The sequence below is a fragment of the Burkholderia sp. AU16741 genome (genome assembly GCF_002223345.1).
In the GTDB taxonomy this organism is placed as follows: Bacteria; Pseudomonadota; Gammaproteobacteria; order Burkholderiales; family Burkholderiaceae; genus Burkholderia; species Burkholderia sola.
In genome coordinates this window covers 570,677-626,552 of sequence record NZ_NKEZ01000011.1, presented here as the reverse complement: position 1 = coordinate 626,552, position 55,876 = coordinate 570,677, and the positions used below count along the sequence as shown (strand labels likewise).

At 68.5% G+C, this 55,876-nt stretch carries 54 protein-coding genes and 2 pseudogenes (2 of these 56 cut by a window edge); 33 read left to right on the top strand and 23 right to left on the bottom strand.

What is annotated here, in order from left to right; genetic code table 11:
• From CFB89_RS31845 to CFB89_RS31825, 5 genes are all read left to right on the top strand, one after another.
• Positions 1 to 703, top strand: partial view of an SfnB family sulfur acquisition oxidoreductase gene (locus CFB89_RS31845; protein WP_089471423.1) — the 3' portion only. Its footprint begins 536 nt before the window's first position; 703 of the gene's 1,239 nt are visible here — the last part of the coding sequence; the start codon falls outside the window, past its left edge; it ends in the stop codon at positions 701 to 703.
• A 247-nt stretch (positions 704 to 950) separates the two neighbouring features.
• Entirely contained in the window at positions 951 to 1,418 is a 468-nt protein-coding gene (locus CFB89_RS31840; protein ID WP_089471422.1) for a hypothetical protein, read from the top strand.
• A 130-nt stretch (positions 1,419 to 1,548) separates the two neighbouring features.
• A complete protein-coding gene (locus tag CFB89_RS31835) occupies positions 1,549 to 2,022 on the top strand; it encodes a universal stress protein (RefSeq protein ID WP_089471421.1) in 474 nt (157 codons plus the stop codon).
• 81 nt (positions 2,023 to 2,103) lie between these two features.
• Positions 2,104 to 2,379 (top strand): DUF1488 domain-containing protein, encoded by a 276-nt coding sequence (locus CFB89_RS31830; protein WP_089471420.1) that lies wholly within the window; start codon positions 2,104 to 2,106, stop codon positions 2,377 to 2,379.
• Positions 2,380 to 2,558: 179 nt separating this feature from the next.
• Positions 2,559 to 2,993: an Hsp20/alpha crystallin family protein gene (locus CFB89_RS31825; RefSeq protein WP_089471419.1), complete on the top strand. Its 435-nt coding sequence runs from the start codon at positions 2,559 to 2,561 to the stop codon at positions 2,991 to 2,993.
• 103 nt (positions 2,994 to 3,096) lie between these two features.
• Here CFB89_RS31825 and CFB89_RS31820 read toward each other — a convergent pair.
• Positions 3,097 to 3,434 (bottom strand): annotated as a pseudogene (locus tag CFB89_RS31820) (nitroreductase family protein); the annotation flags it as partial.
• A 107-nt stretch (positions 3,435 to 3,541) separates the two neighbouring features.
• On the opposite strand from CFB89_RS31820, the gene CFB89_RS31815 reads away from it, so the two are divergent.
• Entirely contained in the window at positions 3,542 to 4,192 is a 651-nt protein-coding gene (locus CFB89_RS31815) for a BON domain-containing protein (RefSeq protein ID WP_027809190.1), read from the top strand.
• Positions 4,193 to 4,265: 73 nt separating this feature from the next.
• On the opposite strand, the gene CFB89_RS31810 is transcribed toward CFB89_RS31815, so the two are convergent.
• From CFB89_RS31810 to CFB89_RS31790, 5 genes are all read right to left on the bottom strand, one after another.
• Entirely contained in the window at positions 4,266 to 5,153 is an 888-nt protein-coding gene (locus tag CFB89_RS31810) for a SulP family inorganic anion transporter (protein ID WP_089471418.1), read from the bottom strand.
• A gap of 108 nt (positions 5,154 to 5,261) precedes the next feature.
• Positions 5,262 to 5,486: a hypothetical protein gene (locus CFB89_RS31805; RefSeq protein WP_089471417.1), complete on the bottom strand. Its 225-nt coding sequence runs from the start codon at positions 5,484 to 5,486 to the stop codon at positions 5,262 to 5,264.
• Between the two features lie 138 nt (positions 5,487 to 5,624).
• The gene (locus tag CFB89_RS31800; protein WP_089471416.1) at positions 5,625 to 6,623 is read right to left on the bottom strand and encodes a TIGR00730 family Rossman fold protein; all 999 of its coding nucleotides are present in this window, start codon (positions 6,621 to 6,623) and stop codon (positions 5,625 to 5,627) included.
• Entirely contained in the window at positions 6,605 to 6,946 is a 342-nt protein-coding gene (locus CFB89_RS31795; protein ID WP_089471415.1) for a c-type cytochrome, read from the bottom strand. The genes CFB89_RS31800 and CFB89_RS31795 overlap by 19 nt, the downstream gene beginning before the upstream one ends.
• A gap of 60 nt (positions 6,947 to 7,006) precedes the next feature.
• Positions 7,007 to 8,008: a nitroreductase family protein gene (locus tag CFB89_RS31790; RefSeq protein WP_089471414.1), complete on the bottom strand. Its 1,002-nt coding sequence runs from the start codon at positions 8,006 to 8,008 to the stop codon at positions 7,007 to 7,009.
• Between the two features lie 172 nt (positions 8,009 to 8,180).
• Here CFB89_RS31790 and CFB89_RS31785 point away from each other — a divergent pair, with 172 nt between their 5' ends.
• Positions 8,181 to 9,170: a zinc-dependent alcohol dehydrogenase family protein gene (locus CFB89_RS31785; protein ID WP_089471722.1), complete on the top strand. Its 990-nt coding sequence runs from the start codon at positions 8,181 to 8,183 to the stop codon at positions 9,168 to 9,170.
• Positions 9,171 to 9,196: 26 nt separating this feature from the next.
• On the opposite strand, the gene fnr is transcribed toward CFB89_RS31785, so the two are convergent.
• Positions 9,197 to 9,970 (bottom strand): fumarate/nitrate reduction transcriptional regulator Fnr, encoded by a 774-nt coding sequence (gene fnr, locus CFB89_RS31780; RefSeq protein WP_089471413.1) that lies wholly within the window; start codon positions 9,968 to 9,970, stop codon positions 9,197 to 9,199.
• A gap of 303 nt (positions 9,971 to 10,273) precedes the next feature.
• On the bottom strand, positions 10,274 to 10,921 hold the full coding sequence (locus CFB89_RS31775; protein ID WP_089471721.1) for a response regulator transcription factor: 648 nt from the start codon (positions 10,919 to 10,921) through the stop codon (positions 10,274 to 10,276).
• 200 nt (positions 10,922 to 11,121) lie between these two features.
• On the opposite strand from CFB89_RS31775, the pseudogene CFB89_RS31770 reads away from it, so the two are divergent.
• Positions 11,122 to 11,421, top strand: a pseudogene (locus tag CFB89_RS31770) (universal stress protein); the annotation flags it as partial.
• Positions 11,422 to 11,463: 42 nt separating this feature from the next.
• On the opposite strand, the gene CFB89_RS31765 reads toward CFB89_RS31770, so the two are convergent.
• From CFB89_RS31765 to CFB89_RS31750, 4 genes are all read right to left on the bottom strand, one after another.
• Complete coding sequence (locus CFB89_RS31765) at positions 11,464 to 12,297, bottom strand: universal stress protein (protein WP_089471411.1); 834 nt, start codon at positions 12,295 to 12,297, stop codon at positions 11,464 to 11,466.
• Complete coding sequence (locus CFB89_RS31760) at positions 12,294 to 12,797, bottom strand: universal stress protein (protein WP_089471410.1); 504 nt, start codon at positions 12,795 to 12,797, stop codon at positions 12,294 to 12,296. The genes CFB89_RS31765 and CFB89_RS31760 overlap by 4 nt, the downstream gene beginning before the upstream one ends.
• Positions 12,798 to 12,866: 69 nt before the next feature.
• The gene (locus tag CFB89_RS31755) at positions 12,867 to 13,112 is read right to left on the bottom strand and encodes a hypothetical protein (protein ID WP_373559885.1); all 246 of its coding nucleotides are present in this window, start codon (positions 13,110 to 13,112) and stop codon (positions 12,867 to 12,869) included.
• 8 nt (positions 13,113 to 13,120) lie between these two features.
• Positions 13,121 to 13,960: a universal stress protein gene (locus CFB89_RS31750; protein ID WP_089471409.1), complete on the bottom strand. Its 840-nt coding sequence runs from the start codon at positions 13,958 to 13,960 to the stop codon at positions 13,121 to 13,123.
• A 188-nt stretch (positions 13,961 to 14,148) separates the two neighbouring features.
• Between CFB89_RS31750 and CFB89_RS31745 the strand changes: the two genes are divergently transcribed.
• From CFB89_RS31745 to CFB89_RS31730, 4 genes are read left to right on the top strand one after another with little or no spacing between them, the layout of a single operon-like run.
• Positions 14,149 to 14,685 (top strand): hypothetical protein, encoded by a 537-nt coding sequence (locus CFB89_RS31745; RefSeq protein WP_089471408.1) that lies wholly within the window; start codon positions 14,149 to 14,151, stop codon positions 14,683 to 14,685.
• A complete protein-coding gene (locus CFB89_RS31740) occupies positions 14,675 to 15,421 on the top strand; it encodes a beta-ketoacyl-ACP reductase (protein ID WP_089471407.1) in 747 nt (248 codons plus the stop codon). The genes CFB89_RS31745 and CFB89_RS31740 overlap by 11 nt, the downstream gene beginning before the upstream one ends.
• Positions 15,418 to 17,241 (top strand): alpha/beta hydrolase, encoded by a 1,824-nt coding sequence (locus CFB89_RS31735; protein WP_089471406.1) that lies wholly within the window; start codon positions 15,418 to 15,420, stop codon positions 17,239 to 17,241. The genes CFB89_RS31740 and CFB89_RS31735 overlap by 4 nt, the downstream gene beginning before the upstream one ends.
• Positions 17,242 to 17,255: 14 nt before the next feature.
• A complete protein-coding gene (locus tag CFB89_RS31730; protein ID WP_089471405.1) occupies positions 17,256 to 18,296 on the top strand; it encodes a zinc-dependent alcohol dehydrogenase family protein in 1,041 nt (346 codons plus the stop codon).
• 102 nt (positions 18,297 to 18,398) lie between these two features.
• Here CFB89_RS31730 and CFB89_RS31725 read toward each other — a convergent pair whose 3' ends face one another.
• From CFB89_RS31725 to CFB89_RS31695, 7 genes are all read right to left on the bottom strand, one after another.
• The gene (locus tag CFB89_RS31725) at positions 18,399 to 19,781 is read right to left on the bottom strand and encodes an MBL fold metallo-hydrolase RNA specificity domain-containing protein (protein ID WP_089471404.1); all 1,383 of its coding nucleotides are present in this window, start codon (positions 19,779 to 19,781) and stop codon (positions 18,399 to 18,401) included.
• Between the two features lie 129 nt (positions 19,782 to 19,910).
• Complete coding sequence (locus CFB89_RS31720) at positions 19,911 to 20,096, bottom strand: DUF2964 family protein (protein ID WP_089471403.1); 186 nt, start codon at positions 20,094 to 20,096, stop codon at positions 19,911 to 19,913.
• 170 nt (positions 20,097 to 20,266) lie between these two features.
• Positions 20,267 to 21,391, bottom strand: a complete 1,125-nt coding sequence (locus CFB89_RS31715; protein ID WP_089471402.1) for an ABC transporter permease — start codon at positions 21,389 to 21,391, stop codon at positions 20,267 to 20,269.
• Between the two features lie 2 nt (positions 21,392 to 21,393).
• Entirely contained in the window at positions 21,394 to 24,198 is a 2,805-nt protein-coding gene (gene rbbA / locus CFB89_RS31710) for a ribosome-associated ATPase/putative transporter RbbA (RefSeq protein ID WP_089471401.1), read from the bottom strand.
• Positions 24,195 to 25,268, bottom strand: a complete 1,074-nt coding sequence (locus CFB89_RS31705; protein WP_089471400.1) for an HlyD family secretion protein — start codon at positions 25,266 to 25,268, stop codon at positions 24,195 to 24,197. Before CFB89_RS31705 ends, rbbA begins: the two co-directional genes overlap by 4 nt.
• On the bottom strand, positions 25,265 to 26,761 hold the full coding sequence (locus CFB89_RS31700; protein ID WP_089471399.1) for an efflux transporter outer membrane subunit: 1,497 nt from the start codon (positions 26,759 to 26,761) through the stop codon (positions 25,265 to 25,267). The genes CFB89_RS31705 and CFB89_RS31700 overlap by 4 nt, the downstream gene beginning before the upstream one ends.
• A 188-nt stretch (positions 26,762 to 26,949) precedes the next feature.
• A complete protein-coding gene (locus CFB89_RS31695) occupies positions 26,950 to 27,138 on the bottom strand; it encodes a DUF2964 family protein (RefSeq protein ID WP_089471398.1) in 189 nt (62 codons plus the stop codon).
• 265 nt (positions 27,139 to 27,403) lie between these two features.
• Between CFB89_RS31695 and CFB89_RS31690 the strand changes: the two genes are divergently transcribed.
• Positions 27,404 to 28,051 carry a BON domain-containing protein gene (locus CFB89_RS31690; protein ID WP_089471720.1) on the top strand — a complete coding sequence of 216 codons (648 nt, stop codon included), beginning with the start codon at positions 27,404 to 27,406 and terminating at the stop codon, positions 28,049 to 28,051.
• Between the two features lie 147 nt (positions 28,052 to 28,198).
• A complete protein-coding gene (gene ftsH / locus CFB89_RS31685; RefSeq protein ID WP_089471397.1) occupies positions 28,199 to 30,115 on the top strand; it encodes an ATP-dependent zinc metalloprotease FtsH in 1,917 nt (638 codons plus the stop codon).
• Positions 30,116 to 30,168: 53 nt separating this feature from the next.
• On the opposite strand, the gene CFB89_RS31680 is transcribed toward ftsH, so the two are convergent.
• The gene (locus CFB89_RS31680) at positions 30,169 to 31,965 is read right to left on the bottom strand and encodes an adenosylcobalamin-dependent ribonucleoside-diphosphate reductase (RefSeq protein ID WP_089471396.1); all 1,797 of its coding nucleotides are present in this window, start codon (positions 31,963 to 31,965) and stop codon (positions 30,169 to 30,171) included.
• Positions 31,966 to 32,199: 234 nt separating this feature from the next.
• Here CFB89_RS31680 and CFB89_RS31675 point away from each other — a divergent pair, with 234 nt between their 5' ends.
• The 3 genes from CFB89_RS31675 (at position 32,200) to CFB89_RS31665 (ending at position 34,097) form a co-directional block, all read left to right on the top strand.
• Positions 32,200 to 33,135: a 1-phosphofructokinase family hexose kinase gene (locus CFB89_RS31675; protein WP_089471395.1), complete on the top strand. Its 936-nt coding sequence runs from the start codon at positions 32,200 to 32,202 to the stop codon at positions 33,133 to 33,135.
• A gap of 283 nt (positions 33,136 to 33,418) precedes the next feature.
• The gene (locus CFB89_RS31670) at positions 33,419 to 33,868 is read left to right on the top strand and encodes a CBS domain-containing protein (protein ID WP_089471719.1); all 450 of its coding nucleotides are present in this window, start codon (positions 33,419 to 33,421) and stop codon (positions 33,866 to 33,868) included.
• On the top strand, positions 33,861 to 34,097 hold the full coding sequence (locus CFB89_RS31665; protein ID WP_089471394.1) for a hypothetical protein: 237 nt from the start codon (positions 33,861 to 33,863) through the stop codon (positions 34,095 to 34,097). Before CFB89_RS31670 ends, CFB89_RS31665 begins: the two co-directional genes overlap by 8 nt.
• 106 nt (positions 34,098 to 34,203) lie before the next feature.
• Here CFB89_RS31665 and CFB89_RS31660 read toward each other — a convergent pair whose 3' ends face one another.
• Positions 34,204 to 35,832, bottom strand: a complete 1,629-nt coding sequence (locus CFB89_RS31660) for a bifunctional aminoglycoside phosphotransferase/ATP-binding protein (protein ID WP_089471718.1) — start codon at positions 35,830 to 35,832, stop codon at positions 34,204 to 34,206.
• A gap of 270 nt (positions 35,833 to 36,102) precedes the next feature.
• On the opposite strand from CFB89_RS31660, the gene CFB89_RS31655 reads away from it, so the two are divergent.
• The 4 genes from CFB89_RS31655 (at position 36,103) to CFB89_RS31640 (ending at position 41,295) form a co-directional block, all read left to right on the top strand.
• Positions 36,103 to 36,897 (top strand): polysaccharide deacetylase family protein, encoded by a 795-nt coding sequence (locus CFB89_RS31655; RefSeq protein ID WP_089471393.1) that lies wholly within the window; start codon positions 36,103 to 36,105, stop codon positions 36,895 to 36,897.
• Entirely contained in the window at positions 36,890 to 38,146 is a 1,257-nt protein-coding gene (locus tag CFB89_RS31650) for a putative glycoside hydrolase (protein ID WP_089471392.1), read from the top strand. The genes CFB89_RS31655 and CFB89_RS31650 overlap by 8 nt, the downstream gene beginning before the upstream one ends.
• 304 nt (positions 38,147 to 38,450) lie before the next feature.
• Positions 38,451 to 38,927 carry a hypothetical protein gene (locus CFB89_RS31645; RefSeq protein ID WP_089471391.1) on the top strand — a complete coding sequence of 159 codons (477 nt, stop codon included), beginning with the start codon at positions 38,451 to 38,453 and terminating at the stop codon, positions 38,925 to 38,927.
• A gap of 70 nt (positions 38,928 to 38,997) precedes the next feature.
• On the top strand, positions 38,998 to 41,295 hold the full coding sequence (locus CFB89_RS31640) for a heavy metal translocating P-type ATPase (RefSeq protein ID WP_373559889.1): 2,298 nt from the start codon (positions 38,998 to 39,000) through the stop codon (positions 41,293 to 41,295).
• Between the two features lie 107 nt (positions 41,296 to 41,402).
• On the opposite strand, the gene CFB89_RS31635 is transcribed toward CFB89_RS31640, so the two are convergent.
• Both CFB89_RS31635 and CFB89_RS31630 read right to left on the bottom strand, forming a co-directional pair.
• Positions 41,403 to 42,491: an aldose epimerase family protein gene (locus CFB89_RS31635; RefSeq protein WP_089471390.1), complete on the bottom strand. Its 1,089-nt coding sequence runs from the start codon at positions 42,489 to 42,491 to the stop codon at positions 41,403 to 41,405.
• Between the two features lie 27 nt (positions 42,492 to 42,518).
• On the bottom strand, positions 42,519 to 43,712 hold the full coding sequence (locus tag CFB89_RS31630; RefSeq protein WP_089471389.1) for a DNA-binding transcriptional regulator: 1,194 nt from the start codon (positions 43,710 to 43,712) through the stop codon (positions 42,519 to 42,521).
• A 265-nt stretch (positions 43,713 to 43,977) separates the two neighbouring features.
• Here CFB89_RS31630 and xylA point away from each other — a divergent pair, with 265 nt between their 5' ends.
• From xylA to CFB89_RS31570, 12 genes are all read left to right on the top strand, one after another.
• Positions 43,978 to 45,300, top strand: a complete 1,323-nt coding sequence (xylA, locus tag CFB89_RS31625) for a xylose isomerase (RefSeq protein WP_089471716.1) — start codon at positions 43,978 to 43,980, stop codon at positions 45,298 to 45,300.
• Between the two features lie 4 nt (positions 45,301 to 45,304).
• The gene (gene xylB, locus CFB89_RS31620; protein WP_089471388.1) at positions 45,305 to 46,783 is read left to right on the top strand and encodes a xylulokinase; all 1,479 of its coding nucleotides are present in this window, start codon (positions 45,305 to 45,307) and stop codon (positions 46,781 to 46,783) included.
• Between the two features lie 87 nt (positions 46,784 to 46,870).
• A complete protein-coding gene (gene xylF / locus CFB89_RS31615) occupies positions 46,871 to 47,899 on the top strand; it encodes a D-xylose ABC transporter substrate-binding protein (RefSeq protein ID WP_089471387.1) in 1,029 nt (342 codons plus the stop codon).
• A 60-nt stretch (positions 47,900 to 47,959) separates the two neighbouring features.
• Positions 47,960 to 49,519 carry a D-xylose ABC transporter ATP-binding protein gene (gene xylG / locus CFB89_RS31610; protein WP_089471386.1) on the top strand — a complete coding sequence of 520 codons (1,560 nt, stop codon included), beginning with the start codon at positions 47,960 to 47,962 and terminating at the stop codon, positions 49,517 to 49,519.
• Complete coding sequence (locus tag CFB89_RS31605) at positions 49,516 to 50,727, top strand: sugar ABC transporter permease (protein ID WP_089471385.1); 1,212 nt, start codon at positions 49,516 to 49,518, stop codon at positions 50,725 to 50,727. Before xylG ends, CFB89_RS31605 begins: the two co-directional genes overlap by 4 nt.
• A 36-nt stretch (positions 50,728 to 50,763) precedes the next feature.
• Complete coding sequence (locus tag CFB89_RS31600) at positions 50,764 to 51,081, top strand: hypothetical protein (protein ID WP_089471384.1); 318 nt, start codon at positions 50,764 to 50,766, stop codon at positions 51,079 to 51,081.
• 285 nt (positions 51,082 to 51,366) lie between these two features.
• Positions 51,367 to 52,044 (top strand): GntR family transcriptional regulator, encoded by a 678-nt coding sequence (locus CFB89_RS31595; RefSeq protein ID WP_089471383.1) that lies wholly within the window; start codon positions 51,367 to 51,369, stop codon positions 52,042 to 52,044.
• 129 nt (positions 52,045 to 52,173) lie between these two features.
• The gene (locus CFB89_RS31590; protein ID WP_089471382.1) at positions 52,174 to 52,971 is read left to right on the top strand and encodes an ABC transporter substrate-binding protein; all 798 of its coding nucleotides are present in this window, start codon (positions 52,174 to 52,176) and stop codon (positions 52,969 to 52,971) included.
• Between the two features lie 85 nt (positions 52,972 to 53,056).
• Positions 53,057 to 53,755, top strand: coding sequence for an ABC transporter permease (locus tag CFB89_RS31585; RefSeq protein ID WP_089471381.1), 699 nt, complete (start codon positions 53,057 to 53,059; stop codon positions 53,753 to 53,755).
• Complete coding sequence (locus CFB89_RS31580; protein WP_089471380.1) at positions 53,752 to 54,492, top strand: ABC transporter permease; 741 nt, start codon at positions 53,752 to 53,754, stop codon at positions 54,490 to 54,492. The genes CFB89_RS31585 and CFB89_RS31580 overlap by 4 nt, the downstream gene beginning before the upstream one ends.
• Positions 54,489 to 55,253: an ABC transporter ATP-binding protein gene (locus CFB89_RS31575; protein WP_089471379.1), complete on the top strand. Its 765-nt coding sequence runs from the start codon at positions 54,489 to 54,491 to the stop codon at positions 55,251 to 55,253. The genes CFB89_RS31580 and CFB89_RS31575 overlap by 4 nt, the downstream gene beginning before the upstream one ends.
• A 77-nt stretch (positions 55,254 to 55,330) precedes the next feature.
• A protein-coding gene (locus tag CFB89_RS31570; protein ID WP_089471378.1) for an aspartate aminotransferase family protein crosses the window boundary here: on the top strand, positions 55,331 to 55,876 show its start. It continues 825 nt past the right edge of the window; 546 of the gene's 1,371 nt are visible here — the first part of the coding sequence; its start codon is at positions 55,331 to 55,333; its stop codon lies beyond the right edge, outside the window.

The window sequence follows — 55,876 nt, the reverse complement described above, 5'->3', positions numbered from 1 at the left end:
GCCGGTGCTCGGGCTCGACGACGCGCGGCAGGCGTGGCTTGCGTACGTGCCGCAACCGACGCCGGGCCTGAGCGTGATCGACGACTGGTCGGGATTCGGGCAGCGCACGACCGCGAGCGGCACGGTCGTGCTCGACGCGGTGCGCATCCCCGCGTCGCACGTGCTGCCCGCGCAGCGCGTGTCGGACGTGCCGACGCTCAACGGCCCGCTGTCTCAGATCATCCAGGCGGCGATCGACGCGGGCATCGCGAAGGCGGCCATCGACGATACGCTCGCGTTCGTGCGGACCCGCACGCGGCCGTGGGTCGACAGCGGCGTCGAACGGGCGGTGGACGATCCGCTGACGATTCGCGAAATCGGCCGGCTGCACATCCAGCTGCATGCGGCCGACGCGTTGCTCGAACGCGCGGCGCGCACGCTCGACGAGATCGCGGCAAAAGGCGACGTGACCGAAGACGATGTCGCGCGGGCGTCCGTCGCGGTCGGCGAAGCGAAAGTGCTGACCACCGAGATCGCGCTGCTCGCGGGCGAGAAGCTGTTCGAGCTGGCCGGCACGCAGTCGACGCTCGCCGAGCACAATCTCGACCGGCATTGGCGCAACGCGCGCACGCATACGCTGCACGACCCGGTGCGCTGGAAATATCACCTCGTCGGCAACTACTACCTGAACGGCGCGCGCCCGGCGCGGCATGCGTGGAATTGAATCGTCAGCGGCAAACGAGGCGGGCGCCGAGGATCGGTGACGCACCCATGCTACGGGCGGCGCCGTGCCGATCGAATCAACGAATCGTCGAAAGCAGGGTCTCGTGGTGACGCACGCGATGTGCGACGCATGACGGCGCTTGACGCAGGTCAACCTCATTCGCGCTGCCGGCAATACAGTGGACTCCGGCGCTCGCACGACGCGGCGCCCGATGGCGCGTGAGTCGCCGCGTGATGAGGCAGGGGCAATGAAACATCCGACGTGGGCGATCGGCGCCGCGCTCGCGCTGGGCGCTTGCGCCGGTATGAGCCAGGAAGCGGCGTTCCGGTCGACCGAAACGCAATTGCGGGCGGCACGGGAAGCTGCAGCGCTGCACTGTTCGACGGCGCCTGAATGCGACCGTGCATGGCAGCTCGCACGGCGCTACGTCGACGCGCGTTCGTCGACCCGTGTCACGCGATTCAGTGCGGACCGGATCGAGACCGCGCAACCCCATTTCGCCGGCGAAGTTTATCTATGGGCGTCGCGCACGGCATCGGACGACGGCGGCGCGGTGATTCGGCTCAAGGCGATGTGCAAGGGCATGTACGGCACCGATGGCGGCCCCGGCTGGCAATACGATGCATGCGCGTCGAAGATCCTTGAAATCGAGCGCGGTTTCGCGACGTACGAGCGCCCGACGGGCGCGCCGACGCCGCCGGTCGATCCTCGATAATGGAGCGCCTTCTGCGTCGGCTCATATCGCTTCGAACCGTTGACGTCGGTCAACGCAGGTTTCCGGCGAGCGCTGATGATGAAACAACGCCGAACGCCACCGGCGCGTCCAGTCATCCAGCGAGGTCGGTATGTACACGAACATCATGGTTGCCGTCGACGGCAGTCCTTCGTCGAATCTGGCGCTTCAAGAGGGCTTGAAGGTTGCCCGGTCCTGCGGCGCGCGCCTGTTCGCCGTTTTCGTCGTCGACCAATCGCTTCTGATCACGTACGCCGGACGAATGAGCCCGGATGGCCTGCTCGACGAGGTCCGGCGCGATGGCGCGGCGGTGCTGCGAAGCGCGGAACGGGCCATCTCGCATGCGGCCGTCAACGGCGATACCGAAATCGTCGAGACCGAGCCCGGCCAGGATATCGCCGAACGGCTGCAACGCTATGTCGTCGAACGGTCGATCGATCTCGCCGTGGTCGGTACGCACGGGCGGCGCGGCGTCCGTCGGCTGGTCCTCGGCAGCGTAGCCGAGCGGTTTCTGCGCGGATCGAGTTGCCCGGTCCTGCTCGTACGCGGCGACGATGCCGCGCCTGCTGCCGTCGCGGCAGCCTAGCGTCGCCGTGCCCGATAACGGGTCGGCTCGCCCGGGTCGAGTCGGGCGACGGTCGGCACGCAACCTGCCCAGGGGATCGTCATGCAGATAACTTTTCCTTCCGAACCGCCGACGTATTGCGGTCTGGACCCGGCGCTGGCCTTTCCGGCCGTGGTCGAAGGCCGCCGCGTGCGCTGCGTGATCACCGCGGAAGCGCTGGAAGATCACTTCCGGGCGGCATCGCCGCGCGAACAGGATCTCGTCGACGCATTCGCGCACCATCGCCCCGCGATCGAACGAGCGGCGCGCTGCCTGCTCGAGGAAATGGACGGCAGGCCGATCCTGCTTCACAGCGGATTTTTCCGGTTCTGTACGTGATCGCCGCGGGTCATTGACGCGTATCAAGCGCGCGACGGTGCGAGCGGATACGCTGATTTCGGAGGGATCCTTCGTCCGTTGCGCGGCTCGCGATGCCGCGCCAGTCCGATCCGCATCACGGTGCCGCGCTGGCCGGACGAAAGCGCTGCTGCATGTCAACCGTACGAGGAGTGCGAACCATGACCCACCTCACGCGTTACGATCCGTTTTCGATCGAACCCGTCTCCGACCTGTTTCAGGGGCTGTTCAGGCCGCTGCGCGGCGTAGCGACGACGGACGAACCCGGTCTTGCGTCGATGAAGATCGACGTGTCGGAAAACGACAACGCCTACAAGGTCCATGCGGAGTTGCCGGGCGTCGCGAAGGAGGATATCGATGTCCAGGTGACGGGCCGAACCGTCACGATCAATGCGAAGGTCGAGCGCAGCAACGAGCAGAAGGATGGCGAGCGCGTGATCCGGCGCGAGCGCTACAGCGGCGCGATCGGCCGGTCGTTCTCGTTGTCCGACGAGATCGACGACGCGAACGCGACGGCGGCGTATCAGGACGGCGTGCTGTCGCTGACGCTGCCGAAGAAGGCGCCGGTCGGGCAGAAGAAGCTGACGATCAGTTGATCGGGAGGCAGATGCCCGGCGATGCGGGGCACGCGTCGCTCGAAGGGGCGCGACGGCGCACGGAGCCATCCGCGCGCCGTTTCTTTCAATCGGCCATGTGCGCTCACGCCGCCGCTACCGTTCCGCGGGCACGGTATCCGACGGTCTGCGCGAGGATCGGCAGTCGTCCTCGTTCAGCCGCGACGCGTCGGCGAGCACGCGATGATTGATCCAGCCGCGCACGACCGTGCCGAGGCCGGCTGCCGCCCAGTAGAGCGAAACGTTCTGCGCGATGGCGCCCGCCGCGATGGCTGGGAACACGCCGCGTTGCGGCGGCGGCATGTCGAGGATCGAGGCGGTCCGCACCACGTAGACGAGATCGAGTGGCGCGCGGCCCACGAAGTCCTGGTACCCCGTCAGGTTGCGTGCATCGGCCGCGTGTCTCGGCACGAGCCGCGGAGCCCGGCACTGGGCATCGGTTGACCTGCATCAGCACCGCGGGGCCGCGCGTGTGCAAATCTGGTCGTATACGGCGGACAGGCGCGCCGCGGCTCACGGGAGTGCAGACGATGAAAACCGACAAGCAGTTGAAACAGGACGTTCAGGACGAGCTGGAATCCGACCCGGCAATCGACGCGACACGGATCGGTGTCGAGGTGTCCGACCGGATCGTGACGCTTTCGGGTCACCCGCCGAGCTATGCGGAGAAACTCGCGATCGAGCGTGCGGCGAACCGCGTGGCCGGTGTCAAGGCGCTCGTCGTCGACATGACCGTGCATCTGCCGAACGACGACGTCCGCACCGACGAGGACATCGCGAATGCCGTGCGCTCGGTGCTGCACTGGACGGTCGGGCTGCATGACGACGCGGTCAAGGTGCAGGTCGAGCACGGCTGGATCACGCTGTCCGGCCGGGTCGAATGGGCATACCAGAGCCATCTGGCCGTGCGCGCGATCTCGCAGATGCGCAGCGTGACCGGCGTGACCGACCACATCGTCGTGCAGGGGGCGGTCGGCTCGGCCGACATCGGCGGCAACATCAAGCGCGCGATCATGCGCCACGCGGAGCGCGAGGCGAAGCACATCGCGATCGAGGTACGCGACGGCACCGTCCGGTTGTCCGGCAAGGTCGGCTCGTTCTCCGAACGCAAGGCCGTGCGCGGCGCCGCGTGGTCTGCGCGTGGCGTGCGCGCCGTCGTCGACGACCTGGTCGTCGAGTAAGGCCGGCGGGCTGAAGCTGGCCGCGCCGCCCGGCCCGACGCGATACGCGTGACGGCCGCCCGTCTTCAAGCGTCTAGCCGCCCGTCTTGTTCCGCGCGGGCGGCGATGACGCGGAACGCATGCCGTGTTCGCCCGCGCCCGCGTGATCGCCTTTCCGCTGGACGTGATGCGCAACGGCATCGGTTACGGTCGGAAAGAAGCTGGCCGCGCCGAACACGTCGAACAATCCGTAGGCGCGCAGGCGATCCTTCACCGGCCCCTTCATTTCCGCGAAGTTCAACGCGATGCGTTGCTCGCGGAGTTCTTCGCACAGCGCGACGAGCTGGTCCGCCGCGCTGACGTCGATATCGGTGACGGGCTCCGCGGCGACGACGATACGCGTGACCGGGCATGCCGAGCGCGCGATTGCCGCGTGCAGATGCTCGCAGAAGATCTCGACGTTGGCATAGAAGAGCGGGGCGTCCCAGCGGAACAGCACGAGGCCCGGGGTTTGCACGGCGTCCGGATGTCGCGTGATGTCGTGATAGCCGCGCACGCCTGACAGCCGGCCAAGCACGGCATCGTACGGGTGCCAGGCCCGCCACACGAACGACAGCAGCGACAGCGCGCTGGCCGCCAGCGCCAGTGCGCCGGAGAGCGCGACGGCGCGCTGCGGATCGTGGTCGGCGAGCGGCGCGATGGCGCCGGCGATCAGCGCGGCCAAGGCCGAATCGGGGCCCAGGACGAGGATCCGGCTCGGGCCGAGTACCGCATAGGCGAGCAATGCCGCGATCGACGCATACAGCCCGGTGACGGCCGGCAGGCCGGCCGCCTGCGCGTAGCTCATGCCGACCGGAACCAGCACGGCGGAAAGCGCGATGCCCGCATAGAGATCGCGCGATAACCAGGCACGCCGGTAATTCGCGAGCAACGCCGCACCCGGGAACATGCGTGCGATGCGTCCGGAGCGGGGCAGGTTCATCGCCGCTTCATCCAGCGGATATCCGGGCAAAACGGGCGGACCGATCCGTGAGCGGCGGGTTCATCGGCATTGGGTCGGCGGGCGGCACGGCTTCCACCGCGCCCGGTGTCATGCAGCCTTGAGCGCCGAACGTTGCAGCGCCTGCGCGAAGCGGGCGAGCGTGGCGATCGATCCCGTCACGCTTTCGTACCGTTCCCGCCCGATCTGGCCGTCGAGGATCACGAGCATGCCGGCGTCGCGGGCGAGGGTGACCAAGGCCAGCGTGTCGAGCGTCGCTGCATCGGACCGACCGGACGGATTGCCCGAATCGGCAGGCTGGGTAGCGTGTGACATGACGTCTCTCCTGAGGGCTCGCGATCGGTATGCCGGGAGCCGTTGTCCGTGATTTCAGTATCGTTGGCGGGCATGCGCGATTCAATCGGCGTGTCCCGAAGTTGTAGTAGGAATCGAGCGGAGGCCGTCGGCGGATTCCTACACGGCGGACGGCTTCGGCGAAGGGCTTCGTCGGGCCGCCCGCCCGGCGCGGCACCGTGCATACCAGGAGCCGATCGCGTGCCAGATATCGGCGGCGGATTCGCAGTAGGTGAACAGTTCGAGGTCGCGGCGGTCGATCATCCCTTCGTCCGCGAGAAACGCCAGATCGACGGCGCGCCGCCAGTACGCTTCGCCGACCAGGACAACCGGCAGCGGCGCGATCTTGCGCGTCTGCAGCAGCGTCAGGACCTCGAACAGTTCGTCGAACGTGCCGTATCCGCCGGGGAAAAACACGGCTGCCTTGGCGCGCTCGAGCAGATGAAGCTTGCGAATCGCGAAGTAGTGGAACCGGAAGCACAGATCCGGCGTGATGTACGGATTCGGCGCCTGTTCGCGCGGCAGCTCGATATTGAAGCCGATGCTCGGGGCGCCGCGCTCGTAGGCGCCGCGATTGGCGGCCTCCATGATGCCGGGGCCACCGCCCGTGACGATCGCGAGGCGCGCCGTACGCGTGCGCCGGTCGGCATGACCGACGATACGGCCGAATTCGCGTGCGACGCGGTAGTACGCGCTGTGCTCGAGGAGACGGCTGGCGACCGCGACGGCACGACGCCGGGCCGGGTCACGCGGGCGCAGCGCGAGCAGGCGGTTCGCTTCGGCGAGCCGTGCATTCGCGACGGCGGGCGCGACGATGCGCGTGCTGCCGTAGATCACGACGGCGTGGCCGATGCGCTCGTGTTGCAGGCGCGCTTCGGCTTTCCAGTAGTCGAGTTGCAGCCGGATACCGCGCATGGTCGCGCGTTGCAGCAACGACGTGTCCGCGTCGCCGGGCGTGCAGCCCGGATGGCTGGCTGGATGCCGCCCTCGACGAGACGGCCGCGGGATGTCGTCGAGGCTGGCGGGCGAGATGGGCCGGGTGCGTACCCGCTTGCCGCGCGCCATGCCGGCAGGAGCGCGTTTGACTATCGTGGGCACGGTCACTGGCTCAACACCCATTGAACGAGCTGATGCGCGTCGTCGGCAGACAGCGGCCCGCCGCGATCGATGGCGGAGGGCATCGGCGTGTCGCCCCAATGCGCGGGGCCGCCGACGCGCAACTTGCGCTCCAGTTCGGCGGTCGCGTGAGGATCGCCGCGGTAGCGCGCGGCGATGTCGTGGAACGACGGCCCGAGGAACGTCATGTCGGGCGTGTGGCAGAACATGCAGTGCTGCGCGTCGACGAGCTCGGTCGGCTCGGGCACGGTGGTTTGCGCGGCTGCCGTTCCGGCCATGGCGGCGATCAGGAAGAAAGAGAAAGCGGAGCAGCGCGTGATGTTCATGTTTTCCTCGTCCGGATCGGCAGGCGCGCAGCGCGCCGCCGGTTGCGCTCAGGCGATCACTCAGGAGATCACTTCGCCGAGCGGGCGACGGGGCGAATGCGGCGTGTGCGGGCCGCGGCCCACCCGCAACAGCAACTGCGGCTCGCCGCGTAGCCCGAGCGTGCGGCCCAGGTCGGCACGCAGCGCGGCTGTCTCGATCGGCTGGTTCAGGTACGACGCCGTATAGCCCGCGCGCGCCGCGACGAGCAGGATCCGCTCGAGCGCCTGGCCCGCGGCCAGCCACGCTTCGCGATCGTCGCGCACGGTCGACAGGCAGACGATCAAAGGCGACGCGCCGACGAGCTGATGATGGAGCGCGGCCAGCCCGTTGCCGAGATCGAACGTCCGCACCGCCATCGTCACGACGGGCGCAGCGAAGTCCAGCAGCGTCGGCACGCCGGCCGCGAATGCCGGCATGCCGTCGACGCGCCGACGCGGATCGATCCAGCTCGCCAGTTCGCGCCGGAAGCGCGGATCCGCGAACTGCTGCCGGTCGGCCTGCGCAACCAGTTCGGCGACCCGTGCGCGACGCGCGGTCGAGTCGATGCACGCGACCTCGGCGCCTTCCGCGACGCCGGCCGCGATCAGCTCGCGCTGAATCTCGTCGGGCAGCGCGGTGGATTCGAACGGCGCGCGCGTCGTGACGCGCCCCTGGATCGCGTCGAACAGCCCGCCGAGAGACGGATCGGAATAGCCGTCGTCGCAGACCCGGACCAGCGCAAGGAGATCGGGGTCGACCTCGGACGGAAACGTGCTGATCGTGTGGGCGAGGCCGGCGTGATCGAGCGCGACGCGCAGATTGAGCAATGCCGCGCCGCAACTGATGATCAGTTCGCGGTCGAACGGATCGACCACGGGCAACGCGCGGACCCGGTCCGCGCAGACGGCGATCGTGGCGCCGTTGACGATGAACCGCCACGGCTGGGAATTGTGGCTGGACGGGGCCAGCACCGCGTACGCCAACAGCGACTTCAATTGATCGTCGACATGGGCGCTTGCGGCAAGCGGGGGAACGGACATCATGCGATCATCTCCTGGCACGCCGCGTGGGCGGCGTCATGCCATCTCATCGTGTCAGCAACCGTCCGGCAGCCGTTGACCCACGTCAAGCGCCCGTCACCGGGCCATGCACGCGTGATGCGCCGGGATTAGTCTTGGACAGCGAAGCACGAAGACGATGGAGTGGGAGGCGAGCATGCTTGCGATGATGTTTGACGGCACGACACCGCATTTGCGCGAGGCGCGCGTGCCGGATCCGCTGCCGGCGCCGGGCCAGTTGTTGATCGACGTGCATGCATGCGGTGTCTGTCGAACCGATCTGCATGTCGTCGACGGCGAACTCGCGCACCCGAAGCTGCCGCTGGTGCCGGGGCACGAAATCGTCGGAACGGTGCGCGTGCTCGGCGATGGCGTGACGGGGTTCTCCGTCGGCGACCGCGTGGGTGTTCCATGGCTCGGTTCGACATGCGGGCATTGCGCGTATTGCACGTCGGGCCGCGAGAACCTGTGCGACAGCCCGGGTTTCACGGGCTATACGATCGACGGCGGCTATGCCGAGCGCGCGGTCGCCGACCACCGGTATTGCGTGCACCTGCCGCGGCGCTATTCCGATCTGGAAGCCGCGCCGCTGCTGTGCGCGGGCCTGATCGGCTATCGAACCTTGCGGATGGCCGGCGATGCGCGTCGCATCGGCATCTACGGCTTCGGCGCGGCCGCTCATCTCGTCGCGCAGATCGCGCGTTTCGAGGGGCGCAAGGTGTTCGCGCTGACGAAGCCCGGCGATACCGCGGCACAGCAGCTCGCGCTGTCACTCGGCGCCGCGTGGGCCGGCGGCAGCGACGAAACGCCGCCGGAGACACTCGACGCCGCGCTCATTTTTGCGCCGGCGGGCGCGCTGGTGCCGGCCGCGCTGCGCGCCGTCGGCAAAGGCGGGATCGTCGTATGCGGCGGCATTCACATGAGCGATATCCCGAGCTTTCCGTACGCGTGGCTGTGGGGCGAGCGCCGGATCGCGTCGGTCGCCAACCTGACGCGTGCGGATGCTGCGGAATTCATGCGGATCGCCGCCGCGACGCCGCTGCGGGTCGAAGCCGTGCGCTACGCGCTGACCGATGCGAATCGCGCGCTGGACGATCTGCGCAGGGGGCGCGTGTCCGGCGCCGCCGTGCTCGACATGCGCGATTGATCCCGCCCGGTCCGCGCGCCCTCCGCTCAGATGCGCCCGAGGCCTTCCGGATCCACGATGCGGATCTGCTTGCCTTGCGCGGCGACGAGCCCGTTGCGCTGGAACTTCGACAGCATGCGGCTGACCGTTTCGAGCTTCATCCCGAGATATTCGCCGATCTCGTCGCGCGTCATCCGCAGCACGAATTCGGCGGCCGAGTAGCCGCGCGCCTTGAAGCGGGTGGACAGGTTCAGCAGGAAGGCGGCCACGCGCTGCTCGGCGGTCATCGTGCCGAGCAGCACCATCAGCGCGGATTCGCGCACGATTTCGCCGCTCATCATCTGATACACGTGATGCTGCATCGGCCGCACTTCGCGGCACATCTGCTCGAGCTGGCCGAACGGGATGATGCAGACCGTGCTGTCCTCGAGCGCGATCGCATCGCCGTTGTGCCGCCCGGTGTGCACGCCGTCGAGCCCGAGCGATTCGCCGACGATCTGGAAGCCGGTGATCTGCTCGTTGCCGTCGCGATGCATCATCACGGTCTTGAACGACCCGGTCCTGACCGCATAGATGCTGTGGAACGTGTCGTCCGCGCGAAACAGCGTTTCACCGCGTTTGACGTGGCGCGTCGTGCAGATCATCGCGTCGACCCGCGCGAATTCGTCGGCCGTCATTTCCCGCGGCATGCAGACGGTGCGCAGCGTGCAGGACGAGCAGCGGGACGACGTGCGCTTCGGCTGGTCCGCCCGCGCGACGGGATGCAGCGGAATGAACGGGTGCAACGGCACCGTCGTCGGAATGTCGGCATAGCTCTGCATGATCTGCTCCGGTTGGGGCGGCAGCGGGTCGCGTCGTCGCGGTTGCGCTGGCCGTCGTACGGGCGGACGGGGAGGCCGCCGCCTGGTTCGTCGAATCGGCGCCGCACCGGATCGGCGGGCCGTCGATGCCGTCGCGATACGAGGGCAAGGCCGGGCAGCTCCGGAAGGCACGCCGGTGTGTTGTTGTTGATCGGAGTATGGACAGCCGGACGCTTGATTGAAATCAGCGGAAATTGAAGATGCGGTAGGTGATAGCGAAGGTTTGTAGGACGATTCCTACAACGGTGTGGCGGGTTGTCGCGGTCAGAGTTCGTCCGGGTCGTCGAACAGCTTGTGGCGCATCGCGTATCGGACGAGCGCCGTATCGTTGGCCATCTGCATCTTCTCGAGGATCCGCGTCTTGTAGGTGCTCACGGTCTTGACGCTGACGCACAGCGCCCGCGCGATCTCGGAAATGGACTCGCCGGTCGTCACGCGCCGGAACACGTCGAATTCGCGGTCGGACAGCCGTTGATGCGGCAACAGGTCGGTCGGCTCGTTGAGGCTTTGCGCGAATTGCTCCGCCATCGCAAGGCTGACGTACACGCCGCCGCCGGAAATTTTCGTCAGCGCGGCCACGAGCTCCGCGCTCGCGCTTTCCTTGGTCATGTAGCCCGATGCGCCGGCGCGGAACGCGCGCACCGCATATTGCTGCTCGGCGTGCATCGTCAACACGAGGATGTGCAGGGCCGGTTTCTCGTCCTTGATCTGCTTGATGAGTTCGATGCCGTTGCGGCCGGGCATCGACAGGTCGAGCACCAGCACTTCGGCCTCGGTGCCGCGCGTCAGCGCGATCGTCGACGCGCTGTCGCTTGCTTCTCCCGCCACGACGAAATCGTTCGCGTTCTGCAGGATGTGGCGCAGGCCGTCCCGGACGAGGGTGTGATCGTCAGCGATGAGTACCCTGATCATGGCGTGCGTCCTTTGCCGGCTCGCGCGGGGCAGGCGCGCGTCGGCGTTCGTCGATCCGATTCCGAACGGAACGTGGCGATCGTCCGATTCCGAACGGCGGGCAGGATGGCTGCCGTCGATAACCGGATGTTGGCTCTTCAAAGGGTCGCATCGAAAGCATGTCCGATGCGCGGAGATTGTGCGCGTTTTGCCGGTATTCGCCAATCGGGACCGATGCGGACAAGGCCGCGATCGCGGTGGCGGATGCCGCGACCGCGTTCCGCCTGTGCGGCGTCCGCGGCACCGCGCATGCGATCGACGCGTGCGGGGAGGACGTGTCGTCGGTGCTCGCGCGAGCGGCCGCCGAATGCGACGCGGACTTGATCGTGATGGGGACGCATGGCCGTCGCGGCATGCGCCGCGCGGTGCTCGGCAGCGTCGCCGAGTCGCTGGTGCGCACCGCCGACCGGCCGGTGCTCGTCGTGCGGGAGGGGCCGGGCGCGGGTGCGGCCGTGTCGTGACGCAAGCGGGCAGCCGCGACCGGCTGCCCGAACCTCGCCGGTTCAGTGAGACAGCAGCACCGGCACCGTCATCGTCTCGAGGATCGTGCGGGTCGCCCCGCCCAGCACGCGCTCATGGGCGCGGGTATGGCTGTACAGGCCCATGACGAGCAGGTCCGCATGCACGTCGGTCACGCGGTTCAGCAGCGTCCCGCCCACGCCGACCGATCGCTCGCGCGGCGTCGTCGAGAACGACGCGCGAACGCCGTGTCGTTCGAGATACGCGGCGACGTCGACGCCGGCCGGCGTCTGGTCCGGATCGGGTTGCCCGCGCACGACCGTCTCGACGTTGACGAAGCGTGCGCGGGCGAGCAGCGGCAGCGCGTCGGCCATCGCGCGCGCGGCCTCGCGCCCGCCGTCCCAGCCGATCAGCACGTTCTCGCCGAACGTGCGCACGTCGCCGGCATACGGCACGACGATCGCCGGCCGGCCGCTGCCGATCACGACATCCTCGACGAAATGGCGCGCCACGTAGGTCATGCGATCGTCGGGATCCTCCTGGCCGAGCACCAGCAGATCGGCGTGACGGGCGTGCAGGATCGCGGCATCGATCGCATTGCCGGCCGGCGCTTGCCATTCGACGCTGCGTCCGGCGCGTTCGGCGGCCGTCAGGAAGCGTTCTTCCGCCTCCTTGCGCCGCTGGTCGCACAGGCGCTCGTAGACGGCCAGCTTCAGTGGTTCGTCGGGCCGGCGCAACGGTTCGAGGAGATCCTGGCAGACCAGGTAGAGGCCGATCAAATGCGCGTTCCAGCGTCCCGCGAGCTGGAGCGCGAGGTCGACGCGCGTCGCGCAGCGATCGCTGTCGTCGAGATGAACGAGCAGGGTCTTGTAGCTCATGATGGCTCCTTTTCGGTGGAAGCGGCCGTGACGTCGGCGGATGCCTTCGCCGCGCAGCTCGCCGGAATCATCAGGACCGGGCATCTGGCCAGGCGCAGCACGCGTTCGGCCACGCTGCCGAGGAACACGCGCCGAAAGCCGCGCCGGCCGTGCGTGCCCATCACGATCAGATCGGCGTCGATCTCGCTCGCGAGACCGACGATCCGGTGCGGGACGTCTTCGCCTGCCGGCGCGACGTTGGAAATCCGCGGCGTGCCGGCTACGTCGCGCGCCTTCATGCGCCGCGCGGCGTCCTCGGTCACGCGCAATCCTTCTTCACGGAACGAATCGACCAGGATCGACGGATCGTATCCATACATGTCGTAGGCCGGCACCAGGAAATCGACGACGTAGACGGGTGTCAGCCGCGCACCCGTTTCCGCCGCGAGACTCAGCGCGGCGTCGAGTGCACGCGACGACGTGTCGCTGCCGTCGAGCGCAACCAGGATGTTCGAGTACATGGCAGTTCCCTTGAACGGATGTGGATGAAGCCATCATCGGCGCGTGCACGCCGATGGCGCTGATCTGGATCAAGCGTCCCGATTGCCGCGCGGCACGCCCATCGCGGCGCGCGCGGCGATCGACGCTTCGTTGGTCGGCGCGACGACCAACGTCACCGCGCTCGACGCGAACGACACGACGTGTGCGTCGTCCGCATTCGCGCGCGCGTCGCTCTCGCTGCCGAGCCAGCCGAGCGATGCGCGTATCCGCCCGCGCAACACGGCCGAGTGCTTGCCGAGGCCGGCGTTGACGACGAACAACGCGAACGTGCGCATCGGGCGGCTCAGTGCGACATCAGCACCGGCAGCGTCATCGACGCGAGCACCGTGCGCGTGGCGCCGCCCATCAACAGTTCACGCCAGCGCGGATGGCCGTACGCGCCCATGACCAGCAGGTCGGAACCCGTTTCATACGCGCGCGACAGGAGCGTGTCGCCGACCGACGCGCCGGCGCCGGCATCGATGTCGAGCACGTTCACGTCGTGCGCGTGGCGCGCCAGCATCAGCGCGGCATCGGCGGCGGGAATCCGCGCGGTCGCAGCCTCCGACTTGCCGTCGACCACGGCGACGACGGTCGTGCGCTTCGCGTGTTCGAGAAACGGCAGCGCGTCGTGCGCGGCGCGGGCCGCTTCGCGGCTGCCGTCCCATGCGACGAAAACCCGTTCGCCGATCGACGGGAATTCTCCGGTGTACGGCCAGAACAGCACCGGGCGACCGGCGGTCAACACGAGATTTTCCGGAAACTGGTCGTCGATATAGGTTTCGGGATCGTTCGGGTCGCTCTGGCCGGCGATCACCAGATCGGCGAGACGAGCGGCGCGCGGTACGGCCACGTTCGCACGCTCGTCGGCGCGAATCCAGGTTGCCGGCACTTTGGCGCGCGCCGTTTCGGCATGGAACAGGCGCTCCAGCGCGGCGAGCCGCTCGTCGCGCTGTTCGCGGTGCGCGCGGAAATAGTCGGCGGAACCGGCCATCACGTAGAACGAATGCGGCTCGGGGGTGTAGACCGCGAACAGCCCGGTGAGATGCGCACCGAAGCGCCGGGCGAGACGCAACGCGAACTCGAGACGCGAATGCGCGCGGGTGCTCGTATCGAGGTGCACGACCATGCTCTTGTAGCTCATCGGAATCGCTCCATCGACGGGTGATCCGCCAGTGCAATCCAGTCTACGAAGCAGGGTTTCCACGCGGTTGACTCAGATCAACGGCAGCCGTGCGCGATACCCGCACAGTGAAGTGGTCGCGACGCCGAGGCCGGGCAGGCGGCGCGACGCGGATGCCAACCCATTGATCCGATCGAAAGGGGAAGCCGATGAGTAGCGATGCTTTGACGACACCGAACGACGCTTGGCGCGCGGGCTGCGATCTCGCGTTGCGCATGGTCGCGCTGAACCGCGACTGGCAATACGAATGGCATGCGCTGGAAGGGCGGCGCATCGAGCGCGACCGCACCGCGGTGCGGCGCCTGCAGCAGGCGCTGGCGGAAACGAACGAGTGGACGGCCTTCGCCGAGGCCGGCCGGCAGGTGACGAGCGACTACGCGATCGCAAGCGTCCAGATCTGGCAGGACACCGCGGAGCTGTGCATGCGTGCGCAATTCGAGCGCGCCAGTGCGTGGCGTACCTGGTTGCGCGAATACGGCTCGGGCGCGCTGTCGCGCTATCAGACCGACTGGTTGCCTGACCTCGAGCGACTCGCGGTGGTCAACGAAGCCAGCATGCCGTGGGCCGACTGGATGGCCGCGCTGGAGCGCGGGATCGAGGCGGCGGGCGGCGCGACGAACGGGGCGCTCGCCGCGGGCCGCCTGAACGGCATCGCAGGCGCACGGGAGAGCGATCATGTGCGCTAGGCGCGTCGCGTTCGTCACCGGCGGGATGGGCGGGCTCGGCGCCGCGATCAGCCGTCGCCTGCACGAAGCGGGCATGACGGTGGCGGTGTCGTACACGGAGCGCAACGACCACGTCGCGACGTGGCTCGCGCGCGAACGCGACGCCGGCCGCACGTTTCACGCGTTCGAAGTGGACGTGGCCGACTACGACTCGTGCCAGCACTGCGCGGCACGCGTGCTGGCAGAATTCGGGCGCGTCGACGTGCTCGTCAACAACGCCGGCATCACGCACGACGCCACCTTCGTGAAGATGACGAAGAGCATGTGGGACGCGGTGCTGCGCACCAATCTCGACAGCATGTTCAACATGACGAAGCCGTTCGTGCCGGGCATGATCGACGCGGGTTTCGGGCGGATCGTGAACATCGGCTCGGTCAACGGGTCGAGAGGCGCGTACGGACAAGCCAACTACGCGGCCGCGAAGGCCGGCATCCACGGTTTCACGAAAACGCTGGCGCTCGAACTCGCGCGGCATGGCGTGACGGTCAACACGGTGTCGCCCGGCTATCTGGCGACCGCGATGCTCGAGTCGGTGCCGAAGGAGGTGCTCGACACGAAGATCCTGCCGCAGATTCCGGCCGGGCGGCTCGGCGACCCCGACGAAATCGCCGCGTTCGTCGCGCTCCTGTGCTCCGATGCCGGTGCGTTCGCAACCGGCGCGGAATTCGACGTCAACGGCGGAATGTACTTGCGATGAACGCGTCCGTGCTGCGCGCGCCTCGCGCGCCGGCATCGCCGCCGACGCCGGCCGACGACGGGCACGCGCCGGCGGCGACGCGATGCGCGCCTGCCCGGATGAGCGCCGCCGAACAGTGGAACCGTGCCGCGCACGCGAATGTGGCCGCGCTGACGTTCGGGCTGTCGCCGGTATCGCTGGCGCTGGCCATGCTCGACTGGGGCGCGCATCTGGCGGTGACGCCGGGTAAAGGCTTCGAACTCGCGACCCAGGCGTGGCTGGGCGCCGTGGCGCCGGCGGCGAGCGGACGCGACGGCGAGGAGGCCGACGAGGCGGAGTCGAGCGGCCTGGCCGTGCACGCCGGCGACGCCGATCCGCGCTTCGCCGCGCCCGCATGGGGCGGCTGGCCGTTTTGCGTATACCGCGACGGTTTCCTGTCGGTCCAGCGTTGGTGGCGCGACGCGACACGCGGCGTGCCGGGCGTCGAACGCCATCATGAGGAACTGGTCGGGTTCGCCGCGCGCCAGTGGCTCGATGCCTGTTCGCCGGGCAATTTCCTGGCGACCAATCCGGTCGTGCTCGACGCGACGATGCGCAGCGGCGGCGCGAACCTCGTGACCGGCTTTCAGCACTGGCGGGAAGACGCGAACGCGTTCGTCGAGCGCGCGAGCGGCACGCCGGCCCACGATGCGCGCGCGTATCTGCCCGGTCGCGACGTGGCGATCACGCCGGGTCGCGTCGTCTGGCGCAACGCGCTGTGCGAGCTGCTGCAATACACGCCGACGACGGCCCGCGTGGCGCACGAGCCGATCCTGATCGTGCCGTCGTGGATCATGAAGTACTACATCCTCGATCTGCAGCCGCACAATTCGCTGATTCGCTTCCTGGTCGACGCGGGCTATACGGTGTTCGCCGTGTCGTGGCGCAACCCGGGCGCGGAATCGCGCGACCTCGGGCTCGACGACTATCTGCGCGACGGCTGCATCGCGGCGCTCGACGCCGCGGGGTCGATCGGCGGCGAAGCGGTCCACGCGGTCGGCTATTGTCTGGGCGGCACGCTGCTGGCGATCGCCGCGGCGGCGCTGGCGCGCGACGGGCAGCAGCACGACGCGCTGCGCTCGATCACGTTGCTGGCGGCCCAGACCGATTTCAGCGAACCCGGCGAACTCGGCCTGTTCATCGATGCGAGCGAACTGTCCGCGCTCGACGCGCTGATGTGGCGGCAGGGCTACCTGGACGGTGCGCAGATGTCCGCCGCGTTCGAACTGCTGAACGCACGCGACCTGATCTGGTCGCGGATGATGAGCGAATACCTGCTCGGCACGCGCACGAAGCCCAACGACCTGATGTCGTGGAATGCGGACACCACGCGCATGCCGTACCGCATGCATTCGGAATACCTGACGCGGCTCTTTCTCGACAACGATCTCGCGGCCGGCCGGTATTGCGTCGACGGGCGGCCGGTCGCGCTGTCGGATATCGACGTGCCGACGTTCGTCGTCGGCACCGAGCGCGATCACGTGTCGCCGTGGCGTTCCGTCTACCAGCTCCATCTGTTCACGCACCATGCGCTGACGTTCGTGCTGACGTCGGGCGGGCACAACGCGGGCATCGTGTCCGAACCGGGCCATCCGGGGCGCCATTATCGATGCGCGACGCGCGAACGCGGCGCGGCTTACCGCAGCCCGAACGACTTCGTGGGCGACACGCCGGCGGTCGACGGATCGTGGTGGACCTGCTGGCGCGACTGGTTGCACGCGCGCTCGTCGGGCGACGCGCCGGCCCGTACGCCGCCAACTGGACTCGCGGCGGCGCCCGGCGCCTATGTACTGGAAACATGAGCGGAGAAACAGCGATGAAGGCACTCGTCTACCACGGGCCGGGGCGCAAGGCGCTCGAGGAACGGCCCAAGCCGGAACTGCAATCGCCCACCGACGCGATCGTCCGCGTGACGCGCACGACGATCTGCGGCACCGACCTGCATATCCTCAAGGGCGACGTACCGACCTGCGAACCCGGCCGCATTCTCGGCCACGAGGGCGTCGGCGTCGTCGAGCAGGTCGGCGCCGCGGTCGATTCGCTGAAGCCGGGCGATCGCGTGCTCATTTCGTGCATCTCGTCGTGCGGCCGCTGCGAATACTGCCGCCGCGGACTGTATTCGCATTGCACGACGGGCGGCTGGATTCTCGGCAACCGGATCGACGGCACGCAGGCCGAGTACGTGCGTATCCCGCATGCGGCGACCAGCCTGTACCGGATTCCGGCCGGCGCCGACGAGGACGCGCTCGTGATGCTGTCCGATATCCTGCCGACCGGGTTCGAATGCGGGGTGTTGAACGGCAAGGTGCAGCCCGGGTGCTCGGTCGCGATCGTCGGCGCGGGGCCGATCGGCTTGGCCGCGTTGCTGACCGCGCAGTTCTACTCGCCCGCGCGGATCATCATGATCGACCCGGACAGCAACCGGCTCGAGATCGCGCGGCACTTCGGCGCGACCGATTGCCTCGATGGCCGTGCCGGCGATCCGGTAGCGGAAGTGATGAGGCTGACCGACGGCATCGGTGTCGATTGCGCGATCGAGGCGGTCGGCATTCCGGCGACGTTCGAGATGTGCACGGCGCTCGTGGCGCCGGGCGGTGTCGTCGCGAACGTCGGCGTGCACGGCGTGAAGGCCGACCTGCATCTCGAGAAGCTGTGGGATCGCAACATCTCGATCACGACGCGGCTCGTCGACACGGGCAGCACGCCGATGCTGCTGAAGACCGTGCGCGCCGGGCGTCTCGATCCGACACGCCTGATCACGCACCGGTTTTCGCTCGACGACGTCGAGCGTGCGTACGACACGTTCGGCCGCGCCGCGCAAACCCATGCGCTGAAGGTGATCATCGAAGTCGCTTGATCGTCGGGTGGCCGGTGACGGGAAGCCGGGACGCTGCCGCCCGTCACGTGCGTTGGGCATGCCGGGCGGCATGACCGCCAGTCAGGACGACAGCGCGGCGGGTTACTGCGTGCCGCCGGCTTCGCGTTCGTCCAGATCGACGCACTGCGCGTAGGTCGGCACCTCGCACGGCCAATGCAGACGCTCCGAAATGCGCCGACGCATCGCATCCGCGGCGGCGGGTTCGCCATGCGTGACGAAGGTCCGCACGGGCGCGCACTGCATCGTGCCGAGCCACTTCAGCACTTCCTCGTAGTCGGCATGGGCGGAGAGCGTCGTGATCGATTCGACCTGCGCGCGCACGCGGACGTATTCGCCGTGAATCTTCAGCGTCGGCTCGTGCGCGGCGAGCGCCGCACCGCGCGTGCCGACGGCCTGGTAGCCGACCAGCGCGATCGTGTTGCGCGCGTCCGGCGCATAGCGGGCCAGGTGATGCAGCACGCGGCCGCCCGTGGCCATGCCGCTACCGGCGATGATGACCATCGGGCCATGGTGTTCGGCAATCGCCTTCGACTGCTCGACCGTCCGGATCATCGTCGCCGCGTGGCCGAGTGCGTTGGCTTCGGACACGGTCAGCCGGTGTTCGAGGATGTGGTGGCGATAGATTTCGGTCACGTCCGTCGCCATCGGGCTGTCGAGGAACACGGGCACGCGCGCCATGCGGCCGGACGCCTTCAGCCGCGCGACGTAGTGCAGGATCTCCTGCGCGCGGCCGACGGTGAAACACGGCATCACGACGACCCCGCCGCGCGCGAACGTCTTGTCGAACAGCGTGGCGAGCGCGTTCTCGGGATCCGATTCCGGATGCAGCCGGTCGCCGTAGGTCGATTCGACGACCAGGAAATCCGCATGCGCGGGCGGCCGCGGCGGCTGCATGATCGGGTCGTGATAGCGGCCGAGGTCGCCCGAGAACGCGAGCACCTTGTGATCCCAGTGCATCACCACGCTCGCCGCGCCGAGGATGTGCCCGGCCGGCAGGAAGCGGAACGCCAGGCCGTCGCCGAGCGCGGTGCACTCGTCGAAGGCGACGGGCGTCAGCAGGCGCAACGCGCGCTGCGCGTCGTCCAGCGTATAGAGCGGCTGCGCCGGATGATGCTTCGAGTAGCCGTGCCGGTTCGCGAAGTCGGCTTCTTCCTCCTGCAGCCGCGCGCTGTCGCGCAGCATGATGTCGCAGAGTTCGGCCGTGGCCGCCGTGCAGTACACCGGCCCGCGATAGCCGTCGCGCGCCAGCACCGGAAGATAGCCGGTATGGTCGATGTGCGCGTGCGTGAGCACGACCGCGTCGAGCGTGTCGGGCGCGAGCGGCAGCGGGCTCCAGTTGCGCAATCGCAGATTTTTCGTGCCCTGGAACAGGCCGCAATCGACCAGGACGCGCCGGCCGCCGTGCTCGACCAGATACTTCGAGCCGGTCACGGTTTCGGTCGCACCGAGAAATGTCAGTTTCATCGCTCGCCTTCCTGAAAGTCGAGGGGTTCAGTGCGTCGATTACATCGCGAACCCGCGCGCGGCGATTGACGGAAATCAGCGATTCCCGCATCGAGCACGATGTCGAATGCGGCGTGTCAGGCGGTTTCGCTAGCGCTCGCCCGGCGCGGGATCGAGCTGCGCGACGAACGCGACGCCGCCCGACACCAGCGTGACGATCGCGTACGGCAGCACGTTCGCGTCGACCAGCATCGCGTGCACGACGCCCAGTAGCGACGCGAGTGCGATGAACACGCCCAGCGTGGCGAGCGTGGTCCGGTACGAATGGCGAATCATGACGGTCTCCCATGGAGCGGCTGGCGTTCGTCCGCGTTGACGCGCAGCGGCAGTTTGCGATTTCGCAAGCCATGGCGTCATGATCGCGTACCGGCTTCCGGCCCGGTTGATCTGTATCAACGGGCGAATCCCGGCCTCGCGTGCGATGGGGCAATGAGGCCGGGGAACGATCAAGTCATCTGACCAATGGTCTTGCGGAACCGCATCAGCGACAGCAGGAACAGCACGCCCCCGATCGCGAGCAGCGCCGCGAACTGCGGCCACACCGCATCCAAGCCGGCGCCCCGGTACAGGATGCGTTGCGCGAGTTCGACGAAATGGGTGGTCGGCGCGGCCAGCATGATGTCCCGCACGGCCGCCGGCATGCTTTCGCGCGGCGTCAATCCGCCCGACAGCAGTTGCAGCGGCAGCAGCACGAGCACGAGCAACATGCCGAACTGCGGCATGCTGCGCACGAGCGTCGCGAGAAAGATCCCCATCGACGTCGTGGCGAACAGGTGCAACGCCATCCCGGCCACGAACAACGGGATGGAGCCGGGAATCGGCACGTGCAGGGCGCCGCCCACGACGCAGGTCAGCGACGCGACGGCCGCCACCGTGACGACGAGCCCCATCGACCACACCTTCGCGAGCATGATCTCCGCCGCGGTCACCGGCATCACGAGCAGATGCTCGATCGTGCCGTGTTCGCGCTCGCGAATCAGCGCGGCGCCGGTGAGGATCATCGACAGCATCGTCACGTTGTTGATCAGTTCCATCAGCGCGCCGAACCAGACCTCGTCGAGATTCGGGTTGAAGCGCATCCGCATCGCGAGATCGACGGGGGGCAGCGGCGTGCCGCGATAGCGCCGCACGAACGCGTCGATCTCGCCCGACACGATCTGCTGGATGTAGGTGCTGCCGGTGAAGGCTTGCGTCATGCGCGTCGCATCGACGTTGAGCTGGATCGTCGCGTGACGGCCGGCCAGCACGTCGCGCTGGAAGTCCGGCGGAATGTCGAGCGAGAACGTGTAGTCGCCGTTGTCGAGGCCGCGATCGGCCGCGCCGGCGTCGACGATCGGGGGCGGCGCGAACTGGGGCGGAAAGAACGCCGCCGCGATCCGTGCCGACAGCGGCGACGCGTCTTCGTCGACGAGCGCGATCGGCACCTTGTGCAGCGTTTCGGGGCGTGCGGTCGCGGCGACGTAGATCGACGCGCTGAACGTATAGATGATCAGCGCGAGCAGGATCGGGTCGCGGGCGAGGCTCCACAGTTCCTTGATCCCGAGCCGGTAGACGGCGAGCAGGCGCGACATGGTCAGCGCTCCTGCTTGCGCAGCAGGATGCCGGTCGTCACCATGATGACCGGCACGGCCGCGAGCAGCGGCCAGAACTGGGACGACAGGTCGGCCAGCCCGAGCGCCTTGTTGTAGACGCCTCGGCTGATCGCGAGCATGTAGGTGGCCGGATAGATCGTCCCGATCCACTTGCCGCTGCCTTCGAGCGACGACAGCGGCGTGAGCAGGCCCGAGAACTGCACGACGGGGATCAGCGTGCCGACGATCGTCATGAAGATCGCGGCGATCTGGCTGCGCGTGAACGTCGACGCGAACAACCCGATGCCGGTGGCGACGACGTTGAAGATCAGCACCGCGGCCGCCAGCGTCGCGAAGCTTCCCTTGATCCGCACGCCGAACACGACGTCGGCCAGCACGACCATCAGCAGGAAATTCAGCATGGCCAGCATCACGTAAGGCGCCTGCTTGCCGAGCAGGAATTCGGCGCGGGTCACGGGCGTCACGTACAGGTTGACGATCGATCCGAGCTCCCGTTCCCGGACGACGGCCAGCGCCGTCAGCATCGCGGGCAGCATCAGCAGCAGCATCGGCATGATCGCGGGAATCATCGCGGGCAGGCTCTTGACGTCCGGGTTGTACCGATAGCGGATCGCGACGTCGACTGCCGGGGCGAGCGACACGCCGAGCCGGCGCTTCGCCTGATCGCGCAGCCAGTTCTCGTGCATGCCGGCCACATAGCCGCGGATCGTTTCCGCGCGCATCGGCATCGCGCCGTCGACCCATGCGCCGATCTCCACGTGCCGGCCGCGGGCGACGTCGCGTGCGAAACCGGGCGGGATCTCGATCGCGAGCGAAAGCTGGCCGTTGCGCATGCGGCGATCGAGGTCGCGGTCATCCGCAAGCCGGGCGCGCGGCACGAAGTAGCGGGAACCCGCGAGATTCTGCGCATAGTCCTGGCTCAGCATCGATTGATCGCGATCGAGCACGGCGAACGTCAGGTTGTCCACGTCGAGACTGATGCCGATGCTGATCACGCACGTCAACACGAGCGAACCGAACAGCGCGAGCGTCGCGCGCAGCGGGTCGCGGCGCAGTTCCAGCACTTCGCGCCACAGGTAGCTGCCGGCGCGCGCCGGACTGAACCAGGCGGCGCCGCGGGCGGCGTCGTCCGCGGCGGGCGACGCGGCGAGCCAGCCGGCGCCCGGTGACGTGTCCGCCGGTGCGCCGTCCACGCGTTGCGCGTCGGTCAGGTAGCCGATGAACGCGTCCTCGAGCGTGGCGGCGCCGCGCAGGCGAACCAGTTCGTCCGGTGCGGCGCTCGCCAGCACGCGGCCCGCGTGCATCAGCGAGATACGGTCGCAGCGGGCGGCCTCGTTCATGAAGTGCGTCGAAATGAAAATCGTGACGCGATCGTTGCGCGCGAGCTCGATCATCAATCGCCAGAAGTCGTCGCGCGCAACCGGGTCCACGCCCGACGTCGGTTCGTCGAGGATCAGCAGCTCGGGCTTGTGCACCATCGCCACGGCAAGGGACAGCCGCTGCCGCATGCCGAGCGGCAGGCGTTCGGGCAGCGCATCGAGCACCTCGGCGAGCCCGAAGCGTCCGACCATTTCGGCGATGCGCGCGGGCAGGTCCGGTTCCGGTACGCCGAACAGGCGCGCATGCAGCACGAGGTTCTGCCGGACGGTCAGTTCGCCGTACAGCGAAAACCCCTGCGACATGTAGCCGACGCGCCTGCGCGTATCGATATCGTTCGCGGCGACCGGACGGCCGAACAGCGTCGCCGTGCCTTCGGACGCGGCGAGCAGGCCCGTGAGCATCTTCATGGTCGTCGATTTGCCGCAGCCGTTGGAGCCGAGAAAGCCGAAGATTTCGCCGCGACGGATCTTCAGGCTCACGTGGTCGACCGCGACGAAATCGCCGAACCGCATCGTCAGCCCGTCGGCCTCGATCGCGTAGCCGTCGGCCGCGTCGGGCTGGAACGGTGTCAGCCGGATCGGCTGGTGCCCGTGCCGTCGCGCTTCCGGCAGCAACGCGATGAACGCGGCTTCCAGCGTGTCGCAGCCGGTGCGGGCGAGCAGTTCGCCGGGGCTGCCCGTCGCCAGCACGCGGCCGGCGTCCATCGCGATCAGCCAGTCGAAACGCCGGGCCTCGTCCATGTACGCGGTGGCGACGAGCACGCTCATTGCGGGGCGGGCGGTGCGAATACGGTCGATCAGCTCCCAGAACTGAGCGCGCGAGAGCGGATCCACGCCGGTCGTCGGTTCGTCCAGGATCAGCAGGTCGGGATCGTGGATCAATGCACAGCACAGGCCGAGTTTCTGCTTCATGCCGCCGGACAGTTTGCCGGCGGGGCGGTCGAGAAACGCATGAAGGCCGGTGCTGTGCGTGAGCGCGTCGATGCGGCGGCGTCGCTCGGCCGCGTCGTGACCGAACAGTCTGGCGAAGAACTGCAGGTTTTCCTCGACCGACAGCGTCGCGTACAGGTTCCGGCCCAGCCCTTGCGGCATGTAGGCGATACGCCGGCATACGCGTGCGCGATGGCGGCGCGACGACAGGTCGCCATCGAGCGTCCATACGCGGCCCTGCTGGATCGCACGCGCGCCGGACAGGAGCGCGAGCAGGCTCGACTTGCCGACGCCGTCCGGTCCGATCAATCCGACCATGCGGCCGGCCGGAATATCGAGCGTCACGTCGTCGAGCGCGGACGTGTCGCCGTAGCGCAACGAGATGCCCGACAGGCGGGCGACTACACCCGATTCAACCGATGCCGGCGGACCTTCGCCCGCACCGGCGCCGGTAGCGACCGGCACCGTCGCGTTCATTGCGGCACCTTGATCGCGAGGTGCGCGGGCCAATCCGCATTCGGATCGGTCTTCAGCCACGCGACACCCGGCAGGCCGGTTTTGACGAGCTTCAGGTGGCGCCGCAGCAGGTCGCGGTCGATGCGCGCCTTGACCCGAAACATCAGTTTCTGACGTTCGGTGGCCGTCTCGACCGTCTTTGGCGTGAACTGCGCCGTGCTCGACACGTACGACACGCGTGCCGGAATCACGTACTCCGGCGCCGCATCGAGCACGATCCGCACGTCGGCGCCGAGCGGGACTCTCCCCACGACCGTTTCGGGCAGGAAGAAGGTCATGTAGACGTCGGACAGGTCGACGACATTGAGCACCTTGCCGCCTGCTGGCAGAACTTCGCCCGATTCGGCGATCCGATACTGCACCCGCCCGTCGCGCGGGGACGTCAGCTCGCTGTCCGAGATATCGGCCTGCACGCGCGCGACGGTCGCCTGCGCGGCCGTCACCGCCGAGCGCGCGGCGACGAGTTGGGCCCGGGTGGCGTCGATCCCGGCCTGGGCGGCTTCGACCTGCGCACGCGCGGCATTCACGGTCGCCCGCAGGCTGCCGGCGCGCGCGCGATCGTCGTCGAGTTCCTGCAGCGACGACGCGCCGTCCCGCGACAGCGTTTCGGAACGCGCCAGCCGGCGCGTGGCGGCGTCCAGCTCGCTTTCGCGCTGCACGACGAGCGCAGCGGCGGCAGCCTTGTCGCTGCGACGCTGGGCCACCTGCGCGTCGATGCTCGCCGCGGTGTTCACCGCCTGCTGTTCCCGGGCCTGCGCCTCGTCGAGCTGCGCCCGCAGGACGACGACGTCCATGCGGGCGAGCGGCTGACCGGCGGTGACGAAATCGCCCTCGTCGACGAGCATGGCGGTGACGCGCCCCGGCAACTTCGTCGCGACGTCGATCTCGGTCGCCTCGATGCGGCCGTTGCCGCCGACGAGCCCGGCGTCCGTCCGTGCGTCGCGCCAGCGGGTCCAGCCGTAGTAAGCGAGGCCGATCGCGAGCACGGCCGCGCCGGCACCGATCAGAAGAGGGCACTTGATGGTCTTCATGGTCTGGAACCCGAATCGATGGAAAGGTGGTTCGATGCCGCGGCGGCACCGTCGGTATCGGTCGTCCCGCCGCCGAGCGCGCCGTACAGCGCGACGCGGCTCGACAACAGCGCACGACGCGTCATCACCCATTGCTGCTCGGCGTTCATCAGGTCCCGTTGTGCGTCGAGTACTTCCAGGAAGCGGGTCGCGCCGCTGTCGTAGCGCAGTGTCGCCAGACGTGCGCGTTCGGCCTGGGACGCGAGCGTCGCCCGCTCGATCGCGACCTGATCGGCGAGCCAATAGCGTGCGGCGAGCGCATCGGATACGTCGCGAAACGCGCGCTGCAGGGTCTTCTCGTACTGGGCGAGCGCCTCGTCGCGCTGGGCGTGTGCGAGGGCGAGATTCGACCGATTGCGGCCGCCGTCGACGAGCGGCAGCGTGACATTGGGAATCACCGACCACACGCCCGCGCCGGACGACAGCAGGTCGTGCAGCGCGCTGCTTCCCGAACCGATCGCGCTCGTCAACGCGATACGCGGAAAAAACGCCGCGCGTGCGGCGCCGATGTTCGCGCGCGTGGCCTGTAGTTCGTGCTCCGCCGCGATCACGTCCGGACGCCGGGCAAGCAGCGACGACGGCAGGCTCGGCGCGAGCGACGGCATCACCGCGCCGTCGTCGAGCGCGAGCGGCGTGTCGGCCAGCGCCGGCGTCGCGCCGACGAGCAAGGCCAGCGCATCGGCCGCCGATGCACGCGCCTGCTGCAACTGGACGCCGAGCGACTCGGCCTGCTGCAGCAGGATCTCCGATTGCGTCAGGTCCAGCCGCGAGATCGCGCCGGCCGCGTGACGCAGCCGGAAAATCCGCAGCGATTCGCGTCGCGTGTCGATCGTCGCGCGCGTCAGCGCGATCCGTTCATCGATCTCGCACAAGGTCAGATAGGCGTCCGCCACGCCGGTGATCACGCTCAACGTCACCGCCTGCCGGGCGGCGTCGCTCGCGAGATAGCGCTGCAGCGCCGCCGCTTTCAGGTTGCGTACGCGGCCCCAGAAATCGATCTCCCATTGTGTCTGCGCCAGCTGGATCTCGTAGACCTGGCCGATGACCGGCGCCGGCGTCAGGAAGCCGCCCGGCGTGCGAAACCGCGCATAGGCCGCGCCGGCGCCGATCGTCGGCCACTGATCCGCACGGCGAATGCCGTAGACGGCGCGTGCCTGTTCGACGCGTGCGACCGCTGCGCGCAGATCCCGATTGTTGGCGAGCGCCTGCCCGATCAACACGCGCAGACGTCCGTCGACGAAGTAGTCTTGCCAGGCAGGCGGCGCCTGCGCAATGGCGGCGCCGCGGGCGGACGGATCGGGGAACGCGGCGGGGATCGGCGCGGCGGGACGTTCGTCGGGTGGCGCGAACGACAGGCATCCCGACAGCATGGCCGCGCCGGCCGCCAGCGCAACGAGACGAATGCGCCGCGCGACGGCAGGCTGAAACAGCGGGGAAAGCGCGACGACGCGCATGGGATGCCTCATCGGATACGGGAACGGGAACGCGGGATGGCGCCGCCCCCATGGCGACGCCGCTTCGGGTTCACTTATATCCGACGAATGCCGCGCGCTCCCTTGATCTGCGTCACCGCGGCCGTCATGCGTTTCGAGTGAAGCCTCGCTTGACAGGCATCCGGCCGATCGTCCAGCCGAGGTTCGATTTACCGGCGGTCGCCGGGCGCGAGATTCAGCAGCACGACGAACGACAGGATGCTCAGCATCAACGTGACGATCGAATACCTGAACACCCGCTCGTCGAACAGCATGCCGTGCACGATGCCGGCCAGCGACGCCAGCGCGATGAACACGCTGAGCGTCGCGAGTGCGATGCGGTACTGCTTTCGGTTCATGACGGTCTCCCGGGAAGCGGCTGGGTCATCTCGTCGCGACATGTTCGCGGCGTCTTTCGCCATGATCGAGTCGCGCTCCGGCGGCCCGTTGATCTGCATCAACGGACAAATCGGCCGGTTGCGCACCGGGCCGCCGTGGCCGCAAGCCCGCGGTTGGTTGATCCTCGTCAAGCCGCCGGCGCCGCCATGCGCGATGCTGAATCGGGTACGGCGCACGTCCGGTCGCACGCTTCGCGATCGGCACGCGCCAGGACGGGAGACCGACATGAAGTCCGATGCAGCACTCAAGCAGGATGTCGAGCAGGCGCTGTTCTGGAATCCGGCGATCGATTCGCGCCGGATCGACGTCGACGTGCGCGACCGGATCGTGACGCTGCGCGGCACGGTCGACAGCTGGGCCCAGAAGCTCGAGGCGCAGAAAACCGCGCTGCATGTCGCGGATGCGCGTGCGCTGGTGCTCGAACTGAACGTCGAGCCGCTGGAGGATGCCTGCGCCGACCACGAACTGGCGATCGCGATCACGTTCGCGCTCGGCTGGCAGGAGGCATTGCGCGATCACCGGATTCGCGTCGAAGTCGATCACGGCTGCGTGACGCTCGACGGCGAGGTCGATCATGCGTTCCAGAGCCGTGCGGCGGAAAAGATGGTGAGCCGGATGAAAGGCGTCGTCGGCGTCGCGAACCGCATTCGGGTGCGGGCCGACCAGACGGTGCCCGACGTCGGCACGCGGATCGCCGAAGCGCTGGCCCGTCGCGCGCAGCGCGAATCCGCCGGGATCGCGATCGATGCGGACGACGGCATCGTCACGCTGACGGGCACGGTCGCGTCGCTGGCGGAAAGGCGTGCCGCGTGCGGCGCGGCGGCGTCGGTCAGGGGCGTGCGCGAGGTCGTCGACCGGTTGACCGTCGCGTGAGCGTCGCGCCTGGACCGTCCGCTACCACGGAGAAGCCACCATGAATCGTTCGCATTCCGGCCCCGGCCGCAATTATCTGCGCCGCGCGCGAACTGGACCCGTGACGCGGCCTGAGCGGTCGCGGGTTCGGCGCACAGCCTCGACGTCATGAAGAAAACCTTCGACTACGCCGGGTTGATGATCCCGATCGCGTTCGCGGTCCTGGTCGCCTATCAATTGCTGTCGGCCCAGCCGGCGACGACATCGATTTCGTACAGCGATTTTCATCGGCTCGTCGACGCGCGGCTCGTCGACGAGCTCGAAATCGGTCAGGCGTCGATCTCGGGCGTGCTGCGCATGCCGCAGGCCGCCACCATGCTGCCGGCGTCCGACGCGGGCGCCGTCAAGAAGGCAGGGCCGCCGTGGCGCTTCACGACGAACCGCGTCGGCGACGACCATCTGGTCGCCGCGCTGACGGCCGCCGGCATCCGCTATCGCGGCGTGCCGGATTCAGGCTGGATCGCGATGCTCGCGACGTGGCTGCTGCCGATGCTCGTGCTCGTGCTGGCCTGGAACTTCATGATGCGGCGGCCGGGCGGGATGAGGGACCTGAGCGGCATGGGCAAGAGCCAGGCGCGCGTGTACGTGCAGCAGGAAACCGGCATCACGTTCGACGACATCGCGGGGATCGACGAGGCGAAGGCCGAGTTGCAGCAGATCGTCGCGTTCCTGCGCAGCCCCGAACGCTATCAGCGGCTCGGCGGCAAGATCCCGAAGGGCGTGCTGATCGTCGGCGCGCCGGGCACCGGCAAGACGCTGCTGGCACGCGCCGTCGCCGGCGAGGCCGGCGTGCCGTTCTTCACGATCAGCGGATCGGCATTCGTCGAGATGTTCGTCGGCGTGGGCGCGGCCCGCGTGCGCGACCTGTTCGAACAGGCGCAGCAGAAGGCGCCGTGCATCGTGTTCATCGACGAGCTCGACGCGCTCGGCAAGGCGCGCGGCGTCGGGCTGATGTCCGGCAACGACGAGCGCGAACAGACGCTCAATCAGCTGCTGGTCGAGATGGACGGTTTTCAGGCGAATGCGGGCGTCATCATCATGGCCGCGACCAACCGGCCGGAAATCCTGGATCCCGCGCTGCTGCGCCCCGGGCGGTTCGACCGGCACATCGCGATCGACCGGCCGGACCTGACCGGCCGCAAGCAGATCCTGGCCGTCCATACGAAGCGCGTGAAGCTCGCGCCGGAAGTCGACCTCGCGGAGCTGGCGCAACGCACGCCGGGCTTCGTCGGCGCCGATCTCGCGAACGTCGTCAACGAAGCCGCGCTGCATGCGGCCGAACTCGACAAGCCGGCGATCGCGATGGCCGATTTCGACGAAGCGATCGACCGCGCATTGACGGGCATGGAGCGCAAGAGCCGCGTGATGAACGAACAGGAGAAGCGGACCATCGCTTATCACGAAGCCGGGCACGCGCTCGTCGCGCAAAGCCGCGCGCATTGCGATCCGGTGAAGAAGGTGTCGATCATCCCGCGCGGGATCGCGGCGCTCGGCTATACGCAGCAGGTGCCGACCGAGGATCGCTACGTGCTGCGCAGGAGCGAACTGCTCGACCGGCTCGATGTCCTGCTCGGCGGGCGGGTGGCCGAGGAACTCGCGTTCGGCGACGTATCGACCGGCGCGCAGAACGATCTCGAACGCGCGACCGCGCTCGCGCGGCACATGGTCATGCAGTACGGGATGAGCGACCGGATCGGGTTGATGACGCTCGACGACGCGGTATCGCAGGGCGGCGCGCCGGCCGTGTGGACACCGGGCGACGGCCATTGCAGCGAGCACACCGCGCAACTGATCGACGAAGAGGTGCGCGTGCTGCTCGACGACGCGCACGCGCGGGTCACGGCGACGCTCGGCGCGCACCGCGATGCGCTGGAGCGGATCGCGCGCAGCTTGCTGCAGCACGAATCGATCGATCACGACGGGCTGATGGCGCTCATCACGCCGGCCGACGATACCGGCGATACCGGCGACGCGCGGCGGCCCACGCAGACCGACACGGAAACGGCCACGGAAGCCCGCGTCTGAACGAACGGTCGCCCGGTCGCGCCAAGCGTCGGCCGCTGGTCTGCGTGCGCCGTTCAACAGCCGATGCAGACCGGGCGCTCGCGCCGCGCCTGCGCCGCGTCGGCGGTCACGACCGACGCGAGCCGCGGATCGGGCCGAAACACCGTGATGCCCTTGAGCCCGTCACGCCATGCCTGGAAGAACAGAGCGTCGACGTCCGCGAGGGAACACCGCGCCGGCAGCGTCACGGTCTTCGAGATGCCGGCGTCGACGCACGGCTGCAGCGCCGCGAGCATCGCGACATGATCGACCGGCGCGATGTCCGCCGCCGTGACGAAATAATCCGGCAGCCTGACGGTGCCGCCATGCAGGTCGCGAAACAGCCGGTAAGCGTGATTCTCGACACGAAACGGCCGCACCCGTCCGTCCGCGGTGCGCACGAGGCGCCGCTGGGTCCAGCCGAGCGCCGGCTCGATCCCGTTCGAACAGTTGTCGCAGAACGCGAGACTCACGCTGCCGGCCGGCGCGAACGACAGCAGGTGGCTGTTGCGCAGCCCGTGCCGCGCGATCGCGTGGTGCACCTTCAGCGGCAGCGGCATGCGATGCGCGGGGCCGGTCAGATAGGCGGCGGGATCGTACGCGGGAAACGCGCCGCGCTCGGCGGCAAGCGCGGCCGACGCGGCGAACGCATGCTCGCGCATCGTCAGCGCGATCCCGCGTGCGAACGCCCGCGCTGGTGCACCGTCGTATCGCAGCCGCAGCATCGTCAGCGCGTCGCCCAGGCCGGTGACGCCGACGCCGATGCGGCGCGTGCGCCGCGCCTCGTAGGCATGCGCGGCGAGCGGCCACGCGCTCAGGTCGAGCACGTTGTCGAGCATGCGCACCTGGATGCGCACCGCGTCGGCGAGCCCGGGGAAATCGAAGCGCGGTGTGCCGTCGACCCCGAACGGATGATGGACGAAACGCGACAGGTCGATCGGCCCGAGCACGCAACTGCCGTACGGCGGCAGCGGCTGCTCGCCGCACGGGTTCGTCGCGTCGATCCGCTCGTGTTCGCGCAGCGGATTCGCGTCGCGGATCGTGTCGAGGAACAGCAGCCCCGGCTCGGCGCTGTCGCGCGCCGCGCCGACGATCTCGTGCCAGAGCGTGCGTGCCGGAATCGTCGCGTAAAGATATCGTCCGTCCGGCCGCCGGGGCCGTGCGCCGGCCCCGGAAAGGGGGCGCGCGTGATGGACGAGCGCCCAGGGCAGGTCCTGCCGGACTGCCTCCATGAACGCATCGGTGACGCCGACCGACAGGTTGAACGTCGGCCAGCGCGCCCGTCCGCGTTTGGCGGCGACGAAGGCCGCGAGATCTGGATGATCGCAGCGCAGCACCCCCATTTGCGCGCCCCGGCGCGGGCCGGTGAACGGCAGCGTCCGGCACATCGCGTCGAAGCGGTCGATCGCGACGCATGCACCCCGTTCGGACGACACGCGCCGTTCGTACGCGCCGGCAGGCGGCACCGGCGAGAAGTCGTAGCCGATTCCGCCGCCCATCAACAGCGTGAGCCGTGCGTCGTCGAGCGCACGCGCGAGTGCTGCATCGATGTCGCGCCATGGCGCGCCCGGCGGCATCGCGAGCGGATGGACGAAGCAGTTGACCATCGTTCCGCCGGTATCCGCGCCGGCGTTCGCGAGGATGCGGCCCGCGCCGATCGCGCCGCGCTGCAGGTTCCGGAAGAACGCGCGCGCCGCCTGCGCGCGCAGTTCGGCCGGCTCGGCGAGCGACAACGCCTGCGCGACGCGATGGAAGAGGGCCTCGCGAGACGTTTCGCCGGGCCGCGCATAGCGTTCGGTGAACACGGTGGTGCAAAGCGGCTGCTCGTCCATGGCGGGGCTCGGCAACGATGAATGACTCACTGTAGGAGCCCGCCCGGATGCGTCGTTGATCGAGCGCAAGCGGGCGCCTTCGCGGCGTGGCTTGACGGCGGTCAACGCGGTGGCCGGCATCGAACGTAAGGTGGAGCCACGGCCGGCATGCATCGGTTGCCGGGCGTCGCCGCGCCGGCGTCCGTTCCGAGAAGCCGGCGGGGCGTCCCAGCCATCGACCGAGAGCCACCCACCATGACCGACATCGTGACCGTCACGTTGAATCCCGCCGTCGATGTTGCTACGTCGGTCGAGCACATCGTCGAGTCGCACAAGCTGCGCTGCGCGCGGCCGCGGCGCGACCCCGGCGGCGGCGGAATCAACGTCGCCCGGACCGTTCACCGGCTCGGCGGCGATTGCGTCGCGCTGTACCTCGCCGGCGGGCCGACCGGCGACGTCCTGACGCGGCTGCTCGAAGCCGAGCATCTGCCGAGCGAGCGCATCCGGATCGCCGGCGAGACCCGCGAGAACGTGTGCGTGACCGAGACGGCGACCGGGCGCGAATACCGCTTCCTGATGCCGGGGCCGACGCTCACGCAGGCCGAGTGGCGCGACTGCGCGGCGCGCATCGACGCGATGCAACCGGCGCCGCGCTATCTCGTCCTGAGCGGCAGCCTGCCGCCCGGCGCCCCCGACGATCTCTACGCGACGTTGGCGCGGACGGCGAAGGCCAGGGGCAGCCGCGTGGCGGTCGACGCGGCGGGCCGGGCGCTGCAGGCGGCCCTCGAGGCCGGCGTGCATCTCGTCAAGCCCAGTATCGGCGAACTGAGCGCGCTGGCCGGCGAATCGCTCGACGACACGTCGGCATGCCGGAAGGCGAGCGAACTCGTGGCGCGCGGCCACGCCGACATCGTCGCGTTGACGCTCGGCGCGCGCGGCGCATGGGTCGTCACGCGCGATCGCACGCTGCGCCTGCCCGGCAGGCCGGCGGCGGTATGCAGCACGGTCGGCGCCGGCGACAGTTTCGTCGGCGGCATGGTGTGGGCGCTGGCGCGCGGCGTGCCGTTCGACGATGCGTGCCGCTACGCGCTGGCGGCGTCGGCGGCATCGGTCGAGCATCCGGGGACGGCACTGTGCACGCGCGACGACGTCGAGCGGATTCATGCCGAACTGGTTGCGCAGGCAAGCTGACGGGCGGGCGGCGCGAACCCCTCAGAGTCGTTCGACGTGTGCAAGGATTGCTTCGGCGTGGCGTAACGGCGGCGTTTCGATCAACTTGACGGGGCCTGACGGGCACGCGAAACCGCGGCGTCGGATGGCATTGCGTCAGACGAACCGGCGGTTGTTTGGGGTGCATGCGTGCGCTTGATGACCGGCGTCAACACCGCTCGTGCTGCAAGAGCGAAGATCGATGTTCGCGCGGGTCGATCGCGAGTCGACCGACGGCCCGCGTCGCCCGGGCAGGGGAGGGAACATGAATGCCGCGATGCTTTGCACCCGCGATGTCGCCATGTGTTCCGCGCAGATGACCGTCGTCGAGGCGGCCGCGATGATGCGCGATGCACACGCCGGCGATCTGGTCGTCGTACGGGAAAGAGAAGGACGATACGAGCCGGTCGGCATGCTGACCGACCGGGACATCGTGCTCGCCGTCGTCGGCCCCGACGCGCCGGCCGGTTCATTGTTCGTCGGCGACATCATGTCGGCCCCGGTCGCCGTCGCGGACGTCGACGACGATCTCTGGCTGCTCGCGAAGCGGATGCGCCAGCATGGCGTACGCCGATTGCCGGTGGTGGGCGACGGCGGTGCGCTGGTCGGCATCGTGTCGCTCGACGACCTGCTGCGCGCGGCCGCCGCGCTGCTCGACGAACTACGCCTCGTGGCGGCACGCCAGCCGTATTTCGAGGAAAAACAGCGTGGATGATGCGGTGTACGTCAGGGAGGGTTGCGACGTGCCTGCTCATCCACCCCTTCGCGCGTATATCGATACGGCGCCGGACACCTGTACGAGCGTCATCGTCGACCTGAACTGGAACGCGAGGCTTCATCTCGATCCGCGCGGCGCGGATCAGGCGCTGCGCGTCGTGACCGACCGGGGCCGTTACGCCGGGCTGTTCGATTACGACGATCCTACGCGCCCGTTCGGCCGTTGACCGTGCGCGCTCCCATCCCGTGCGATGCGACGCGTCAGATCGGGGAGCAGCGTTTGCGCGCGTAAAGTCGCCGGCCCGGCGCCCTCCGTGAACGCGGGGAGCCGTTTCACGCGGGCCGCACAACGCGCGGCTGCGTGCGTAGCACCGCGAACAACGGCGCCCAGAATGCGCGGTCGCCGTATGCCGCGGCGTCGCAATCGGTATCGAAGCGGATCGCGATCGCGGCCTCGGCCGGGGCCAGCGGCTCGGCATGGTCGATCTGCCGGGCCAGTACGGCCGTATCGGCGTCGGACGCATCGCGCCCGCGCTCGGCCCGCGCCGCGACACGCGCGACGAGCGTTGCCCGGCTCGCGACGAAATCGAGAACCGCGACGCGCACGCCGAGCCGCGCGGCGAGCGCGATGAAGGCCGCGCGGTGGCGCCGGCGCAGGAACGTTGCGTCGACGATCGTCGTGTAGCCGCTGCCGAGGACCACGCCGGCCTGCTCACGCAGTCTTTCGTAGATCGCGTCAATCGCCGAATCCGCGTAAGCGGCAGCGGACAGCCGGGTGTGCTCGGGCGCGCGGGCGTCGCGCTTGCGTTCGGCGTCGCTGGACAGCCGGATCGCGCCGATCTGTTCCGCCAGCGCGCGGCTGGCCACTGATTTGCCCGAACCGGACACGCCATGGCACAGCAGCAATGCCGGTTGCACATCGCACCGTGCCCGCGCCATGTCCGACGCAATCCGCAGATACCGACGGCGGGCCGCGTCGTCGCCGCGCAGCCGCGCAGTCATCGCCTGCACCAGCGCGCGATAGACGAAGTAGCACGGCAGCACGCCCAGCGCCGCATGGTCGCCCGTGCGGGCGAGCCATTCGGACAGGAGGCGGCGGGCGCAGTCGGCTCGCCCGCGGGCGGAATAATCCATCAGCGCAAACGCGAGGTCGCTCGCCACGTCGATCCAGCGCAGCGTGTCGTCGAACTCGATGCAGTCGAACATCAGGATGCGGTTGCGCCAGCGGACGACGTTGTCGAGATGCAGATCGCCGTGGCACGCGCGCACGAATCCGCGTGCATGCCGCTCGGCGAACTGCGGTGCGACGCGGGCCAGCTCGGCCTCGTACCAGCGGCGCAGCGCAACTTCCCCGGGCACCGTGACGTCGAGCGTGTCGCACAACTGCCGGCATTGAGCCACGACGCTGGCCGCGCTGCCCGGGCGGCCGCGCGGCGCACGGCGCGGCGCGTGCAGATGATGGCGGGCCAGTGTATCCGCGAGGGCGTCCGCGTCCGCCAGCCCCGCGCCGTGCGATGCGCTGCGGACCGACAACATGGCCTGCGCGTCGAACCGGCGCATCCGCACCACGTACTCGCCGGGCACCGCCTGCTGTCGATAGCGACGCGCGCCGGTTTGCACGGGCGGCCCGAAGGCGCTGCGCCGGCCGCGCGCCACGATCGGCCAGACGCCCAGGTAAAGCGGGCCGGCGAACGGTCGATTGAGCGTGCACTCCGCCAGTGCGCAGCGGCGACGCTGCGCGGGGCGGACGAGATCGACGAACGCGAATCGAACGGGCTTGATGCGCTTGTATGCGTAGCGCCCCGCCAGATAGACGACGGACAGATGGGTTTCGATCCGTACGATCCGGCCGGCGGGATGGGGGTAGGTGGCAGGCCGACGCAACGCGCGATCGAATTGCATGGCCTTTCGTCGTGCGGCTCCGCGGCTCGACGTGAACGGCAGACGTGGCGCTCTGGACATGGCGAACGAATCGATGGGCAGGGCGACTGCATGTCGCAGCGCCCGCGGGTTGTAGTCGAACGGAAACGGCACGTTCCCGTCTGCTCGATGCCGCGGGACCTGGCCGGCAGGCCGGGCACACGCGTGCGACGCCCCCATTGCAGCCGACTGTCGCCCGTTGCGGCTTGATGCGCGTCAAGCGCGCCGACGCCGCGATCGATCGTTGATCTGGCTCAGCGGATGGCACGGCGCGATCGCAAAAAATGGGGCACCTGTTCGACGAGATCCGCCATGGCCTTTCGACTGATCGCCTGCCTGCTGTTGTTGTCGTGCGTGTGGCCGGTTGCGTCCGCCGACGTCGCGTCGATCGCTTCTCCACCGCAGCGCGTGCTGATCCTGGCCTACCACCGGTTCGCGTCCGCGCGCCTGGATTCGATGACGGTGCGCGTCGACACGTTCCGCGACCAGTTGCAGGCGATCGAGGCGAACGGCTACCGCATCGTGCCGCTCGCCGACGTCGTACGCTGGCATGACGGCCAGCGCGATGCCGTGCCGGCGCGCGCGGTCGCGATCACGGTCGACGACGGTCACCGCTCGGTGTACGAGGTGCTGCGCCCGTTGCTGGCGGCGCATCCGGCGCCGGTCACGCTGTTCATCTATCCGTCGGCCATCTCCAATGCCCGCTACGCGATGACGTGGGACCAACTCCGCACGCTCGGGCGGGCCGGCGGATTCGACATCGAGTCGCATACGGTCTGGCATCCGAATTTCCGCAGCGAGCGTGCCCGGCTCGCGCCGGACGACTACCGGCGTTTCGTGTCGTTCCAGCTGAGCCGGTCGCGCGCGCGGCTCGAGGCCGAAACCGGCGAGCCGGTCAGTCTGCTGGCCTGGCCGTTCGGCATCCACGATGCGCAGACCGACGCGCTCGCCGCTCGCGAAGGCTATGTCGCGGCGTTCACGCTCGATGCCCGCCCCGTTCGTGTCACCGACCCGGCCATGGCGTTGCCGCGCTATCTGATGACGGACGCGTGCGACACACGATGCATGAACGGAATACTGAGAACCGCCGGAGAAAACCGTGATTGAGCGCCTGTTCGTCTGTCTGCTCGTGTCGCTCGCCGGTTTCGCCGTCCGGGCGGCGCCCGTCGCGATCAACGTTGTCGATGCCACGAACGGGCGTCCGCTGGCCGGCGCGATCGGCCACGCGGCGGGCGTGAACCGGACCGCGGATCGCGATGGCGCGTTTTCACTGGAGCTCGATGCGAACGGGACACGCGTCAGCGTGCGTGCGGCGGGCTACGCGCGAACGGAAGTCACGCTGACGCCGGCCGCGGTCGCGCACACGATCCGCATGACGCCGATGCGCCCGAAAGCGGTCTACCTGTCCGCATACGGCGTCGCGGATCGCACGCTGCGCGACGCGGCGCTGGCCCTCCGGGACAAGACGGCGATCAATGCGCTCGTCATCGACGTGAAGGGCGACAGCGGCGTGACGCCTTATCGCAGCCAGGCGCGTGAGATTTCCGGCGCGGCGAACAATGTATCCGGCGCGATCGTTCATCCGCCCGATCTGCCGGACCTGCTGCGGACGTTCCACGCACGCGGCCTTTACCTGATCGCGCGCATCGTCGTGTTCAAGGACGATCCGCTCGCGCGCGCCCATCCCGAGTGGGCCGTGCGCGACGCGGCCGGCGAGATCTGGGAAGACCGCGAGCATCAGCGCTGGATCGACCCGACGTCGCGCGCGGCGTGGCAGCACAATTACGATGTCGCCGAAGAGGCGGCCCGCATGGGCTTCGACGAAATCCAGTTCGACTACCTGCGGTTTCCCGACGCCAACGGCCTGCGGTTCGCCGAGCCGAATACCGAACCCAACCGGGTCGCGGCGATCAGCGGATTCCTCACCGGTGCGCGCGCGCGGCTGCAGCCGTACAACCTCTACCTGTCGGCCGATATCTTTGGGTACGTCTGCTGGAACGCCGACGATACGGCAATCGGACAGCGGCTCGATGCGCTCGTGCCGGTGGTGGACTACGTGTCGCCGATGCTGTATCCGTCCGGCTTCACGTGGGGCCTGCCCGGTTGCCGGAAACCGACCGAGCATCCGGGCGAGATCGTTTCGCGGTCGCTGGAGGAGGCGAAGCGCCGCACCGGGCTGGACGGTGTCCGGTTCAGGCCGTGGCTCCAGGCGTTTCGCGACTATGCATTCGATCGCCGGCTGTTCGATGCCGACGAGATTCGCGCCCAGGTCGACGCGGCCGATGCGGCAGGCACGGATGGCTGGATGCTGTGGAACCCGCGCAATCGCTACGATCCTGTCGCGGTGCCGCGCTGACCGGCAGGCCCGGATGAAGGTCGCGATCGACGATTGAATCATCGCCAGCTCCTCGATCCGGCGGCGGGGCGGAAGAACCGCGCCCCGGCCGCGACATGTTGTGTCCTGTCACGTCTCCAGTATTGGCGGCGGCGCCGCTCGGGACGACGGGGCGCGATGGTTTTATCGCGGTGACTGCCCCGGCTGCGTGCTCGTCGACTGCCGCGCACTTGACATGCGTCAACGGGAGATCGTGGTTTCGCGCGACGCTGGCATCGTCCTCGATACGCATGCGCGAGGTGCGTGGTCAATCAGGAGAGTGAAGATGGGTGCCCCAACCGTGAAGATGCTGCTGCTGGCAGCGTGCCTGCTGAACGTCGGCGCGAGCGCGCTGGCCGACACGTCGACCGAACCGGTCGTGCGCAACGGTGTCGCTTATATCACCGGCGGAATCGGCCAGGACGAGGTCACCGCGTTTCGCGACGTTGCGCCTCGATATAACCTGCGGCTCACGTTCGCCTCGAAGTCCGGCCAGTATCTTTCCGATGTCGATGTCTCGCTGTCGTCGGGCAAGTCGACGGTGCTCGACGTTCGCACGCGCGGGCCGTTCCTGTTCGCGCGCGTGCCGCCGGGGAGATACACCGTGTCCGTGCACGACCGGGCCGTTCAGGAAGTCCGGCGCGTCGTCGTCCCGGCGCGGGGGGCCGTCGATGTGCGCTTTTCGTGGCACGACCCTGACCGGCGCGGGACGATGCGTCTGTGTACGGGGTGCGCCGGCCCGCAGGCGCAACCGGACCGCTAGCCACACTGCGATCGGCCCTCCGCAACCGGAACCGGATGCGCCGAACCCGCCTTGCACGGCAACCGGAAGAATGGTCATGTCCCGAATTCCCTGGTCGATCGAGCTCGCGTTGCTGGTCCTGGCGGCCGTTACGCTCGCGGCAGGCGGCATGTGCGCGGCATTCGGCCTGCCTTCGCTCGCGCGGGTGGTATGGCTGCTGGGTACGGTGCCGGTCTTGCTCGAGTTGACGGTCTCCCTTGCAAGGGCCGTGGTGAAACGGCAGGCCGGTATCGACGTGCTCGCATGGCTGGCAATCGGCCTCGCAATCGCGCTCGACGAGACGCTGACGGCCGCGGTCATCGCGTTGATGCTCGCAAGCGGCCGGACGCTGGAACGGTATGCGCAAGATCGCGCGCAACGCGAGATGACCGCGCTGCTCGGTCGCGCGCCGCGGCAGGCGACCCGGTTCGAGAACGGCGAATGGCGTGCCGTCGCGCCGGACACCATCATTCCGGGTGACAGGCTGCTCGTGCGTAGCGGCGAATGCGCGCCGGTCGACGGCACGTTGACCGGCGACGCGGAGCTCGACGAATCGATGCTGACCGGCGAGTCGTCCACCCAGCGGCGACGTTCCGGGGAAAACGTCTGCGGCGGCGCGGTCAACGCAGGCGCGCCGTTCGAAATGGTCGCCCGCACCACGGCTGGCGACAGCACGTTCGCAGGCATCGTCCGCATGGTCGAGCGCGCTCGACACGAGCGCGGCCCGTCCGTGCGTCTCGCGGATCGTTACGCCGCGTTCTTCGTGTGCGCCGCGCTGCTCGTCGCCGGCATCGCGTGGCTGCTGACCGGCGACGTCGCGCGCGCGCTCGCCGTGCTCGTCGTCGCCACGCCTTGTCCGTTGATCCTCGCCGTGCCGGTCGCGATCGTGTCCGGCCTGTCGCGCTGTTCGAAGCGCGGCATCCTCGTCAAAGGCGGGGGCGCGCTTGAACGCCTGGCGCAAGCGACGATCCTGTTCTTCGACAAGACCGGCACGCTGACGGGCGGGCGCGCCCGCATCGTGGCGATCGAATGCGGTGCCGGCATCGGAACGGACGACGTGCTGCGTTTCGCGGCATCGTTGGCCCAGGCGTCGGGCCACGTCATTTCCGATGCACTGACGGTCGCGGCGCGAGAACGCCGAATCGACCTGTCGCCGCCGTCGCACGTCCTCGAAACGGCCGGCGAGGGCTTGACCGGCCGGGTCGACGGCCGGACCGTCAGGATCGGCAAGTTCGGATACGTCCGCACCGGCTCGGCGGATGCCCCGTGGAGCGGGGCATTCCTGAAGCGGGTCGGCAACGCGGGTGGGGCTGCCGTGTTCGTCGGCGTCGATGGCGTCATGGTCGGCGCGATCCAGATGGCCGACCAGGTGCGGCTGGAAACGCCGCGGGCGTTACGGCTGCTCAAACGCGCGGGCGTCGAGCGCCTCGTCATGCTGACCGGCGACCGGCGCGACATTGCCCGGGCCGTCGGCGAACTGCTCGGCGTCACCGACGTGCGCGCCGAACAGACGCCGGCGGACAAGCTTGCCGCGATCCAGGCCGCCCGCAAGGAGGGCGTGACGATCATGGTCGGCGACGGCGTGAACGACGCGCCGGCGCTGGCGGCGGCCGACGTCGGCATCGCGATGGGCGCCCGGGGCGCGGCCGCGTCATCCGAAGCCGCCGACGTGGTCTTGCTGGTGGATCGGCTGGATCGACTCGTGGATGCGGTGCGCATCGCCCGTCGATCGCGCCGGATCGCGCTCGAGAGCGTGGTGGTCGGCATGTCGTTGTCGATCGTCGCGATGGCGATCGCGGCTGCGGGATATCTGCCGCCGATTGCCGGTGCGGTGATTCAGGAAGTCGTCGACGTCGTCGTGATCGTCAATGCGCTGCGCGTGCTGCTCGTGCGCCCGCGGCCGCCTGAAACCCGACTGGCCGATGTCGACGTCGAGCAACTCAAGCGCGAGCACGCGGCCTTGTCGCCGTTGCTGGACCGGATCAGGGAGCTCGCGGGCCGCTTGCCGCAACTATCCGGAGCCGGCATCGCCAGCGAGCTTGCCGACGTCGTCGACGCGCTGGATCAACGGCTACTGCCGCACGAGCGCGCCGACGACCGGGAAGTCTACGCGCGTCTTGCGCCGTTGCTCGGGGGTGAGGATCCGCTCGCGGCGATGAGCGGCGCCCATCGGGAGATCTTCACGTTGGTCCGATCGCTCAGGCAGATGGGCGCGGACCTGTCGCGCGACGGGACGGACGCCATGCAGGTTCAGGCGATACAACGCGTGCTGTACGGGCTCGACGCGATCGTACGCCTGCATTGCGCGCAGGAGGAGGAACTGTTCCACGCCGTCGGCGCGGATGCGTGACGACGCGTCGAAACGCGTCACGTATGCGCTGCGCGACGAAAGCCGGATCATGCAGCAGCGGTCGATGTCGGCGCGGCCCCCCAGTGTCGACGATGCCGCCCGCCGCACTATGCGTGAACGGCGACCCGATACCGCGTGGTCTGCCGATAGACGTCGCCCGGACGAACGATCACGTCGTCGCGTAGGCCGTCCATGTTGACCTGGTCCGGAAAGCCGCCCGCCTCGACGCACAGCGCCGCGTGCTGCCCGCAGCGCGTGCCGCCGCTCACGCGCAGGCCGCCGAGATAGTTGCCGGTATAGAGCTGCAGCCCGCGCTGATCGGTCGACACGATCAACTCGCGGCCGCTTTCGGGATCGTAGATTCGCGCGACCGGCCGGACCTCGCGCGCGCCGTTGCCCACGACGTAGCAATGATCGAAGCCGCGCGCCCGCGCCAGTTGCGCATGCGGCCAGTCCAGACGTGCGCCGAGCGGCGCGCTTTGCCGGAAATCGAACGCCGTGCCCGTCACGTCGGCCGTGCCGGTCGGGATCAGCGCGTCGTCCACTTCGAGGAACGCGTCGGCGTCGATGTGCAGCAGATGGCCGCGCACGTCGCTGCCCGCGCGCCCGTTCAGGTTGAAGTAGCTGTGGTTCGTCAGGTTCAGCGGCGTCGGCGCATCGGTCCACCCCGAATAATCGATCGTCAGCGTGCCGTCGTCGTCGAGCGTATAGCGCACCTGCACGCTCACGTTGCCGGGGAATCCCGCGTCGCCTTCCGGCGAATCGAGCCGCAGCGTGAGCCCGCCGCTATCGTCGACCACGTCCCAGCGCGCGCGATGAAAACCGTTCGCGCCGCCGTGCAGCAGATTGCCGTTCTCGTTGCGGTCGAGCAGGTAATCGACGCCGTCGAGCGTGAAGCGCGCGCCGGCGATCCGGTTCGCCCAGCGGCCGACGGTCGCGCCGAGATAGGCGCCGGATGCGAGGTACTCGGCCGGCGTGTCGTGCGCGAGCACGATGTCGGCCAGGCGCCCGGTGCGATCGGGCGCGAGCCACGACACGACGGTCGCGCCGAGGTCGCTGACGACGACGCGCATCCCGTGCGCGTTGCGCAGCGTGTAGCGCCGCACGGGCTCGCCGTCGGGCAGCGTGCCCCACGGCTCGGCCAGCACGCGTGCCGCGCCGGGTGTCGGAGGTGAGGATTCGGTATCGATGTGCATGAGTGGATGTCGAATGGGCGGCGCGCGTCAGTTCGTGGCGGCCGCACGGTCCTGATATTCGCGCGGCGTGCAGCCGAGTTCGCGCCGGAACACCGCGTACATGTATTGAAGCGACGTGAACCCGCAACGGATCGCGACTTCGGCGCTCGACGCCTGCCGGCCGGCGAGCAGCGCCTGCGCGGCTTCGAGTTTGTGACGCAGGATCTCCTGATGGACGGTGCGCTGCAGTTCGCGCCGGAAGTGCTCCTCGAGCAGCGAGCGCGACACGCCGACGTAGTCGGCGACCTGTTCGGTCTTGATGCCCTGGCACGCGTACTGACGGATGAAATGCCGGGCGCGCATCACGTGCGGGCTCGCCAGCGGCTGGTGGCGCGTCGATTCGAGCACGTTGATGCCGACCGGCGGCACGAGAATGCGCTGCCCGGGAAAGCGCGCCCCCAGTAGCATCCGGTGCAGCAGGTGCGCGGCGGTGCGGCCCATTTCCTCGGTGCCCTGGATCACCGACGACAGCGGAATGCGCGTCAGCGTGCGTGTGAGCGGATCGTTGTCGATCCCGATGATCGCGACCTGTTCCGGCACCGCGATGCCGGCGATCAGGCACGCCTGCAGCAGATGCCGCGCGCGCGCATCGGTCACCGCGATCACGCCGACCGGCTTCGGCAGCGCATGCAGCCAGTCGACCAATTGCTCGATCGCGTGATTCCAGCCCGACGCGCTGGTCGACAGCCCGCGATAGATCGGCGCGTCGAGCCCGTCCGCGCGCGCGAGCCGGTCGAACGCCAGCTCGCGCTGCTGCGCCCAGCGGTTCTCCTGCGCGACCGGCAGGCTGTACATCGCGAAGTGCGCGAGGCCGGCGCCGATCAGATGCGTATACGCGAGCGACACGAGCTTCGGGTTGTCCGTCGCAATATATGGGACATCGTCCGGGTACTGCGCCGGATCCTCGTACGACGATCCGATCGCGACGATCGGCAGCGGCGAGCCGGCGAGCGCGTCGGCGACGGCCGGGTCGTCGAAGTCCGCGATGATGCCGTCGCCGTCGAAACGTTCGATCCCGGTGAGCCGGCAGCGGAAATCGTCTTCGAGGAACAGGTCCCACACGACGCGCGTCGTGTGCAGGTATTGGCCGATGCCGCTGATGATCTCGCGGTCGTAGACCTTGTTCGCGTTGAACAGCAGCGCGATGCGGTGCGGTGTCTGGGCGGATGGGGCGCGTGTCATTTCGGTGTCGGGGCGCGCGCCCGGCGGGCGCGGTGCCGTTGTCTCCGGGGCGCGCTCGCGGAGGCGGCGCGGTTGTCTGGTGTACGGCGATTGTAGGACGGAACGCGGGCCGCACGCGTACGACTGGCAAGAAACATCAAGCACGCTGCGCAATTTCGCAATTGCCGGCCGGCAGGCGCGGGGGCACGATCCAGCCAACCGAATTCGGCCGCGTGCGTCGCCGCGACGCGCGTTGCGCTGCAACAAGAACCTGCACGGAGACGCCATGTCGTATTTCGAACACATTCCCGCGATTCGCTACGAAGGCCCGCAGTCGGACAATCCGCTTGCGTATCACCATTACGACCCCGACAAGCGCGTGCTCGGCAAGACGCTCGCCGAACATCTGCGGATCGCGGTCTGCTACTGGCATACGTTCGTCTGGCCCGGCCACGACATCTTCGGTCAGCCCGCGTTCCAGCGGCCGTGGCAGCAGCCGGGCGACGCGCTCGAACGGGCGCGGATGAAGGCCGACGCCGCATTCGAATTCTTCACGAAGCTCGGCACGCCGTTCTATACGTTCCATGACACCGACGTCGCGCCGGAAGGCGACAGCCTGCGCGAATACGCGGCCAATTTCGCGCGAATGGCCGACTATCTCGGCGAGCGCCAGGAGGCAAGCGGCGTGCGGTTGTTGTGGGGCACCGCGAACCTGTTCTCGCACCCGCGCTTCGCGGCGGGCGCCGCGACGAACCCGAACCCCGACGTGTTCGCGTGGGCCGCGACCCAGGTGCGCCACGCGCTCGACGCGACCCATCGGCTCGGCGGCGAGAACTACGTGCTGTGGGGTGGACGCGAAGGCTACGAGACGCTGCTCAATACCGACCTGAAGCGCGAGCGCGACCAGTTCGCCCGCTTCCTGTCGATGGTCGTCGAGCACAAGCACAGGATCGGCTTCAAGGGCGCGCTGCTGATCGAGCCGAAGCCGCAGGAGCCGACCAAGCACCAGTACGACTACGACGTCGCGACCGTGCACGGCTTTCTCGTGCAGTACGGGCTGCAGAACGAGATCCGCGTGAACATCGAGGCGAACCACGCGACGCTCGCCGGTCATTCGTTCCATCACGAGATCGCGAATGCGTTCGCGCTCGGCGTGTTCGGCAGCGTCGACGCGAACCGCGGCGATCCGCAGAACGGCTGGGATACCGACCAGTTCCCGAACAGCGTCGAGGAGCTGACGCTCGCGTTCTACGAGATCCTGCGCCACGGCGGCTTCACGACCGGCGGGATGAACTTCGACGCGAAGGTGCGCCGCCAGAGCATCGATCCGGAAGACCTGTTCTACGGCCACGTCGGCGCGATCGACGTGCTCGCGCTCGCGCTCGAACGCGCGGCGGTGCCGGTCGAGAACGACCGGCTCGACGCGCTGCGCCGGCAGCGTTATGCGCGGTGGGACGATGAATTCGGCCGCAAGATCCTGTCGGGTGGCTACACGCTGGAGTCGCTGGCGGCCGACGCGCTCGCGCGCGGTGTGGACCCGCGGCATGCGAGCGGTGCGCAGGAGCGGCTGGAGAACATCGTGAACCAGGCGATCTACGGGCTGCGCTGACGCCATGTACATCGGACTCGATCTCGGCACGTCGGGCGTGAAGGCGGTGCTGCTCGACCGCGACGGCGCGGTGCGCGCCAGCGCGAGCCGCCCGCTGACGGTGAGCCGGCCGCGGCCGCGCTGGTCCGAGCAGGCGCCGCGCGACTGGTGGGAGGCCGCCTGCGGCGCGCTTGCCGCAGTCGTGGCGGATGCGCGTTCGGCCGGCATCGATCCGCGCGACATCGACGCGCTCGGGTTGACCGGCCAGATGCACGGCGCGACGCTGCTCGATGCGCACGGCGACGTGCTGCGCCCCGCGATTTTGTGGAACGACGGGCGTGCGGACGCCGAGTGCGACGAACTCGAACGGCTCGCGCCGTCGCTGCGCACGGTGGCCGGCAACGTCGCGATGCCGGGCTTCACCGCGCCGAAGCTGCTGTGGGTGCGGCGTCACGAGCCCGACGTGTTCGCGCGCATCGCCTACGTGCTGCTGCCGAAGGATTATCTGCGCTACCGGCTGACCGGCGCGTTCGCCACCGATCCGTCGGATGCCGCGGGCACGCTGTGGCTCGACGTCGCGAAGCGCGATTACGACGATACGCTGCTCGCCGCCTGCGGGCTGTCGCGCACGCAGATGCCGGCCGTCTTCGAGGGCAACCGCATCACCGGCACGCTGCTGCCGGCCGTCGCACGGGCGCTCGGCCTGCGCGAGATCCCGGTGGTGGCCGGCGGCGGCGACAACGCGGCCGGCGCGGTCGGCGTCGGGATCGTGCGGCCCGGCGACGCGCTGCTGTCGCTCGGCACGTCGGGCGTGTATTTCGCGGTGTCGGACGGGTTTCGCGCGAATCCCGAATCGGCGGTGCACAGCTTCTGCCATGCGCTGCCCGATACCTGGCATCTGATGTCGGTGATGCTGAACGCGGCCGGCTGCATCGACTTCACCGCGCAACTGGCCGGCTACGACGGCGTCGCGGCGCTGCTCGACGACGCCGAAACGCACGCACGCGCGAGCCGCCCGTGGTTCCTGCCGTACCTGAGCGGCGAGCGCACGCCGCACAACGACGTGAACGCGAAGGGCGTGTTCTATGGGCTCACGCCCGACACGCGGCGCGCCGATTTCGCGAACGCGACGCTCGAAGGCGTCGGCTTCGCGCTGCTCGACGGCATCGACGCGCTGCATGCGGCCGGGCTCGCCCCCGACAGCATTACCGTGATCGGCGGCGGCTCGCGCAGCGCGTACTGGACGCAGATGCTCGCCGATCTGAGCGGCCGCGCGCTGACGCTGCGCGAGGGCGGCGAGGTGGGGCCGGCGCTCGGCGCCGCGCGCCTCGCGCATCTCGCGCTCGAGCCCGATGCGCGGCTCGGCGACGTGTGCCCGCAGCCACCCGTCGTCGCGGTGCGCGAGCCCGATCCCGAGCGGCACGCATGGTATCGCGACGTGCGGCGGCCGACGTTTCGCGCGCTGTATCGTGCGCTCGAACCGGTGTTTGCGACCGGCGCGTGAGACGCACGTCGCAGTGACTCGATGCGGGCGGTGCAATCCGGCGGCCGCCCGCGGTTCGTGAGTGGTTCCATAACAAGGAGTGGAGACATGAAATCCGTGACGCGTCGTACCGTATTGAGTTCGCTTGCCGGCGCCGCCGCGCTGGCGATCCTCGCACTGGGCTCGCCGCTCGCCCATGCGAGCAAGGACAAGCCCGAGATCGGCTTCTGCATCGACGATCTGCGCGTCGAGCGCTGGTCGCGCGATCGCGACTATTTCGTCGCGGCCGCGACGAAGCTCGGCGCGAAGGTGTCGGTGCAGTCGGCCGATGCGAGCGAGGAGCGGCAGATTTCGCAGATCGAGAACCTGATCTCGCGCGGCGTCGACGTGATCGTGATCGTGCCGTTCAACTCGAAGACGCTCGGCAACGTCGTCGCCGAGGCGAAGAAGGCCGGCATCAAGGTCGTGTCGTACGACCGCCTGATCCTCGACGCGGACGTCGACGCATACATCTCGTTCGACAACGAGAAGGTCGGCGAACTGCAGGCGCAGGGCGTGTTCGACGCGAAGCCGAAGGGCAACTACTTCCTGCTGGGCGGCGCGCCGACCGACAACAACGCGAAGATGCTGCGCGAAGGACAACTGAAGGTGCTCAAGCCCGCGATCGACCGCGGCGACATCAAGGTCGTCGGCCAGCAGTGGGTGCCCGAATGGAGCGCATCGACCGCGCTGCGGATCGTCGAGGACGCGCTGACCGCGAACAACAACAAGATCGACGCGATCGTCGCATCGAACGACGGCACGGCCGGCGGCGCGATCCAGGCGCTCGCCGCGCAGCATCTGGCCGGCAAGGTGCCGGTGTCCGGGCAGGATGCGGATCTGGCCGCGGTCAAGCGCGTGATCGCCGGCACGCAGACGATGACCGTCTACAAGCCGCTGAAGCTGATCGCGAGCGAAGCCGCGAAGCTCGCGGTCGATCTCGCGAAGGGCACGAAGCCCGCGTTCAACGCGCAATACGACAACGGCAAGAAGAAGGTCGACACGGTGCTGCTGCAGCCGACGCTGCTGACCAAGCGCAACGTCGACGTCGTCGTGAAGGACGGCTTCTATACCCAGGCCCAGCTGGCGAGCCAGTAACGGCACGACGCGCGGGCGGCGCACCGTCGCGCCCGCGCGCATCCTGCGAGGCATGAACGAATGACGGAACCCTTGCTGACGATGCGCGGCATCGTCAAGGCATTCGACGGCGTGAAGGCGCTCGACGGTATCGACCTGACCGTGCGCCCCGGCGAATGCGTCGGGCTGTGCGGCGAGAACGGCGCCGGCAAGTCGACGCTGATGAAGGTGCTGTCGGGCGTGTACCCGCACGGCACGTGGGACGGCGAAATCCGCTGGGAAGGCGCGCCGCTCGCGGCATCCGGCATACGCGACACCGAGCGCGCGGGCATCGTGATCATCCATCAGGAACTGATGCTCGTGCCCGAACTGTCGGTGGCCGAGAACATCTTCCTCGGCAACGAGATCACGCTGCCGGGCGGGCGCATGCACTTCGCGGCGATGGTCCAGCGGGCGGAGGAACTGCTGCACGAACTGCGGATCGACGCGATCAACGTCGCGCAGCCGGTGATGAACTACGGCGGCGGCCACCAGCAGCTGATCGAGATCGCGAAGGCGTTGAACAAGCAGGCGAAGCTGCTGATCCTCGACGAACCGTCGTCGTCGCTGAGCGCGTCGGAAACGCGGATCCTGCTCGACATCGTGCGCGACCTGAAGCGGCGCGGCGTGGCGTGCGTGTACATCTCGCACAAGCTCGACGAGGTGGCGGCCGTGTGCGACACGGTCACCGTGATCCGCGACGGACGCCATGTCGCGACCGAGCCGATGGCCGCGCTGACCACCGACCGCATCATCGCGATGATGGTCGGCCGCGAGATCCGCGACCTGTATCCGCGCGAGCCGCACGAGATCGGCGACGTCGTGCTCGACGTGCGCCATGTGACGTGCCGCGACGTGACCAACGCGCGCCGCAAGCGCGTCGACGACGTGTCGTTCAGCGTGCGGCGCGGCGAGATCGTCGGCGTCGCCGGGCTCGTCGGCGCGGGCCGCACCGAGTTGATGCAGGCGATCTTCGGCGCGTATCCGGGCGCGTGCACGGCGAGCGTGACGATGAACGGCCGGCCGCTCGCGATCCGCTCGCCGGCCGACGCGATCCGCGCCGGCATCGCGATGGTGCCGGAGGACCGCAAGCGCCACGGCATCGTGCCGCAGCTCGGCGTGGGCCACAACATCACGCTCGCGGTGCTGCGGCGCTTCGCGGCGCGCGGGCGCATCGACGCGGCCGCCGAGCTCGACGCGATCCGCACCGAGATGCAGCGGCTGTCGGTGCGCGCCGCGCATCCGTTCCTGTCGATCGCGAGCCTGTCGGGCGGCAATCAGCAGAAGGCGGTGCTCGCGAAGATGCTGCTGACCGAGCCGCAGGTGCTGATCCTCGACGAACCGACGCGCGGCGTCGACGTGGGCGCGAAGGCCGAGATCTACCGGCTGATCTTCGCGCTGGCCAGGCGCGGCGTCGCGCTGATCGTCGTGTCGTCGGAACTGCCGGAAGTGCTCGGCCTCGCCGATCGCGTGCTGGTGATCGGTGAAGGCGAGCTGCGCGGCGATTTCGTCAACCAGGGCCTCACGCAGGAACAGATTCTCGCCGCCGCGCTGAAGCCCGCGCGGGCGGCCGCCGAACCCACCGCAGCGAGTGCGACATGAATTCCGAACTTTCTTCCTCGACCCCGGCGACGCCGGATACCGATGCGCGTCGTCCCGACGGGCATGCGCCGCGGCTCGCGCTGCGCCACGTCTTCACGCGCTACAAGGTGCTCGCGCTGCTGTTCGCGGTCGTCGCGATCTGGGCGTTCTTCTCGGTGCTGACGGACGGCGCGTTCGTCACGCCGCGCAACGTATCGAACCTGCTGCGGCAGATGTCGATCACCGGCATGCTCGCGTGCGGGATGGTGTTCGTCATCATCGCGGGCGAGATCGACCTGTCGGTCGGCTCGCTGCTCGGGCTGCTCGGCGGCGTCGCCGCGATCCTCGACGTCAACCGCCACTGGCCGGTCGCGGCGACGGTCCCGGTCGTGCTCGCGCTCGGCGTGCTGATCGGGCTCTTCAACGGCTGGTGGTCGACCTATCGGCGCGTGCCGTCGTTCATCGTCGGGCTCGGCGGGATGCTCGCGTTTCGCGGCATCCTGCTCGGCGTGACGGGCGGCTCGACGATCGCGCCCGTGTCGGACGGCTTCGTGTTCATCGGGCAGGGCTATCTGCCGCGCGTTGCCGGGGACGCCCTCGCGGTGCTGCTGTTCGTGGTCGCGACGCTGCTGGTGGTGCGCCAGCGCGGCACGCGGCGGCGCTATCGGCTCACGGTCGCGCCGTTGTGGCAGGACGTCGCGAAGATCGTCGGTGCCGGCGCCGTGCTGTTCGCGTTCGTCGCGACGCTCGACCGTTACGGCGGAATTCCGGTGCCCGTGCTGCTGCTGCTCGTGCTGCTCGGCGTGTTCTCGTGGATCGCGACGCAGACCGTGTTCGGCCGGCGCATCTATGCGGTGGGGTCGAACCTGGAAGCGACGCGGCTGTCGGGCGTGGACACCGATCGTGTGAAGCTCGTGATCTTCGCGCTGATGGGGCTGATGTGCGCGTTCGCCGGCCTCGTCAACACGGCGCGGCTCGCGGCCGGGTCGCCGTCCGCCGGCTCGATGGGCGAGCTCGATGCGATCGCCGCGTGCTTCATCGGCGGCACGTCGATGCGCGGCGGGTCGGGCACCGTCTACGGCGCGCTGATCGGCGCGCTCGTGATGGCGAGCCTCGACAACGGGATGTCGATGCTCGACGTCGACGCGTACTGGCAGATGATCGTCAAGGGCGCGGTGCTGGTGCTCGCGGTGTGGATCGACGTGGTGTCGCGCTCGAACCGGCGGTGACGCGCCGTCGGTCGCGAGTCGACAAAGAGGAAGATCATGGAACGAAACACGATGCGCGTGCCCGATGTTGCCGTGCTGGCGGCCGGCCCGTTCGCGATGCCGGATGCCGGTTCCGTGCTGGGCCTGGATGACCCGCGCGACCGGCAGGTGATCGCGGATGCATTGCGCGCGCTGCTGCGCGAGCGTTCCGAGGCGCTCGCGTTCGCGATGCGCATGGCCGACCAGTGCGGCCGGCCGCGGCCCGATGCGGCCGATTTCGCGCTGACCGACATCATTCGGCTCGCGCGCATCGTCGAGCGGATCGAGCGGGACGGCGTGTCGAAGCGCGCGGCCGTGCCCGCGGGTGGAGGCTGACGGCGCACCGTCCGCCGTCATGGTTGGCCGACACGCCCGACGCCGGATGCCCGGCGTCGGGCGTTTTCGTTTGCGGGCGAGGGCGCGTCGGTGTCTCGCCGATTCTACGGGTTAACCCATATTCGACATTATTTGTGGCGTCGTATAGTGCAGCCGTAGATACAAATATCCACTATTACCAATACCTTTCAATCGAGATCGAACGGAAGTTCGCGAGCCCGCCACGCGCCTTCGGTGTGCGGGCGCGTCGCGGCGATGCCGAGGGTCCGCGAAAGAGGTCATTGCATGAACATGGACACCCGTACGCCGCCGCTGCATCCGCAATTTCCCGCCACGGCCGAGGAAGAGGCCTACGCACACGTGCTCTACCGCATCCGGATGGGAACGTACAAGGCCGGCGATCGCCTGATTCCCGAGGACATCGCCGCCGAGATCAATACGAGCCGCATGCCGGTGCGGGAGGCGTTCCGTCGGCTCGCGAGCGAAGGGTTGGTCGCGATCCGTCCGAATCGCGGCGCGATCGTGCGGGGGCTCGACGTCGACGAGATGGAGGTGGTGTTCGGCATGCGCGGCGTGCTGGAAGGGCTGGCCGCGCGCATGGCGCTGCCGAACATCACGCCGCAGCATGTCGATGAATTGACGCGCCTGATCGACGCGATGGAGCGCGCCGAGCCGGACGGCCAGCAGTGGGTGACCGCGCATCGCAGCTTTCACGAATATCTGTGCCGGCTGTGCGGGCGCCAGCGCCTGATTACGCAGATTGCCGGGCTGCACACGGTGGTGGAACCGCACATGCGCTTGTGGCTCGAGCGCGCCTACAAGCCGAAGACGTCGCGTGACGACCACATGGGGCTGATCGACGCGATCCGGAACGGCGATCCTGTCGCGCTCGAGGCCGCTGTGCGCGAGCACATCGAAGCGACCGTCCCGGCCGTGCGCGACTGGATGACGGGCGGCCATTGAAGGGAACAGGACCAGGCGGCGGTTGCCGCCTCGTGCCTGTCGATAAGTGATCCAAATCAATTGTCGGGCAAGAACCGTGCGACACGACCACGCAGTCATTTCCAACGAAACACGTTACGGAGTATCGACATGAAACGACCCATGATGAGATTCCTGCTGCTCGTCACCGTCCTGCTGGCGGCCGCGCAGGCCCACGCGAAAGAGTGGAAGGACATCCGGATCGGCTACGAAGGCGCGTATCCGCCGTTTTCGTCGATACAGCCCGACGGCACGCCGGTGGGCTTCGACATCGACGTCATCCATGCACTGTGTGCGCAGATGCACGCGAACTGCACGCTGGTGCAGATCGGCTGGGATGGCCTGCTGCCTGCCCTGATGGCCGACAAGGTCGACGCGATCGTCGCGTCGGTCGCGATCACCGCCGAGCGCAAGCAGAAGGTCGCATTCACCGACAAGTACTACAACACGCCGCGCCGGCTGGTCGCCGCGAAAAACAGCCCGATCAAGGACGCGACGCCGGCGGAACTCAAGGGCAAGCGCGTCGGCGTTCAGCGCGGCACGCTGGCCGACAAGTACGCGAGCGCGTACTGGGTGCAGAACGGCGTGCAGCTGGTGCGCTACCCGACCCAGGACGAGGTCTATCTCGATCTGCGCTCGGGCCGCATCGATGCCGCGTTGCAGGACGCGACCGCCGCGTATTCCGCGTTCTTGACGAAACCGGAAGGCGCGAACTTCAAGTTCATCGGTACGCCGATCGTCGGTACGACACCCGAGCAGAAGACGCTGCTCGGCGAGGGTTACGGCATTCCCGTGCGCAAGACCGACGACGATCTCCGCCAGCAGTTGAACCAGGCGATCACGGCCATTCGCGCCAATGGCGTGTATCAGTCCATCGAGAAGAAGTACTTCGACTTCGATATCTACTGACCGTCGGTCGATCGGCGTCGTGCTGGCGTGCAGGTATGCGCCGGCGCGGCCGGAACGAACCGCGAGAGCGCAGGAAAGGAGCGTCATGTCCGAGTTGCAGCAATACCTGCCGGCCCTGTTGCGCGGCGCCCAGATGACGATCGTGCTCGCCGTGCTGTCCGTCGCGCTCGCCGTGTGCATCGGCATGGCGGGCGCGATGGCCAAGCTGTCGGGCTCGCGCGTGCTGGTGTCCGCCGCCACCGCGTATACCACGCTGATTCGCGGCGTGCCGGAGTTCGTGATGATGCTGCTGGTGTTCTACGGCGGCCAGATCGTGCTGAACCGGCTGTCGGCCGCGTTCGGCCTGCATGCGCCCGACGTCGACGCGTTCGCGACCGCGGTGCTGACGATCGGTTTCATATTCGGCGCGTACTACACGGAGACGTTCCGTGGCGCGATCCTCGGTGTGCCGCGCGGCCAGATGGAGGCGGCGCGCGCATACGGATTCTCGGGCTGGCTCGCGTTTCGCCGCATCCTGTTTCCGCAGATGGCGCGGCTCGCGTTGCCTGCCGCCCTGAACAACTGGCTGGTGCTGCTCAAGACCACGGCGATCGCGTCGCTGATCGGCCTGCACGACGTGATGTTCATCTCCGACCAGGCCGGCCGCACGACCCAGGCGCCGATGACGTTCTATCTCGCCGCCTGCGCGGTGTATCTGCTGGTGACGTCGGGATCGACGGCGTGCGCGGCGCGCGCCCGCGTGCGCTTGAACCGCGGCATGCGCGAGGGGAGGTTGCACGGATGAGCCACGACCAACTGATCTCGCTGCTTGGTGCGTACGCCGGCGGGCTATGGGTCACGGTGCAACTGACCGCGGGTTCGCTGGCCCTCGGGTTGCTGCTCGCGATTCCGCTGGCGGTGCTGCGCGTGTCGCCTAACCGCTTCGTGCACGGCCCGGTGGCGGTGTACACGTGGTTCATGCGCGGCACGCCGTTGCTCGCGCAACTGATGATCGTGTATTACGGCTTCGGCCAGTTCCAGTGGGTGCAGGACGCGTGGCAGCGCGGCAATCCGCTGCTGTTGCTGCTGCGCGATCCGTTCGGCTGCGCGATGATCGCGCTGACCGCGAACACCTGCGCGTATACCGTCGAAATCCTGGCCGGTGCGATCCGCGCGACCGCGTACGGCGAAATCGAAGCGGCGCAGGCGTACGGGATGTCGCGTGCGACCGCCTGGCGCCGCATCGTGTTGCCGTCGGCGCTGCGCCGCTTCCTGCCCGCCTACAGCAACGAAGTCATCCTGATGTTGCACGGCACGTCGCTCGTCAGCGCGATCACGCTGATCGACCTGACGGGCGCGGCACGCGATTTCTATGCGAACTACTACGCACCGTTCGAGGCGTTCATTTCCGTCGGCACCGTCTATTTCGCGTTGACGGGGCTCGTCGCGCTGCTCATCCGGGCAACCGAGCGGCGCCTGCTCGTCCACTTGCGGCCGCTGCCGCTTTCCACGCTTGCGCAATCGCGGAGCCACGCCACATGAATGCACTGTCCGTCGAGAATCTCCACAAGCGCTACGGCGACCACGAGGTGCTGAAAGGCGTCTCGCTGGCGGCCCACCCGGGCGACGTGATCAGCGTGATCGGTTCGTCGGGCTCGGGCAAGAGCACGCTGCTTCGATGCATCAATTTTCTGGAATCGCCTTCGTCGGGCCGCGTGTCGCTCGGCGGCGGCGAGGTGAGGACGTCGGTCGACCGCAGCGGCCGGATCAGGATTTCGGATCCCGTCCAGTTGCGCCGGATGCGCACGCGGCTCGCGATGGTGTTCCAGCATTTCAATCTGTGGGCGCACATGACGGTGCTGCAGAACGTCGTCGAGGCGCCGCTGCACGTACTGAAGCTCGGCCGGGCGGAGGCGCGCGAGCGGGCGGAACGCTATCTCGAGCAGGTGGGCATGACGCGTTTCGCCAACGCGTATCCGGCGCACCTGTCCGGCGGCCAGCAGCAGCGTGTCGCGATCGCCCGCGCGCTCGCGATGGAACCCGACGCGCTGTTGTTCGACGAACCGACGTCGGCGCTCGATCCGGAGCTGGTCGGCGACGTGCTCAAGGTGATGCGCGATCTCGCGCGAGAAGGCCGCACGATGATCGTCGTCACGCACGAGATGGGCTTCGCGCGCGAGGTGTCGAACCACGTGATGTTCTTGCATCAAGGCGTGGTGGAGGAGGAAGGCCATCCGCGCGACATATTGAAGACGCCGAAAAGCGGACGGTTGCAGAAGTTCCTGTCCGGCGGGCTCAAATAGCGGGAGCCGGCGCCTGTTCGGGCCCGTGCCGCACACAAGACATGACCATGGAAGAGACGAAAACCAGGAAGGGACTCATGCACACTCTGAAGCAGAACGACGTCGAACACGTCCTTCATCCATACACGAACCTGAGCCGTCATCGCGATGTCGGGCCGATGGTGATCGAGCGCGGCGAGGGCGTCTACGTGTACGACACGGAAGGAAACCGCTATATCGAAGCGCTGAGCGGCCTGTTCTGCGCGTCGCTGGGGTTCAGCGAATCGCGGCTCGCCGACGCGGCGGACCGGCAGATGCGCAAGCTGCCGTTTTATCACGCGTTCGGTCATAAGTCATCCGAACCGTCTATCCTGCTGGCCGAGAAACTGATCGCGATGGCGCCCGTGCCGATGTCGAAGGTGTTCTTCGCAAACTCGGGTTCCGAAGCCAACGACACCGCGGTGAAGCTGATCTGGTATTACAACAACGCGCTCGGGCGGCCGCTGAAGAAGAAGATCATCGCCCGAACGCGGGCATACCACGGCGTGACGATCGCGTCCGCGAGCCTGACCGGCCTGCCGAACAACCATCGCGACTTCGACCTGCCGCTCGATCGCATCCTGCATACGGATTGCCCGCACTAC

Bases quoted from the DNA above. Each gene is read 5' to 3' on its own strand.
- CFB89_RS31645 (WP_089471391.1), top strand. From the start codon at position 38,451: ATGGGTGCCCCAACCGTGAAGATGCTGCTGCTGGCAGCGTGCCTGCTG.
- xylG (WP_089471386.1), top strand. From the start codon at position 47,960: ATGACGGAACCCTTGCTGACGATGCGCGGCATCGTCAAGGCATTCGAC.
- CFB89_RS31735 (WP_089471406.1), top strand. From the start codon at position 15,418: ATGAACGCGTCCGTGCTGCGCGCGCCTCGCGCGCCGGCATCGCCGCCG.
- CFB89_RS31670 (WP_089471719.1), top strand. From the start codon at position 33,419: ATGAATGCCGCGATGCTTTGCACCCGCGATGTCGCCATGTGTTCCGCG.
- CFB89_RS31720 (WP_089471403.1), bottom strand. From the start codon at position 20,096: ATGATTCGCCATTCGTACCGGACCACGCTCGCCACGCTGGGCGTGTTC.
- CFB89_RS31630 (WP_089471389.1), bottom strand. From the start codon at position 43,712: ATGACACGCGCCCCATCCGCCCAGACACCGCACCGCATCGCGCTGCTG.
- CFB89_RS31595 (WP_089471383.1), top strand. From the start codon at position 51,367: ATGAACATGGACACCCGTACGCCGCCGCTGCATCCGCAATTTCCCGCC.
- CFB89_RS31705 (WP_089471400.1), bottom strand. From the start codon at position 25,268: ATGAAGACCATCAAGTGCCCTCTTCTGATCGGTGCCGGCGCGGCCGTG.
- CFB89_RS31790 (WP_089471414.1), bottom strand. From the start codon at position 8,008: ATGATGTCCGTTCCCCCGCTTGCCGCAAGCGCCCATGTCGACGATCAA.
- CFB89_RS31700 (WP_089471399.1), bottom strand. From the start codon at position 26,761: ATGCGCGTCGTCGCGCTTTCCCCGCTGTTTCAGCCTGCCGTCGCGCGG.
- CFB89_RS31575 (WP_089471379.1), top strand. From the start codon at position 54,489: ATGAATGCACTGTCCGTCGAGAATCTCCACAAGCGCTACGGCGACCAC.
- xylB (WP_089471388.1), top strand. From the start codon at position 45,305: ATGTACATCGGACTCGATCTCGGCACGTCGGGCGTGAAGGCGGTGCTG.
- CFB89_RS31640 (WP_373559889.1), top strand. From the start codon at position 38,998: ATGGTCATGTCCCGAATTCCCTGGTCGATCGAGCTCGCGTTGCTGGTC.
- xylA (WP_089471716.1), top strand. From the start codon at position 43,978: ATGTCGTATTTCGAACACATTCCCGCGATTCGCTACGAAGGCCCGCAG.
- xylF (WP_089471387.1), top strand. From the start codon at position 46,871: ATGAAATCCGTGACGCGTCGTACCGTATTGAGTTCGCTTGCCGGCGCC.
- CFB89_RS31840 (WP_089471422.1), top strand. From the start codon at position 951: ATGAAACATCCGACGTGGGCGATCGGCGCCGCGCTCGCGCTGGGCGCT.
- CFB89_RS31815 (WP_027809190.1), top strand. From the start codon at position 3,542: ATGAAAACCGACAAGCAGTTGAAACAGGACGTTCAGGACGAGCTGGAA.
- CFB89_RS31755 (WP_373559885.1), bottom strand. From the start codon at position 13,112: ATGCGCACGTTCGCGTTGTTCGTCGTCAACGCCGGCCTCGGCAAGCAC.
- CFB89_RS31730 (WP_089471405.1), top strand. From the start codon at position 17,256: ATGAAGGCACTCGTCTACCACGGGCCGGGGCGCAAGGCGCTCGAGGAA.
- CFB89_RS31825 (WP_089471419.1), top strand. From the start codon at position 2,559: ATGACCCACCTCACGCGTTACGATCCGTTTTCGATCGAACCCGTCTCC.
- CFB89_RS31810 (WP_089471418.1), bottom strand. From the start codon at position 5,153: ATGAACCTGCCCCGCTCCGGACGCATCGCACGCATGTTCCCGGGTGCG.
- CFB89_RS31800 (WP_089471416.1), bottom strand. From the start codon at position 6,623: ATGGGTGTTGAGCCAGTGACCGTGCCCACGATAGTCAAACGCGCTCCT.
- CFB89_RS31660 (WP_089471718.1), bottom strand. From the start codon at position 35,832: ATGTCCAGAGCGCCACGTCTGCCGTTCACGTCGAGCCGCGGAGCCGCA.
- CFB89_RS31775 (WP_089471721.1), bottom strand. From the start codon at position 10,921: ATGATCAGGGTACTCATCGCTGACGATCACACCCTCGTCCGGGACGGC.
- CFB89_RS31600 (WP_089471384.1), top strand. From the start codon at position 50,764: ATGGAACGAAACACGATGCGCGTGCCCGATGTTGCCGTGCTGGCGGCC.
- rbbA (WP_089471401.1), bottom strand. From the start codon at position 24,198: ATGAACGCGACGGTGCCGGTCGCTACCGGCGCCGGTGCGGGCGAAGGT.
- CFB89_RS31745 (WP_089471408.1), top strand. From the start codon at position 14,149: ATGAGTAGCGATGCTTTGACGACACCGAACGACGCTTGGCGCGCGGGC.
- CFB89_RS31760 (WP_089471410.1), bottom strand. From the start codon at position 12,797: ATGTACTCGAACATCCTGGTTGCGCTCGACGGCAGCGACACGTCGTCG.
- CFB89_RS31635 (WP_089471390.1), bottom strand. From the start codon at position 42,491: ATGCACATCGATACCGAATCCTCACCTCCGACACCCGGCGCGGCACGC.
- CFB89_RS31680 (WP_089471396.1), bottom strand. From the start codon at position 31,965: ATGGACGAGCAGCCGCTTTGCACCACCGTGTTCACCGAACGCTATGCG.
- CFB89_RS31795 (WP_089471415.1), bottom strand. From the start codon at position 6,946: ATGAACATCACGCGCTGCTCCGCTTTCTCTTTCTTCCTGATCGCCGCC.
- CFB89_RS31740 (WP_089471407.1), top strand. From the start codon at position 14,675: ATGTGCGCTAGGCGCGTCGCGTTCGTCACCGGCGGGATGGGCGGGCTC.
- CFB89_RS31715 (WP_089471402.1), bottom strand. From the start codon at position 21,391: ATGTCGCGCCTGCTCGCCGTCTACCGGCTCGGGATCAAGGAACTGTGG.
- CFB89_RS31585 (WP_089471381.1), top strand. From the start codon at position 53,057: ATGTCCGAGTTGCAGCAATACCTGCCGGCCCTGTTGCGCGGCGCCCAG.
- CFB89_RS31835 (WP_089471421.1), top strand. From the start codon at position 1,549: ATGTACACGAACATCATGGTTGCCGTCGACGGCAGTCCTTCGTCGAAT.
- CFB89_RS31655 (WP_089471393.1), top strand. From the start codon at position 36,103: ATGGCCTTTCGACTGATCGCCTGCCTGCTGTTGTTGTCGTGCGTGTGG.
- CFB89_RS31590 (WP_089471382.1), top strand. From the start codon at position 52,174: ATGAAACGACCCATGATGAGATTCCTGCTGCTCGTCACCGTCCTGCTG.
- CFB89_RS31675 (WP_089471395.1), top strand. From the start codon at position 32,200: ATGACCGACATCGTGACCGTCACGTTGAATCCCGCCGTCGATGTTGCT.
- ftsH (WP_089471397.1), top strand. From the start codon at position 28,199: ATGAAGAAAACCTTCGACTACGCCGGGTTGATGATCCCGATCGCGTTC.
- CFB89_RS31695 (WP_089471398.1), bottom strand. From the start codon at position 27,138: ATGAACCGAAAGCAGTACCGCATCGCACTCGCGACGCTCAGCGTGTTC.
- CFB89_RS31765 (WP_089471411.1), bottom strand. From the start codon at position 12,297: ATGAGCTACAAGACCCTGCTCGTTCATCTCGACGACAGCGATCGCTGC.
- CFB89_RS31690 (WP_089471720.1), top strand. From the start codon at position 27,404: ATGAAGTCCGATGCAGCACTCAAGCAGGATGTCGAGCAGGCGCTGTTC.
- CFB89_RS31785 (WP_089471722.1), top strand. From the start codon at position 8,181: ATGCTTGCGATGATGTTTGACGGCACGACACCGCATTTGCGCGAGGCG.
- CFB89_RS31750 (WP_089471409.1), bottom strand. From the start codon at position 13,960: ATGAGCTACAAGAGCATGGTCGTGCACCTCGATACGAGCACCCGCGCG.
- CFB89_RS31605 (WP_089471385.1), top strand. From the start codon at position 49,516: ATGAATTCCGAACTTTCTTCCTCGACCCCGGCGACGCCGGATACCGAT.
- CFB89_RS31725 (WP_089471404.1), bottom strand. From the start codon at position 19,781: ATGAAACTGACATTTCTCGGTGCGACCGAAACCGTGACCGGCTCGAAG.
- fnr (WP_089471413.1), bottom strand. From the start codon at position 9,970: ATGCAGAGCTATGCCGACATTCCGACGACGGTGCCGTTGCACCCGTTC.
- CFB89_RS31805 (WP_089471417.1), bottom strand. From the start codon at position 5,486: ATGTCACACGCTACCCAGCCTGCCGATTCGGGCAATCCGTCCGGTCGG.
- CFB89_RS31580 (WP_089471380.1), top strand. From the start codon at position 53,752: ATGAGCCACGACCAACTGATCTCGCTGCTTGGTGCGTACGCCGGCGGG.
- CFB89_RS31830 (WP_089471420.1), top strand. From the start codon at position 2,104: ATGCAGATAACTTTTCCTTCCGAACCGCCGACGTATTGCGGTCTGGAC.